The 57,671-nt window shown below is 44.6% G+C and carries 45 protein-coding genes (1 of these 45 only partly in view); 16 read left to right on the forward strand and 29 right to left on the reverse strand.

Annotation, left to right across the window (positions count from 1 at the left end; all coding sequences use genetic code 11):
- The 4 genes from AC060N_RS07130 to AC060N_RS07145 all read right to left on the reverse strand — a co-directional run.
- Positions 1-1,323: the 5' portion of a RagB/SusD family nutrient uptake outer membrane protein gene (locus tag AC060N_RS07130; protein WP_479526486.1), read on the reverse strand. It extends 420 nt beyond the left edge of the window; 1,323 of the gene's 1,743 nt are visible here — the first part of the coding sequence; the start codon lies at positions 1,321-1,323; its stop codon lies beyond the left edge, outside the window.
- A 22-nt stretch (positions 1,324-1,345) separates the two neighbouring features.
- The gene (locus AC060N_RS07135) at positions 1,346-4,750 is read right to left on the reverse strand and encodes a TonB-dependent receptor (RefSeq protein ID WP_479526487.1); all 3,405 of its coding nucleotides are present in this window, start codon (positions 4,748-4,750) and stop codon (positions 1,346-1,348) included.
- A 326-nt stretch (positions 4,751-5,076) separates the two neighbouring features.
- Positions 5,077-6,129 (reverse strand): FecR family protein, encoded by a 1,053-nt coding sequence (locus AC060N_RS07140; RefSeq protein WP_479526488.1) that lies wholly within the window; start codon positions 6,127-6,129, stop codon positions 5,077-5,079.
- A 144-nt stretch (positions 6,130-6,273) separates the two neighbouring features.
- Positions 6,274-6,852 carry an RNA polymerase sigma-70 factor gene (locus tag AC060N_RS07145; protein WP_479526489.1) on the reverse strand — a complete coding sequence of 193 codons (579 nt, stop codon included), beginning with the start codon at positions 6,850-6,852 and terminating at the stop codon, positions 6,274-6,276.
- Positions 6,853-7,281: 429 nt separating this feature from the next.
- On the opposite strand from AC060N_RS07145, the gene AC060N_RS07150 reads away from it, so the two are divergent.
- Positions 7,282-8,946: a cellulase family glycosylhydrolase gene (locus AC060N_RS07150; protein ID WP_479526490.1), complete on the forward strand. Its 1,665-nt coding sequence runs from the start codon at positions 7,282-7,284 to the stop codon at positions 8,944-8,946.
- A 99-nt stretch (positions 8,947-9,045) separates the two neighbouring features.
- On the opposite strand, the gene AC060N_RS07155 is transcribed toward AC060N_RS07150, so the two are convergent.
- The 8 genes from AC060N_RS07155 to AC060N_RS07190 form a co-directional block, all read right to left on the reverse strand.
- Positions 9,046-9,597 (reverse strand): YceI family protein, encoded by a 552-nt coding sequence (locus AC060N_RS07155; RefSeq protein WP_479526491.1) that lies wholly within the window; start codon positions 9,595-9,597, stop codon positions 9,046-9,048.
- A gap of 3 nt (positions 9,598-9,600) precedes the next feature.
- Positions 9,601-10,263 (reverse strand): hypothetical protein, encoded by a 663-nt coding sequence (locus tag AC060N_RS07160; RefSeq protein WP_479526492.1) that lies wholly within the window; start codon positions 10,261-10,263, stop codon positions 9,601-9,603.
- 197 nt (positions 10,264-10,460) lie between these two features.
- Complete coding sequence (locus AC060N_RS07165; protein ID WP_463230139.1) at positions 10,461-10,673, reverse strand: heavy-metal-associated domain-containing protein; 213 nt, start codon at positions 10,671-10,673, stop codon at positions 10,461-10,463.
- Between the two features lie 33 nt (positions 10,674-10,706).
- Entirely contained in the window at positions 10,707-12,935 is a 2,229-nt protein-coding gene (locus AC060N_RS07170) for a heavy metal translocating P-type ATPase (protein ID WP_479526493.1), read from the reverse strand.
- Positions 12,936-13,017: 82 nt separating this feature from the next.
- The gene (locus AC060N_RS07175) at positions 13,018-13,584 is read right to left on the reverse strand and encodes a helix-turn-helix domain-containing protein (protein WP_479526494.1); all 567 of its coding nucleotides are present in this window, start codon (positions 13,582-13,584) and stop codon (positions 13,018-13,020) included.
- Positions 13,585-13,632: 48 nt separating this feature from the next.
- Entirely contained in the window at positions 13,633-15,525 is a 1,893-nt protein-coding gene (speA, locus tag AC060N_RS07180) for a biosynthetic arginine decarboxylase (RefSeq protein ID WP_106543755.1), read from the reverse strand.
- A gap of 199 nt (positions 15,526-15,724) precedes the next feature.
- Complete coding sequence (locus tag AC060N_RS07185) at positions 15,725-16,858, reverse strand: lipid II:glycine glycyltransferase FemX (RefSeq protein ID WP_479526495.1); 1,134 nt, start codon at positions 16,856-16,858, stop codon at positions 15,725-15,727.
- 134 nt (positions 16,859-16,992) lie between these two features.
- The gene (locus AC060N_RS07190) at positions 16,993-17,682 is read right to left on the reverse strand and encodes an aspartate/glutamate racemase family protein (RefSeq protein WP_479526496.1); all 690 of its coding nucleotides are present in this window, start codon (positions 17,680-17,682) and stop codon (positions 16,993-16,995) included.
- A gap of 304 nt (positions 17,683-17,986) precedes the next feature.
- Here AC060N_RS07190 and AC060N_RS07195 point away from each other — a divergent pair, with 304 nt between their 5' ends.
- Positions 17,987-18,676 (forward strand): protein-L-isoaspartate(D-aspartate) O-methyltransferase, encoded by a 690-nt coding sequence (locus tag AC060N_RS07195; RefSeq protein WP_106543752.1) that lies wholly within the window; start codon positions 17,987-17,989, stop codon positions 18,674-18,676.
- Positions 18,677-18,749: 73 nt separating this feature from the next.
- On the opposite strand, the gene acs is transcribed toward AC060N_RS07195, so the two are convergent.
- Positions 18,750-20,663 carry an acetate--CoA ligase gene (gene acs / locus AC060N_RS07200; RefSeq protein ID WP_106543751.1) on the reverse strand — a complete coding sequence of 638 codons (1,914 nt, stop codon included), beginning with the start codon at positions 20,661-20,663 and terminating at the stop codon, positions 18,750-18,752.
- A gap of 263 nt (positions 20,664-20,926) precedes the next feature.
- The gene (locus tag AC060N_RS07205) at positions 20,927-21,772 is read right to left on the reverse strand and encodes a bifunctional transcriptional activator/DNA repair enzyme AdaA (RefSeq protein ID WP_479526497.1); all 846 of its coding nucleotides are present in this window, start codon (positions 21,770-21,772) and stop codon (positions 20,927-20,929) included.
- A 208-nt stretch (positions 21,773-21,980) separates the two neighbouring features.
- Here AC060N_RS07205 and argS point away from each other — a divergent pair, with 208 nt between their 5' ends.
- The 3 genes from argS (at position 21,981) to AC060N_RS07220 (ending at position 27,823) form a co-directional block, all read left to right on the forward strand.
- A complete protein-coding gene (argS, locus tag AC060N_RS07210) occupies positions 21,981-23,771 on the forward strand; it encodes an arginine--tRNA ligase (protein ID WP_106543749.1) in 1,791 nt (596 codons plus the stop codon).
- A gap of 138 nt (positions 23,772-23,909) precedes the next feature.
- Positions 23,910-24,200 carry a PQ-loop domain-containing transporter gene (locus AC060N_RS07215; protein ID WP_106543748.1) on the forward strand — a complete coding sequence of 97 codons (291 nt, stop codon included), beginning with the start codon at positions 23,910-23,912 and terminating at the stop codon, positions 24,198-24,200.
- 146 nt (positions 24,201-24,346) lie between these two features.
- Complete coding sequence (locus AC060N_RS07220) at positions 24,347-27,823, forward strand: PAS domain-containing hybrid sensor histidine kinase/response regulator (protein ID WP_479526498.1); 3,477 nt, start codon at positions 24,347-24,349, stop codon at positions 27,821-27,823.
- A 61-nt stretch (positions 27,824-27,884) separates the two neighbouring features.
- Here AC060N_RS07220 and AC060N_RS07225 read toward each other — a convergent pair whose 3' ends face one another.
- On the reverse strand, positions 27,885-30,518 hold the full coding sequence (locus AC060N_RS07225; RefSeq protein ID WP_479526499.1) for a DUF5916 domain-containing protein: 2,634 nt from the start codon (positions 30,516-30,518) through the stop codon (positions 27,885-27,887).
- A gap of 283 nt (positions 30,519-30,801) precedes the next feature.
- On the opposite strand from AC060N_RS07225, the gene ffh reads away from it, so the two are divergent.
- The 4 genes from ffh to AC060N_RS07245 all read left to right on the forward strand — a co-directional run bounded on the left by ffh (position 30,802) and on the right by AC060N_RS07245 (position 34,560).
- Positions 30,802-32,139, forward strand: coding sequence for a signal recognition particle protein (ffh, locus tag AC060N_RS07230; RefSeq protein WP_479526500.1), 1,338 nt, complete (start codon positions 30,802-30,804; stop codon positions 32,137-32,139).
- 27 nt (positions 32,140-32,166) lie between these two features.
- Entirely contained in the window at positions 32,167-33,042 is an 876-nt protein-coding gene (gene folD / locus AC060N_RS07235; protein ID WP_106543744.1) for a bifunctional methylenetetrahydrofolate dehydrogenase/methenyltetrahydrofolate cyclohydrolase FolD, read from the forward strand.
- A 171-nt stretch (positions 33,043-33,213) separates the two neighbouring features.
- Positions 33,214-34,032, forward strand: a complete 819-nt coding sequence (locus AC060N_RS07240; protein ID WP_479526501.1) for a M48 family metallopeptidase — start codon at positions 33,214-33,216, stop codon at positions 34,030-34,032.
- A gap of 153 nt (positions 34,033-34,185) precedes the next feature.
- The gene (locus tag AC060N_RS07245) at positions 34,186-34,560 is read left to right on the forward strand and encodes a DUF3276 family protein (RefSeq protein ID WP_463230154.1); all 375 of its coding nucleotides are present in this window, start codon (positions 34,186-34,188) and stop codon (positions 34,558-34,560) included.
- A 105-nt stretch (positions 34,561-34,665) separates the two neighbouring features.
- Here AC060N_RS07245 and AC060N_RS07250 read toward each other — a convergent pair whose 3' ends face one another.
- The 8 genes from AC060N_RS07250 to AC060N_RS07285 form a co-directional block, all read right to left on the reverse strand.
- On the reverse strand, positions 34,666-35,412 hold the full coding sequence (locus AC060N_RS07250) for a TerB family tellurite resistance protein (RefSeq protein WP_463230156.1): 747 nt from the start codon (positions 35,410-35,412) through the stop codon (positions 34,666-34,668).
- Positions 35,396-35,995: a dephospho-CoA kinase gene (gene coaE / locus AC060N_RS07255; protein WP_463230158.1), complete on the reverse strand. Its 600-nt coding sequence runs from the start codon at positions 35,993-35,995 to the stop codon at positions 35,396-35,398. Before coaE ends, AC060N_RS07250 begins: the two co-directional genes overlap by 17 nt.
- Positions 35,995-37,017 (reverse strand): YbbR-like domain-containing protein, encoded by a 1,023-nt coding sequence (locus AC060N_RS07260; RefSeq protein WP_479526502.1) that lies wholly within the window; start codon positions 37,015-37,017, stop codon positions 35,995-35,997. Before AC060N_RS07260 ends, coaE begins: the two co-directional genes overlap by 1 nt.
- Positions 37,018-37,060: 43 nt before the next feature.
- Positions 37,061-37,375 (reverse strand): preprotein translocase subunit YajC, encoded by a 315-nt coding sequence (gene yajC / locus AC060N_RS07265; protein ID WP_479526503.1) that lies wholly within the window; start codon positions 37,373-37,375, stop codon positions 37,061-37,063.
- Positions 37,372-37,830: a DUF1573 domain-containing protein gene (locus tag AC060N_RS07270; protein ID WP_479526504.1), complete on the reverse strand. Its 459-nt coding sequence runs from the start codon at positions 37,828-37,830 to the stop codon at positions 37,372-37,374. Before AC060N_RS07270 ends, yajC begins: the two co-directional genes overlap by 4 nt.
- A 6-nt stretch (positions 37,831-37,836) precedes the next feature.
- Positions 37,837-38,787, reverse strand: coding sequence for a transcription antitermination factor NusB (gene nusB / locus AC060N_RS07275; protein WP_479526505.1), 951 nt, complete (start codon positions 38,785-38,787; stop codon positions 37,837-37,839).
- A gap of 150 nt (positions 38,788-38,937) precedes the next feature.
- The gene (locus AC060N_RS07280; protein WP_479526506.1) at positions 38,938-39,669 is read right to left on the reverse strand and encodes a rhomboid family intramembrane serine protease; all 732 of its coding nucleotides are present in this window, start codon (positions 39,667-39,669) and stop codon (positions 38,938-38,940) included.
- Positions 39,666-40,700, reverse strand: coding sequence for a threonine aldolase family protein (locus AC060N_RS07285; protein WP_479526507.1), 1,035 nt, complete (start codon positions 40,698-40,700; stop codon positions 39,666-39,668). The genes AC060N_RS07280 and AC060N_RS07285 overlap by 4 nt, the downstream gene beginning before the upstream one ends.
- Before the next feature lie 229 nt (positions 40,701-40,929).
- Between AC060N_RS07285 and AC060N_RS07290 the strand changes: the two genes are divergently transcribed.
- Complete coding sequence (locus AC060N_RS07290; RefSeq protein ID WP_479526508.1) at positions 40,930-42,252, forward strand: cryptochrome/photolyase family protein; 1,323 nt, start codon at positions 40,930-40,932, stop codon at positions 42,250-42,252.
- Here AC060N_RS07290 and AC060N_RS07295 read toward each other — a convergent pair.
- A complete protein-coding gene (locus tag AC060N_RS07295; RefSeq protein WP_479526509.1) occupies positions 42,249-42,794 on the reverse strand; it encodes a glutathione peroxidase in 546 nt (181 codons plus the stop codon). The two genes, AC060N_RS07290 and AC060N_RS07295, sit on opposite strands and share 4 nt — an antisense overlap.
- Positions 42,795-42,982: 188 nt before the next feature.
- Between AC060N_RS07295 and AC060N_RS07300 the strand changes: the two genes are divergently transcribed.
- The 6 genes from AC060N_RS07300 to AC060N_RS07325 all read left to right on the forward strand — a co-directional run bounded on the left by AC060N_RS07300 (position 42,983) and on the right by AC060N_RS07325 (position 52,963).
- Positions 42,983-44,770 (forward strand): DNA polymerase III subunit gamma/tau, encoded by a 1,788-nt coding sequence (locus AC060N_RS07300; protein ID WP_479526510.1) that lies wholly within the window; start codon positions 42,983-42,985, stop codon positions 44,768-44,770.
- Positions 44,771-44,885: 115 nt separating this feature from the next.
- The gene (locus tag AC060N_RS07305) at positions 44,886-46,112 is read left to right on the forward strand and encodes an NADP-dependent isocitrate dehydrogenase (protein WP_479526511.1); all 1,227 of its coding nucleotides are present in this window, start codon (positions 44,886-44,888) and stop codon (positions 46,110-46,112) included.
- Between the two features lie 84 nt (positions 46,113-46,196).
- Positions 46,197-46,709, forward strand: coding sequence for a ferritin (locus AC060N_RS07310; RefSeq protein WP_106543730.1), 513 nt, complete (start codon positions 46,197-46,199; stop codon positions 46,707-46,709).
- Between the two features lie 265 nt (positions 46,710-46,974).
- On the forward strand, positions 46,975-50,301 hold the full coding sequence (gene secA / locus AC060N_RS07315; protein WP_479526512.1) for a preprotein translocase subunit SecA: 3,327 nt from the start codon (positions 46,975-46,977) through the stop codon (positions 50,299-50,301).
- Between the two features lie 71 nt (positions 50,302-50,372).
- On the forward strand, positions 50,373-51,185 hold the full coding sequence (gene lgt / locus AC060N_RS07320; RefSeq protein ID WP_153638632.1) for a prolipoprotein diacylglyceryl transferase: 813 nt from the start codon (positions 50,373-50,375) through the stop codon (positions 51,183-51,185).
- A 248-nt stretch (positions 51,186-51,433) separates the two neighbouring features.
- Entirely contained in the window at positions 51,434-52,963 is a 1,530-nt protein-coding gene (locus AC060N_RS07325) for a SulP family inorganic anion transporter (protein WP_479526513.1), read from the forward strand.
- A gap of 497 nt (positions 52,964-53,460) precedes the next feature.
- On the opposite strand, the gene AC060N_RS07330 is transcribed toward AC060N_RS07325, so the two are convergent.
- The 5 genes from AC060N_RS07330 to AC060N_RS07350 form a co-directional block, all read right to left on the reverse strand.
- The gene (locus tag AC060N_RS07330) at positions 53,461-54,702 is read right to left on the reverse strand and encodes an MFS transporter (protein WP_479526514.1); all 1,242 of its coding nucleotides are present in this window, start codon (positions 54,700-54,702) and stop codon (positions 53,461-53,463) included.
- Between the two features lie 490 nt (positions 54,703-55,192).
- Positions 55,193-55,675, reverse strand: a complete 483-nt coding sequence (locus AC060N_RS07335) for a hypothetical protein (RefSeq protein ID WP_479526515.1) — start codon at positions 55,673-55,675, stop codon at positions 55,193-55,195.
- 82 nt (positions 55,676-55,757) lie between these two features.
- The gene (locus AC060N_RS07340; RefSeq protein ID WP_479526516.1) at positions 55,758-56,369 is read right to left on the reverse strand and encodes a hypothetical protein; all 612 of its coding nucleotides are present in this window, start codon (positions 56,367-56,369) and stop codon (positions 55,758-55,760) included.
- A gap of 142 nt (positions 56,370-56,511) precedes the next feature.
- Positions 56,512-56,946, reverse strand: a complete 435-nt coding sequence (locus AC060N_RS07345) for a hypothetical protein (RefSeq protein ID WP_479526517.1) — start codon at positions 56,944-56,946, stop codon at positions 56,512-56,514.
- A gap of 168 nt (positions 56,947-57,114) precedes the next feature.
- Positions 57,115-57,540 carry a hypothetical protein gene (locus AC060N_RS07350; protein ID WP_479526518.1) on the reverse strand — a complete coding sequence of 142 codons (426 nt, stop codon included), beginning with the start codon at positions 57,538-57,540 and terminating at the stop codon, positions 57,115-57,117.
- Positions 57,541-57,671 lie beyond the last annotated feature (131 nt).

Here is a 57,671-nt window from a genome sequence, read left to right on the forward strand (position 1 = left end):
CAAGTCATCGGTATGAGAGAGCTGGTTATTGTCGTTATTGCCATACATTACAACACTGTAGTCGTTTTTGATACTTCCGTCAGAAGCTTTGGCAGTAACGCCGTTGTACTTTTTCCCCCAGTAGTTACTTTCCATTACAAAATCCCATTGACCTCTTTTGTAACCTAACGGAACAACTTCTTTTTCGATATCCATAACAGAGGCCCACAATCTGGGGTCATTGGGTTCATCAGCTTCCCACTCGTCAACCAGTGATTTCGGTACAGAATTTCCCTGTCCCCAGCCACCGGCGAAGGGGAACGTATTTTGCAGAGGTTGCAGTCCTCTTAAAGCAAAATATAACTCGTACTGGTTAGAGTATCCTCTTTTGACACCCCAATCGGAAAAGTTGGAAAATTTCACAGCAAACATGGTTTCCGGATTTCTTGCACCATTGTCACTGGCATAGGTCAGACTTTTCCCTGTGGAATCCATGTAGTCCTGAATATACTTATAATCTCCGATGGTGGCAGAGTTAGTATAAGGCCATAATTCATGGAAGTCAGCTACCAGATGGTGCCCACTGTTGTTAATACAATCACCCAGCCAGTCAATTACATTTTGTTTGGTAACACTTCCTCCGTCAGCGAGAGGTAATGCATCTTTCTGATAAAAACCGGTATAGAACAAGTAAATTCGGGCCATTAATGCCTCAGCAGCCCATCGCGTAACCCTGCCGTCTTCTATCTGGTCATAAGGAACCTTAGGCATTATTTCAATGGCGGTTTTCAGGTCCGAAGCCATTTGTCCGTAAAGTTCTTCACTTGTGGCAGCAGGCAGGTTTTCAGGCTCTGTACTTGTTGTAAGAGGTACGTCGCCAAAAATGGTGGCCAGTTGATAGTAAAACCAGGCTCTCAAAAACAAAGCTTCACCTTTATACTGATTGTTCAGACTTTCGCTGATGACATCGGTACCAAGGTTGCCAAGATTCTCGATTGCATAATTGGCGCGGTAAATTCCGGTATAGCCCTCTGTCCATGCATGGTTCAGCATTTCAGGGTCAGAATACTGGAAATTTTCATAGGCCTGAGCTTTAACATCGTTCATACCTCCGCCGCCTAATGCGTCATCGCTGGCTACTTCGCAAACGAAGAAATAGCTTTGGTCTACAAATCTTTGAGCATTATTCATGGTGGTATAAATACCAGCCATCATTTGTTTGGCATCATCTGCCGTTTGTGGAAAATTTGCTGAGGTTTTTAAGGTAAGAGGCTTTTGGTCCAGGAAGTTATTACACCCCGTGAACATCACCACAGCAACGATAAAATATATTATTTTTTTCATAATAATCTCAGATTAAGGTTTTTTAAAATGACAAATTAACACCGGCCAGGAAAGTTCGCGGAGTAGGATAGAAACCGAGGTCAATTCCTGAAACCCAGCCTTGGTCGTCGCCATAACCTACTTCCGGATCCATGCCCGAATAATTGGTTATTGTGAATAAATTGCGGGCACCCACATAGAATCGAGCCTGACCAAAAGGCATAGCGGGCATTATCCGTTTAAAATCGTAGCCAAGGGTGACATTTTGTATTTTTACATAGTCCCCATTTTCAACATAAATAGAAGAAATATTAATCCTGTTGGTACTGTTACCTGCGGTCAGACGTGGGAATGAATTGGAAGTGCCTTCACCTGTCCAGCGTTTACTCAGAATGTCAGTAGTATAGTTCTGGAACTCATTATCGGCAAATGAACGATATGATTTCATGATTTGCTGCCCAAAAGCGCCTTTACCGCTGAGGGAGAAATCAAAGCCTTTGTACGATAAATTGAATCCGAATCCGATACTTACATCCGGGTGAGGATTACCAATCATGGTCTTATCGTCGGGAGTAACTTTGTTGTCACCGTTTGTATCGGCAAATATTACATCGCCCGGTTGCGGGTTATCCTGTAGGAAACCATGTGTCCAATTGTCGATTTCCTGCTGATTCTGGAAGATTCCATGTATTTTATATCCATAGAAATATCCGATCGGGTAACCCACTTCAGCGCGGTACATTGGGTCAGTACCCTGAGAGATAATACCGGCAGGACCACGGATAATTCCTTCAGCATTGGCAAGCCGGGTAACCTTATTGTCATTTTTTGAGGCATTAAAGTAAGCCCCGTAATGGAAATCGCCTAAATTATCATTCCAGCGAAGAGACAACTCATATCCCTTGTTCTCTACGTCACCACCGTTAATATATGGTGCACCGGCGCCGTATATTTCAGGGATGGGAGCTTGTACCAGCCAGTCGACGGTTTTCTTGTTGTAGTAGTCGAATGCAACCTGGAGGCGGGAATCGAGGAAATAAGCGTCAAGACCGATATCCAACTGCTCTGAAGTTTCCCAGGTAATATCTTTGTTGGGCAGAATGGATGGATATCCTCCTAATTGTTGTTTATTTCTATCGTTTCCGAAAGAGTAGTTATTCTCGGAATCAAAAGCGATGATACTCAGATACTGGTAGGGATCGATATTCGAATTACCGTTTTGTCCCCAACTGGCTCTCAGTTTCAGGAAATTGACAATGTTGTTGTCTTCTAGGAATCCCTCGTCAGTAAGTACCCAGCCGGCAGAAACAGACGGGAAATATCCCCAACGATTACCTTCCGGGAAGTTGGATGAGCCATCAGCCCTCATTACTAAGGTTAACAAATAGGTTTCGTTGTAATCGTATTGAATCCTTCCAAAGAACGAAGCCAGTGAACCTCTGTCATCCGGGCTGCCGGATAAGCTTGTAACACCTGATGTTAATCCATCGGTGTTGTCAATATAGGCATAATCAAATCCTACATAAGTGGGGTTTGCATTCGTTGTTTGCATGTTCGAGCCAAGTCCCCATTTTTCGAGAGATTGCCCAACGAGTACATCAAATGAATTACGATTTAATTTAAACTTATAATTTAACGTATTTTCAAAAGTCCAGCTGCTACCATTTCCTGACGACTGGGTTATACGCCCCGGACTCATTGAAACATCACCGGCAAGGTCATAGGCAGGCTGATAGCTGCGATAACTGTTCGCATTCATTCGGTATCCAAAGCTACTTTTGAATAACAGATCCTTTATTGGTTGAATTTCAATATAGGCGTTACTGTTTATATTGTAGTTTTTGGTTTCGTTCATTCCCCTGTTCAGTACCATTTGGGCCACGGGGTTGTATATCCTTGAAGACAGATCTGCCAGACCAGAAGCCTTCAAATCCGGATTGGCATAGTACTCTCCCTGGTCGTTGTAAACCGGTACAAGTGGGTTGCCATCCAGCATGTTACGAATGTCGTTGTAATACATACCTCCAACGGCAATACCTGACCGTTTGCGAAAACTGTAATTCAGCGTTTGTCCAAATTTGATAATGTCAAGTCCGTTGTTTTTGTATATCACATGGTCACTATTGAGCCGGACTGTATATTTATCATTTTGCGGTTGAACAGGTTTACCCATTACCCCTTCCTGAGAAGCATAAGAAAAACCGAGAGAAAAAACTGACTGGTCAGTACCACCTGCAATGTTAAATGCATGGTTTTGGATAGGGGCATTTTTGTTGTATATCTCATCCAGCCAATTTGTTCCATTCCACTGTCCACTCTGAATTTTCTGATATAAATCCGGGATTACACTTGCAAAGTCAATTGCAGTTTTACCTGAAGTTGTTCTTTCTTCATTATAAATGGTCATAAATTGCTTGGCATTGAGAGGTTGGACCAGGTTTGGTACATCCTGAACACCGTAATAACCATCGTAGGTAACTTTTATTTTGCCTTTTTTCCCTTGCTTGGTAGTAACCAGAATAACACCATTGGCTGCACGGGCGCCATAAATAGCAGCAGAAGCAGCATCTTTTAGGACGTCAATGGATTCAATGTCTGATGGATTTAGGTTGTTGATATCGCCTCCGGCAACACCGTCAATAACATACAGTGGGGAAGAGTTTCCGATAGTCCCCAATCCCCGAATATTTACTTTAAAACCTTCTCCTGGCATCCCTGAACTTTGTGTGATATTAACACCCGGAGATTGACTTTGAATGGCTACGAGTGGTTCGCTGGTGTTCTGCTGCTTAAGTTCGTCAGAGGTTAGATTCAGGTTGGCTCCTGTGGTTAGTTTTTTCTTCTGAACACCATATCCTACAGCTATCACTTCGTCGAGGCCGATAGCCGAGCTTTGCATTTCCACATTGAGGGTTGTTTTTCCGGCAACGGATAATTCCTGTTTCTTCATTCCCACGAATGAGAAATCGAGATAGCCGTCAACCGGTACATTGTCGACGGAGTAATTACCATTTGCATCGGTAATAGCACCCTGGGTAGTTCCTTTAATAATAACTGTTACCCCCGGAAGAGGATCTCCGTTGGAATCCGTCACTTTTCCGGTAACCGTCTTCCCTTCCTGCTGAGGTGCTGTTTCGCCCATCGCTTTCTTCGATGAAAGCACAATCTGGCGATCCAAAACGGTATAGGTTACATCGGTGCCGGCAAAAATAGCGTTAAGGATTTGGTTGATCTTTTCATTATCGGCGTCGACGTTTACCCTACGTTTTACGTCAATTAGTTTGTTGTTGTATGCAAAATAGAACTCCGATTTTTTTTCTATCTGCTTGAGTACTTCGCGAATGGTTGCATTTTCCTGGTTTAAGGATATTCGGGTACTTTGCGAATAGGAGTTGTTAGCGTAAATACTGAATATCGTCCCAAATATCAGCATGAGCGTAAGTTTCATAATACGTTTCGTTTGTTCGGGAAGAGGTATATGCAGTCTCCTCCTGAAATTCAAGATTTTTTTCATAGATTTAAACGATTTAATAGTTAATACTTACTACCTGTTAGCCGCAGATAGTTATCGAAAGGAGGGTGTCCCATCACTCTCCTTTTTTTACATAGATATCAGTTTTTTTTTTGTAAATGAGAGCATCTGTCGGCATTAAGATGGTGCATCTCAATAGTATGTACCGCAGACTTAATTCATTTGACAAGTTTTCCGGATTTAGGTTGACGTCTTTTTCATGAGGAATCAGATTTTTTAATGGTTACAGATTTATTTATAGTTTAGTTTATTGCGTTGTTTGCTTTACTTAGGATGATGGTTCGTTTTCCATACGCCCCATTGCTGTCTTTTTTCGCCTCAATTATTTTGTAACGAATCGGTGAGGAGATGCTTAATATTTTTAGTGCCCGTTCAAGTGTTTCATTTACAAATGTGGCGGTGAAGCGGTATTGGAGCAAGTCTTTACTTTCGATTTTTACTTTTACGTTGAACAGTTTCTCAAACTTGTCGGCCACAATTTCAATTGGGTCGTTGTCGAACACCGTTCGCCCTTCCCGCCAGGCTGTATATTTGTCCAAATCTGATTTGGCTTCAATCTTCAGCTGGTTGTCTCTTTTATCGAGGAAAGCCACTTCATAAGGTCTGAGGCTTTCGTATTTGGTGAATTCTTTTCCTTTGTTTGCTTCGCTTCCCAATTCGACCGAACCTTCTACCAGGGCAACTGTTGCATAGGCTTCGTCGTCATAGGCCCGGGCGTTAAAAACCGTTCCGGTTACTTTCACATCCATATCGGCCATGTCGACAATAAATGGTGAGGTTTTGTCCTTAGCTACTTTGAAATAGCCTTCACCATGCAGTTCAACGAGGCGTGTGTGGTGTTTGCGAAACGAAAGCGGATAGGTGAGTGTACTACCTGAATTGAGCCAGACATGGGTTCCATCGGGAAGTTGCAGTTGGCTGGTAGCTCCCAATGGTACGCTGACGGTTGTTTGGGCGAGGTATTTTTTCGTATTGGTGGTACGTATAATGAATGTGCCTGCTACAATCAGTAAAGGAATAATGAGTACGGCAGCTACTTTTGAAAAGCCCAGGTAGATTTTTTTTAGTTTGGATGGTTGTTCTTCCATCAGGTTGATCCGGTGGTGAACCCGATGCAGGATTTCATCTGATTTCTTTGGGTCAACGTCTTCGCAGTCTTCACACTCTGTCCAACGAGAGTAGAACACTTCCCTGACTTCAGGCTTGACAAAAGGCTCTTTCAATATCTCTACTGCCTCTTTCAATTCCTGTTCGGAGCAGTCGCCTTCAATGTATTTTTCGAGCAGTTTTTTCATCTTTAATTACAAGTACAACGCAAACGTTATATTTTTCCCCTGCTCCTTGTTCCGTTTTTTTTTAGTAGGATGTGGATTTTTGGGAAAATAGTTTGTCGGCTTTAGGTGTAATAGGTATATAATGAGTTGTTTATCTGTTTTTGTCTATTCAATAAAAAGAGCATAAAAAAGTGCCGCCCAAATACCAAATTGTGAAATGTGCTTTTTCAAAAAGGCCAGCGATTTAGTAATGTGATCTTCGACGGTTTTCTCCGAAATCCCTTTGAGTTTAGCAATCTCCTTGTTCGTAAGCCCTTTCTCGCGACTTAGCACGAAAATCTCTTTTCGTTTGGGGGGCAATTTGGGAATAACGGACTCGTATTGCGCTTTTAGAAACGAATAATCAACCTGATCGGATGTGGCATCTGTGTTGATTTGCATGTGATGGCCCAGAAATTCGATATATTTCTGTTCGCTTGCTCTCTTTCGGAAAACCGAGAGAATGGTGTTTTTAGCCATCGTAAACATGAGAGCATCGATGTTGGTGTCTTTTCTGAATGACGAACGCTTCTCCCAAAGCTTTACAAAAACTTCCTGAACAATGTCGTATGAATCTTCTTCGTTTTTCAGAAAACTCAAAGCAAAGTGGAAAATGCGAGCATGGTACATTTCATATAAACGATCAATCGCCTTTTTGTCGCCCTTAATAAGTCGATCGCAATATGTCTTAGAGTTGTCCTGCATCAGAAAAGAATAAGTAGAAACAATGATAGAAAGGTTTTGTGATATATCAAAATACGTAAAAAACACGTAAAGTACGATAAGGTATGTAGAAATATTTTTGGGGATTGTATGAATTGATATATCAATCGCCGGTTGATAAGGAGTGTGGTAACCATTGTGTTTGCTTGAAACCTATGCAACAAATTGGTGTTGAAATTTAAAAAAGTGTACTTGCAGGTAGTAATAAAAACAAAAGAGATGATGAATTCTATTAACGGATGCTCTACAGACTCTTTCTCTTTTTCATTTCTTGATGAAACTGATAGCCAATGTTTCCTCATCGGTAGAGGCGGAAGCGATGTTTTCATCGATTGTTCTCTTATCTTTGGTTGAAATCTGATGCGACTTTTGAATTTTTTACCGATAAAACACTGAACCAACATTAATGGCATGAAAAAATTACTCGTCTTAAGTACAGTAGTGTTGTTTGTTACAGCATTGCTATTTAATTCCTGTGCGGAGAAGAAAGAAACGGCTCCGGCAAACAAAACACTTCCCTGGCTTCACACCGATGGACACAACTTTGTGGACGATGCCGGTAACAAAGTATTCTTTCGCGGTGTCGGCCTTGGAAACTGGATGCTTCCGGAAGGCTATATGTGGAAATTTGGCAAGAATGGTGACAGGCCCCGGAAAATTGAGCAACTGGTTAGCGACATGGTTGGACCGGAACAAGCCGCCAAATTCTGGAAAAGTTTCCATCGCAATTACATCGCGGAAGCGGATATCAAACGAATTGCAGCGTTAGGATTTAATTCGGTTCGGCCGGCACTTAATTCCCGACTTTTTCTCACCGAAGGCGATAACCCTCAGTTCGTCGATGAAGGTTTTCAATTGCTGGACTCGCTGGTAAGCTGGTGCGGAAAATACGGACTGTATGTCATTATCGATATGCATGGTGCACCGGGTGGACAAACCGGGGCAAACATCGATGACAGTGCCAATAATGAGCCGGAGCTTTTCATGGATAAAAAGAATCAGGACCGGTTGGTTAAACTGTGGGGGAAAATTGCGGAACGATACAAGAACAATCCAACTGTTGCCGCTTACGATTTGTTGAATGAGCCGTTGCCCGAAAATACCGGTGCAGCCGATAAGTATAAAGACCAGTTGGTGCCTTTGTACAGGCGGGTGACGAAAGCTATCCGGGAAGTCGATCCGAAACATATGATTGTCGTGGAAGGATATAACTGGGCCAATAACTGGTCGGAGTTCACCGAAAAGTTTGATAGCAACATGTTTTTCCAGTTTCACTATTACTGTTGGAATCGTCCTGATCATCTGAACAGCATTCAAAAGTTCCTGGATAAACGAAAAGAGCTGAACGCTCCGGTTTGGGTGGGCGAAACCGGCGAACAGGGAAAAGCGATTTACTGGGCTACCACACAGTATTTTGAAGCGAACAACATTGGCTGGTCCTTCTGGCCCTGGAAAAAGATGGATACTGAAAATACGCCTTATTCCATCAATAAGCCCGAAAACTGGGATTTGATTTCTGATTTTTCAAAAGGAGAAGAGAAACCATCGAAAGAAGTTGCACAAAAAGCGCTTGACGAACTGCTACAAAATATCAAACTGGCGAACTGCGTCTATTTCCCCGATGTGGTGAATTCACTTTTCCGTAGAATTCCTGTTAAGATAGAGGCGGAAAATTACGGCCCGGATGGATATAATGTTTCCTATTTTGTGAAGGACACCACCCAAAAATCGAAATATTACCGCACCAATGAACCGGTTCCGGTTGAGGTGATGAATTTTGACAAGAAGCAACGCGTTTCGCAACAGTATATTCGCCTGACGGAAGGAGAGTGGACCGCTTATACCGTAAAAAGTGGCGCAGAGGGTAATCATTTGGTCAGTGTCCGTGTGGAAGCGGCTCAATTGCCAGCATCATTTACCATTACAGTGAACGGCGTGAAGAAGGACGTCGATGTGAAGCAAGCTGACTGGAATGAGATTGATTTGGGAGGATTATTCTTCCAAAAAGGAGAAAACCAGATACGGTTAAAAGTAGACAAGGGAACGCTGAGGTTCGATTGGATGGACGTTAAATAGATACGTGCTGTATCCGGGAAAAGATGATTAAATGAAAAAGAGGGCGTGGATTTATTATCCTGAGCCCTCTTTTTTTGAACATCAAGTATGAACTACCGTCTATTTAAAGAAAAGATCAAAATTCAGTTTGATATCGTCCTTTGCGGGCATTCCCAAAAGGCTCGGTGGGTCGATTTTGTAATCAGTCATCTTTACGTCAAACTTTCCGGTTACTTCTATCTCGCCATTGCTGTTAGTTTTCTCGACAATAGGAACGGTAATGGAATGAGAGATACCGTGAAATGTTAATTTTCCGGTAACGGTCTCCTCTCCTTGCTGATCTTTTTGAAAGGAAGTACTGGCGAAAGTAACATCCGGAAATTTAATAGCATCAGTTGCCTCCATCATATGAGAATCGCGGTTGGCATTGTGACTGTCGAAAGTCGAAACCTTGATGGCAATGGCCGTTTGCTTAATTTCCTTGGTTTTGTTGTCTACAACAATGACCCCCTTTACGCTTTTGCTGGTCCCTTCCCAGTCGTGCAACGGGTGCGACATGGCATACCGTACATACGATTTTTGGGTGTCCGACATCATCTTTGAGGTTGACTGTGCAAAACCTACGGTTGCTGTAATGGCAACCACCATCATTGATAAAATAATTTTCTTCATGGATTAAAATTTAATGACAATCATAGCAGCAGCTAAGGAACCAAAAGCGGTTAGGGCAGCAGCCCGATGGTAAGGTTTTAAGTTGGGATGGCTTTCAAGTTGTGTGGCGAGAATGTTCGTAGCAACCATGCTGGTAAAGTGCACGATGGCCAAAATTTTGTGAACTTTGATACTACTGTATCCTTTTCGTTCGTCCAGCATTTTAGGAGGTGCAAAAAGTGCCAGTGCAGCCGTCGAGAAATAGGCAATATCGACTCCTGCGGCTAATCCTTCATGCAATCCCTTTATCTTGTAATCGCCGTTGTACAATTTATACCCGACGACTCCCTGGGCTGCCATTCCCGCCAGTGAAATAAAACCCAGTGCCTGATGCCATTTTAACATGGTTCGTCGGATCTTCAGTTCTTTCTCCCGCTCTTCCGGAGAGAGCTTGAAGGCTTTGAAATTCCTCATCAGACCTTTTTGCCCCCAGAGAAATTTCTGAGTAAACGGATACTTTTTCGGCAGAAGCTGGACGTGCTCCTGCTGAGGTGTCATGATCGAATTGAGCAGATCGTTTTGAACCTTGGTCGTGTCGCTCTGCACATTTGTGGTATCGGTCTGTGCCGACAAGTGCCCTGCGGACAGCAAAAGTGTGACGATAAAAAGAATTGTTCTGATTCTCATACTTCCCTTATTATTAATTGAGATTAGTCTAAATTAAAACATATTTCATTTTGCCTGTCCGGGGAAGCGGAATCTTAAGTGAATTTTAAGAATTATGTGATGGGTCTATGTGCTGATAATTAGTGCAAAAGAAAAGGCAGAAAACCCGTCGTTGACGAATCTTCTGCCTTGATTATATTACCAGATACATTCGGTTTTTAAACCTCTTCGATGTTGTATCCGGCTTTTTGTACCAACTCTTTTACTACTTCCGGATTGTTCTCTTTCAGTTCCACTGTCAGAATTTTTTCCGGGTTATTAATATCCACTTCCCATTTCTCGATAGCATCTGAGCCATTCAGGGAAGGAGTTACGGCTGCGATACAACCGTTGCAGTTGATATTCGTTTTGTATTTTACCGTGAAATTCATGATTACTTGAGTTTTATGTTATTGATTAAATAATTAAAGTGATTTCCATTTTAACCGAAGACTGTTCGACACAACCGAAACCGAACTGAACGCCATGGCCGCTGCGGCAATCATCGGGTTCAGCAGGAATCCGTTGAAAGCATACAATACGCCGGCAGCAATCGGGATACCAATGACATTGTAAATGAATGCCCAGAACAGGTTCTGCTTAACGGTAGCCACGGTTTGTTTCGACAGTTTCAATGCTTTGGGAATGCTGTTTAAATCGGAGGTGGTCAAGGTCATCTTGGCCACGTCGATGGCAATGTCCGAGCCTTTTCCCATGGCAATGCTAATATCAGCCTGAGCCAAAGCCTGCGAGTCGTTGATTCCGTCGCCTACCATAGCGACTGTCTTGCCTTGCTGCTGCAGTTCTTTCACGAAATCGGCTTTGTCGCCCGGAAGAATACCTGCTTTGAAATGCTTCAGACCAACTTGCTTTGATACGGATTCAGCCGTTTGCTCATTGTCTCCCGTCAGCATGTAAACTTCAATGCCTTCGTTTTGCAAATGCGCGATGGCTGATTTCGACGTTTCTTTAATCTGGTCGGCGATAGCAATAACAGCCAGTACTTTCTCTGTATTAGCGAAGAAAATGACTGTTTGTGCATCATGTTGCATTTTTTCGGCTTTCGCCTGAATATCTTCCGGAATGTTTATCTTATTTTCTTCCAGCAACCGGTGGTTTCCAACGAAGTAGTTTTCTTCCGCGAAAGCGGCCTTTACACCTTGCCCTGTGACACTTTCGAACCGATCCGGCTGCGTTCCTTTGATTTCTTTACTCTTGAAATATTCTTCAACGGAACTGGCCAGTGGGTGCTCCGATTGTTTCTCCATTCCAAACAGCAGCGGAGTCAGTTGCTCTTGATTTGCATCCTCACTCCAGATGATATCGGCAACCACCGGTTTTCCTTCCGTGATGGTTCCTGTTTTATCGAGAATTACAGCGTCTACTTTGTGTGCTGTTTCGAGGCTTTCTGCATCTTTTATGAGGATGTTATTTTCGGCGCCTTTGCCAATTCCAACCATAATAGCGGTTGGTGTAGCCAGTCCCAACGCACACGGACAAGCAATAACCAGGACCGTGATGGCTGCCAGCAATGCGTGAGTAAATGCCTGGTCGCCGCCGAAAATCATCCAAACGATGAACGTGAGGAGCGATATTCCCATAACGACCGGAACGAAAATGCCGGCAATTTTGTCGACCAGTTTTTGAACAGGCGCTTTACTCCCTTGTGCTTCCTGCACCATTTTAATAATGTGCGCCAGCAGCGTTTCTCCGCCTACTTTCTCGGCACGGAACCGAAAACTTCCTTTTTGGTTAATGGTTCCCGCAAATACCTCTTTGTTTTCTGTTTTTTCTACCGGAATCGGTTCTCCGCTGATCATACTTTCGTCGACAAAGGAATTGCCAAAGGTTACTTTTCCGTCCACCGGAATTTTCTCGCCGGGTTTTACCAGCAAAATATCACCAATGGCTACGTCTTTAATCGGAACGGTGGTTTCTGTTCCGTCCTCAGCAATTCTGACAACCGTTTTGGGCTGCAGTCCCATTAACTTTTTAATGGCTGATGAAGTATTCGACTTGGCTCGATCCTCCAGGAGTTTTCCCAGCAAAATAAAGGCGATGATGGCTGCGGCGGCTTCGTAGTAAACATGTGCCTCGAAACCTTTGCTGGTCCAGAATTCGGGATATAACGTATTGAACAGACTGAACAGGAATGCGATGCCCGTACTTACAGCCACCAGCGTGTCCATATTGGCCACCCGGTGTTTCATCTGTTTCCAGGCGTTTACGTAAAATCGTTTTCCGAAGATAAATACAACCGGAAGAGTCAGTGCCAGTTCGATCCACTTTGCATAGGGCAAATCGGGTAGAAACATAGCGATAGCTACAATCGGGATGGAAAACAGAACCGCTCCCAATGTATGTTTTTTCAGCTGGTCGTATTCTTTTCGTTGTATTTCTTCTACCGTTTCACCGGCAGTTTCCTTGTCCTCCACGATGAGGTCGTAACCTACTGCCTGAATGGCTGCCTTCATCGCGGAAGGTTGTATCACCTGTTCGTCCCATTTTACCAAGACGCTGGCATTCGCAAAATTCACTTTGGCATCTATCACACCATCTGTTGCATTCAGGATGGTTTCGACGCTCAGTGAACAGGACGCACAACTCATCCCTGTAACAGGAAAGGTTTGCGTTATGTAATTTGAAGCTGACATAGCATAAAGTTTTATTATGCTACAAAGCTAGTGCACGTAGGCCTTTTGGATGTTACAGGATTTTTGAAAAGAGTTATACAATTTACAGTTTGTCGAGCGGGGTACGCTGCCTTGCGTCTTTCAGTTTTTTGAAATGGCTTGGTGTTAAACCGGTGATTTTTTTGAATTGTCCGCTCAGATGTGCCACGCTGCTGTATCCCATCTGGAAGGCTATCTCGCTTAGTGTGAGTTCGTCATATACCAGCAGCTCTTTCACCTTTTCTATTTTTTGCTCAATGTAGTAATGCTCGATGGTCGTTCCCTCGATGGAAGAAAAGAGGTTGCTGAGGTAGTGGTAATCGTAATTGAGATGATTGCGGATATAATCGGACAGCCTGATTTGGATAGGTTCGTCGTTCCGGTGAACCAACTCGATAATGAGCGTTTTTATTTTTTCTACTAATGTGCTGTTCTTATCGTCGAGCAGTTCGAAACCGAGGGGTTCGATGTTGGTTTTTATCTGCTTCATTTGGTCGGCGGTGAGCTCTGTTTCACCAAAATCCACTTCGCCTAATTCTACTGAAATGGGCTCCAGTTTCAGATCGTTGAGCTGGTTTTTAATGGCCAGCTTACAACGATCGCAAACCATATTTTTGATGTATATCTTCACTTTTATCGTTTTTCCAAGAGCTTCTATTTCGGCTTTCGCCGGAAATCATTACTCCAGGTAAGTGTAACCATACAGTCCGGAGCGATAGTTGGACAGAAATTCTTTTCCTTCTTCCGCTGATATCTTTCCGGTTTTCACCGATGAAGTTACCCAGGTTTCAACCGTCCGAACGAGCTTCTTCGGGTTGTACTGCACGTAGTCGAGAACTTCGGCTACCGTTTCCCCATCGATGATCTGGTCGATACTGTATTCCTTGTCATCAACCGACACGTGAACCGCGTTAGTATCGCCGAACAGGTTGTGCAGATCACCCAGAATTTCCTGATAAGCACCTACGAGAAAAACCCCGATGTAGTACGACTCTTTCGCTTTGAGAGAATGAACGGGTAGATAATAAGAAAAGTTTCGGGTCGAAATGAAATTGTTAATCTTTCCGTCCGAATCACAAGTGATATCCTGTAGTGTTGCCGAGCGATCCGGCTTTTCGTCAAGGCGCTGGATCGGAATGATTGGGAAAATCTGGTCGATAGCCCAGGAATCAGGTAACGACTGGAACAGCGAGAAATTACAGAAATATTTGTCGGATAATAATTTTGGTAAGTTCAACAATTCTTCCGGAACATGCTTCAGTTTGCTGGCCATTTGGTGCACCTCGCGGGCAACGGACCAGAACAGACGCTCAATCTGCGCACGGGTTTTCAAATCGACTAATCCTAGACTAAAACGGTCGAGCGCTTCTTCCCGTATTTGCTGTGCATCGTGCCAGGTTTCCAGCATTCGTGGCTGGTTTAGCATATCCCATGATTCGTATAGCTCTTTCACCAGATCATGTGCATCTTCGGGCAAATCCTCCTCTTCATCCCAACTTGGTAATGTTGCCGATTCGAGCACTTCGAAGATAAGTACCGAATGGTGGGCCGCTAGTGAACGTCCCGATTCGGTGATAATATTGGGATGTGGAATATCGTGTTCGTTGGCTGCGTCCACCATCGATGAAGTGGCATCATTCACATACTCCTGTATGCTGTAGTTGACACTGCTTTCACTGTTCGCCGAGCGGGTTCCGTCGTAATCGACGCCCAGCCCGCCGCCAATGTCGACGAATTCAACCGGAAAGCCGTTGAGGTGGAGATGCACATAGAACTGCGCTGCTTCCCGTAAGGCAATTTTTATGCGGCGAATTTTATTTACCTGGCTGCCAATATGGAAGTGAACGAGCTTCAGGCAATCCTGCATTTTGTGCTTTTCCAGGAAATCCATGGCTACCAGTAATTCGCTGGATGTTAGTCCGAATTTACTGACGTCGCCGCCCGAATCTTCCCACTTGCCGCTACCTGAGCTGGCCAGTTTGATGCGGATACCGATATTCGGTCGAATCTTCAGACGGTTGGCAATGCGCGCAATCAGTTTCAGCTCGTTTAGTTTTTCTACCACGAGGAAAATGCGGCGGCCCATTTTTTGGGCCAGCAAAGCCAGCTCAATATAATCTTCGTCTTTGTAGCCGTTGCAAATAATGAGTGAGTCGTTATCGGTGTTCACACCAATGACAGCATGCAATTCCGGTTTGGAACCGGCTTCCAGGCCGATGTTGAATTTTTTGCCGTGACTGACAATTTCCTGAACAACGGGGCGCATCTGGTTGACCTTGATGGGATAAACCGTAAAATTCTGCGCTTTGTATTCATACTCTTCGGCTGCGATTTTAAAGCAGCTTTCCATCTTCTCGATCCGGCTGTCGAGGATATCAGGGAACCGAACCAGCATCGGAGCCGAAACATCACGCAATTGAAGTTCATCGACCAACTCCTTTAAGTCTACCTGAACACCGTCTTTTTTGGGTGTTACCACAACATGTCCCTTCTCGTTAATCGAAAAATAATTTATTCCCCAGCCTGTGATGTTGTATAGTTCGGCAGAATCTTCAACGCGCCATTTTCTCATTTTTTCGACTTCTTACTTTTGTTCGTTATTCAGTTTATAATTGCCTGTTTTGCCTTTTTAAAGGCGAGTTATTTTTTACGTTTTCGGGCTAAAATTAGGAAAAAATTGTTGGTTTGTTTTCAGGTATAACAAATGCAAAGCCCATATTTTTCAATAAATATGTTAAAACTTACGGTTTTGTGTTGTATTTGTCTGAAGATTAACGGATATGGTATCCCTGGGCATTGCGTTCCGCCATCATGAATAACTTGTATTGTTCTTCATTTAATGGATAGTCCCAACAACCCATCCGGTGGTACAAATCGCCGCCGAATCCCGTCTTAAATCGATATAGACCATGCATGGGATGTGATGGCTCCGGAGTAGGAGCTACACCAAACATGTCATATTCTGTGCAGCCTTTCTGCCGTGCAATTTTAATGGCCTCCCATTGTAATGCATAAGTAGCCATCATGTTCCGGTTGTGAGAAGATGAAGCGCCGTACAGATAGGTGGCTCTTTTTCCGGTGATGACCAGAAACATACCTGCCAACGGAACACCGTCTGATTCGGCCAGGAGCATATGCACATCGGCGGGCGAGTTGGTATCGGATGCCTGTGTTTCGAGCACGGTACGGAAATAGCTGATATCATCGAGAACAATGCCGTTGCGGATAGCAGTTTGCCGGTACAAATCGTACCAGACCGGGAGATTATCGAAGCTGACCTCTTTTACTTCCACACCTTTGCGTTTCGACAGGCGAATGTTGTAGCGGGTTTTGGGCTTCATTCGCTGAAGCAGAGTATCCTGATTGTGGTTCAGGTCCAGAAAAATGGTGTGAGAGGGGAGTAAATCCGACGGAGCTTTGCGCAGGTTCCAGTTGTGGGTGTTGAAGTTAACGCGCATTTCCTGGTAGTGTGGTTCCGGCGGTCCCAGCCAGTCATCCCGGTCGTTGAACCGGTTTTCATCGTCGGCCCATGGCGATTCCCAAATCAAATCGTAGCGGACAAGAATGGTGTTTGACGGCAAAAAAGGGCGGATGCTTTCGGATAATTCTTCGAGGTACAATCCGCGAATATCTTCATCCGGATTGAGAAGTGGACCATAAGGAATGTAAGCAACCTGATGGTCTGCGCCTACTTGTTGCATAACCACCAGCAAGTCGTCGGTTACGTGCTTTAGCTGGTTTGAACGAGAATGCTCAACGCTTAGTTCTGACTGTGGGATTTTGATATCGAAGGCTCGTGTTTCGTAGCCCAGGTTTTCTTTCACTTTGGCCCAGAAAGCTGTTTGCTGCGGTACAGCTGCAGGTTTGATTTGCTCCGTGTATTTTGGTTCAATGTCAATATACATTCCGCTTTTTGCCGCAAAGAAAAGGCAATTTTAAGACAATGAAAAATTATCGGTAATTACCTGTTTGTTAAACGTTTTTAAACGGAATGTTGCCTAGATTAAGCAGGCTTATAAGCTAATGTTTTGTCGTTTAATTAGTCTTTCAACGCAAATTCGACAGCTGCTTTTGTATGAATTTTTAGCGTGTCGAAAAGCTCCAGACTGGTATCTTCCTGGTGGATAAGCAACGGAATTTCGGTACAACCGAGAATCATTCCTTCGGCACCTTTTTCAGCCAGGGTGTTCATGATTTCAAGAAAACGATTTTTCGAAGTATCGCTAAATATTTCTTTTTCCAGTTCGTGCCAGATAACATGGTCGATGAATTCGCGTTCTTCCTTTTCCGGAACCAGTACTTCAATTCCGTGTTCAGCCAGGCGCTTCTTGTAGAAGTCTTTCTCCATTGTTCGCATGGTGCCCAACAATCCAACTTTCCGAAAGCCTTTTGCTTTGATGGCTTCGCCCGTGGCATCGGCAATGTGGAGCAGAGGAACCGGAAGTTCAGCTGTCAGTTTTTCTGCGTGCATGTGCAGCGTGTTAGCTCCCAGCATTACAAAGTCAGCTCCTGCTTCAACCAGTTTCAATAAGTTGTCCTTGATGTAATTATAAACTTCCTGCGGTCCTTTTTCCTTTAGCTCATTTAATTCGGCAAAATTAACTGAGTGCATAAAAATGCGTGCAGAGTTCAGTCCGCCGAGCTGTTCGCTCATTCCCTGATTCAGGTACCGGTAATATTCCAATGTGGAAACCCATCCGGTTCCGCCAAAAAGTCCAATCGTTTTCACTCTCGTCTGTTTTAGATTTAGGCGTGTTAAGTTAGTGAAGAATGATAACTCTTAATGGCATAATTGGAATTTTTGAGAAAACGGATTTGGGAAAGAAGACTTATTTTTAGTTCAGAAAATAGTTTTTACAACCGTCGATAATGTAATTATTCTTTGATGGATTATACTGATGAAATGAACAGAAAACCTTAGTTTCAAAGGAATTTACAGACCGGAAGTTTAACCTGAAACCCATGTTTCTGAGTGGTAATCAAGGTTTGATTCCCAGAACGAAATTCCGTATTTTAACACAAAATGAAATAGAATGAAGCTAATAGCCATACTACTACTGATATTTATTTTTCCATTGATGGCCTGTGCCCAGGAAGATTTTGAGGCCAAGCGAATGGAAATGGTGAAGAAGCAAATCATTGCACGTGGTATCAATGACGGGCCGACTATCCGGGCGATGCGCAAAGTCCCTCGACAGGATTTTGTTCCTGATGCTTACCGCGATCAGGCGTATAGAGATTCTCCGCTTTCCATCGGTTACGGACAAACTATCTCGCAGCCTTACATTGTGGCTTTGATGACCGAAAAAACAAAACCTTCGAAAGGGAAGAGAGCTCTGGAAATTGGAACTGGATCCGGTTATCAGGCGGCGGTGCTTGCCGAAATTGTTGATTCAGTTTATACGATCGAACTAATTCCCGGCTTAGCCCGGCACGCAGCCAAAGTGCTGGCCGAGCATCACTACGATAATGTTGTCCCGAAACAAGGTGACGGTTATCGTGGTTGGCCGGAGCATGCGCCTTTCGATATAATTTTGGTTACTGCAGCCGGCGATCATGTTCCCCGTCCGCTGATTGACCAGTTAGCAGAAAACGGGCGCTTGATTATGCCGGTTGGCCAGCCCGGAAGTTTTCAGCAACTGGTGTTGCTAATTAAGCGAAACGGTCGAATCAAAAGAAAAAATCTCGCGACGGTTCAGTTTGTTCCGCTGCAGAGGGAATAGAAACATTATTATAAAAGCATAAGAAAGCCGGAGCTGTTTAAACTCCGGCTTTTGTTTTATGAGGTGTTCAGAATTATCTTTTCACATCAACCAACGCGCCATCGATGATTTGGTCGACAACTTCCTCGTCGAGCAGCGTGGTTATATCGCCGAGATTAGAGGCATCGCCTTCTGCAATTTTCCGTAAAATTCGCCGCATAATCTTACCGGAACGGGTTTTGGGTAAGCCCGGAACCAACTGAATAATGTCGGGTTTGGCAATCGGACCAATGATTTTGGTAACCCCTTTCATAATTGAATTGCGGATACCATCTTCACCTCCGGTCGACAGTTCACCGCAAACAACAAAGGCATAAATTCCCTGTCCTTTAATAGCGTGAGGATAACCAACTACGGCTGATTCGTTTACCAGCGGGTGCTCGTTGATGGCATTTTCAATTTCAGCGGTTCCAAGGCGGTGACCGGATACGTTGATCACATCATCGACACGACCGAGAATACGGTAATAACCATCTTCATCGCGTTTGACACCATCACCGGTGAAATACATATTTTCGAACCGGGAGAAATAGGTTTCTTTCATTCGCTTATGGTCACCCCAGATGGTACGAAGCATTCCCGGCCACGGGTATTTGATACAAAGGTTTCCTTCTACACTGTTGCCGACCAGCTCATTTCCCTGGTTGTCGACAACAACGGGCTGTACTCCTGGCATTGGCATCGTGGCAAACGAAGGTTTCGTTGGCGTTACGCCTGCAATCGGGCTAATCATGATGCCACCGGTTTCGGTTTGCCACCAGGTATCAACAATGGGGCAGCGGTTTTTCCCAATGTGGTCATGGTACCAGTGCCAGGCCTCTTCGTTAATGGGTTCACCTACCGTTCCCAAAACCTTCAATGACTCGAGTCGTTTACCCTCGATGAACTCTGGTCCTTTAGCAAGCAATGCACGAATAGCAGTAGGCGCAGTGTAAAACTGGTTCACCTTGTATTTGGCTACAATGTCCCAGAAACGGCCGGCATCGGGCCAGGAAGGAACTCCTTCGAACATGAGTGTTTGTGCACCATTCAGCAGCGGTCCGTAAACGATGTACGAGTGCCCGGTAATCCAGCCAATATCGGCTGTACAGAAATAAACATCGCCCGGATCGTACTGGAAAACATTTTTAAAAGTATAGGCCGAATAAACCATATATCCACCGGTCGTGTGGACAATTCCTTTGGGTTTTCCGGTTGAACCGGACGTATATAAGATGAAAAGTTCATCTTCTGCATCCATTTCTTCCGGCTCACAGTGTGCCGGTTCGCCATGAATAACATCATGCCACCAGATATCGCGCCCCTCCTTCATGTTAACTGATGAACCGGTTCGTTTGAAGACAACAGTATTTTTTATCGTAGGACAGTGCTTTAGCGCGTCATCTGCGATGTCTTTCAACGGGGTAACTTTGGAACCGCGGTATCCACCATCAGCGGTTAACAATACCGTAGCTCCGGCATCATTAATCCGATCAGCAAGTGATTGTGCCGAAAATCCCGCGAAAACAACAGAGTGAATGGCGCCAATGCGGGCACAAGCCAGCATTCCAACGGCTAATTCAGGTACCATGGGCATGTAAAGCGCTACCCGGTCACCCTTGCGCACGCCAAGTCGCTTTAGGGCATTGGCAAACATGTTGACTTCGGCCAGTAATTCTTTGTAGGTCAGTACGCGATTTTCTTCTTTCGGGTCATTGGGTTCCCAGATGATAGCAGGCAAATTGGCGTGGGTATACAGGTTCTTCTCGAAGATATTTTCTGTGATGTTGAGCTTTCCGTTGATGAACCATTTGATTTCGGGTTTTTTGAAATCCCAGTCAACAGTTTTGTCCCAACGTTTTCTCCAGAAAAACGATTCAGCAACCTGATTCCAGAATGCTTCGGGGTTGGCTATTCCTTTTTGACATTCGTGAATGTAACCTCCTAAGGAATGAATTTTTGGTACCATGCGATCTTATTTTAATAGTGTTTGGATTTCGGAAAAAGCCTTAATTTATATTGAATAAAAATAACAATCAAGTATTGAAGTCACATAGTGCCATTCTACATGAGCTTAAAATTATGAAAAATGAACTAAAAACAGGAAAAATTAAGGTGTAAATGGGTGAAATGGTTGAATTATGGCTGTTGATTGTAAATGTTGCCATTGAAACAGAGAAGGTAATTTTTATCTTATTTTAATCTAAATAAAAATAAAATGCGTTTCTCAGGTCAAAATAGCGTTTGTTGTCCTTCCAAATCTTGATCAGTTTGTGCTGCTTCCCGTCCAATCATGGCTTGTTTGCGAACCGGGTTCCAGCGGTAGCCTCCTGTTTCGCCCATGCTTTTAATGACCCGGTGACAAGGAATAAGGTATCCTACAGGGTTTCTCCCAATGGCTGTTCCGACAGCTCTTTGAGCCGACGGAGTATCGAGGTGGTCGGCAATAACTCCATAGCTGGTCAGTGTTCCTTCAGGTATTTGCAGCAAAGCCTGCCACACTTTTAGTTGAAATGGTGTTCCTTTTAGTCGCAAAGCAATGGGGCCGTTCGGCTTTTCCTGAAATAGAAAAGCGCTTACCTGCCTGTGAATTGGCTGTTCTTCTTCAATAAGTCGGGCCGACGGCCATTCTTTTTCAAGTAATGTTGCCGGGTTTTCATCGTCAATGAAAAACAGGTTGCAAACGCCGCGGTCGGTTGAAGCCACGACAAATTTTCCGTAAGGAGAGGATTGAACACTAAAGTAAATGGTGAGGTTTTCGCCTCCATTTTTATATTCTCCCGGCGTCATGCCTTCGAGTTTTATAAAAAGGTCGTGCAAGCGACCTGTTCCTGAAAGGCCTGTTTGGTGCGCCGTATCAAACAATGAACGGTTTTCTTTCAGGCAGCGTTTAGCGTAGTTGAGTGTGAGATACTGCAGAAATTTTTTAGGACTGATTCCGGCCCATTCAGTGAATAACCGTTGAAAATGATAAGGACTTATGTTGGCACTGGCAGCAATGTCGTCGAGTGACGGCTGTCGGTTGGCGTGATCGCGAATGTAGCCAAGTGCCCGGGCAATGATTTCATACGTATCCATGAGGGTAAAGTAAAAGCGAATGTCTTTTAGAAACAACCCGAAAATTGCTTTTCTGTTAACCCGCTTTTCTGACGACAACTCCGTTCAACTTTAACTTTGTGTCATATTATGGTGGCTGGCGGCAATCAGTCGCATTTCCCGGAAGGAAATTTCATGGTGGTTTTCTATCTTTGCGGTTCGAAAAACGGAATTGACAAATTACCCGGATATGGATATTGAAATCATCATCAGAGATAAAGTCGTTGAGGCGATTGAGAAACTTTACAGTCAGAAAGTAGATCCCGACCAGATACAAATTCAGAATACCCGTAAGGATTTTGAAGGCGATAAAACCGTTGTGGTTTTCCCTTTTCTTCGGTTTTCAAAGAAATCTCCTGAACAGACAGGCGAGGAGTTGGGAAATTTGTTGGCTGCGGAAGTGAGTGAAATTGCCGGTTTCAATGTTGTGAAAGGCTTTCTGAACCTGGTTATTGACGGTAGCTACTGGATTAATCAGCTCAATGAGGCGGCTGGAGATGAGCTGTACGGATTTTCTCCGGTTACCGACGAGTCGGAGTTGGTGATGATTGAGTATTCCTCGCCAAATACCAATAAACCATTGCATCTGGGACACATCCGTAACAATCTCCTTGGTTTCTCGATTAGCGAAATTATGAAGGCCAATGGAAACAAGGTAGTGAAAACCAACATTGTTAACGACCGTGGTATTCATATCTGCAAATCGATGTATGCCTGGAAGACGCTGGGAAATGGTGAAACACCGGCTTCATCGGGAAAAAAAGGTGATCACCTGGTAGGAGAATACTATGTGAAATTCGACCAGTTATATAAAAAGGAAATTGCGGAGCTGGTTGCGGGTGGCATGTCGGAGGACGAGGCGAAGGACAAAGCGCCATCTATTCAGGCTGCTCGTGATATGCTTCGCAAGTGGGAAGCGAACGACCCGGAAATCCGTCAGCTGTGGGAAAATATGAACGGCTGGGTTTACCAGGGATTCGACGAGACTTACAAACTGTTGGGTGTTGATTTTGACAAAATATATTACGAATCGGATACTTACCTGATTGGTCGTGATGAAGTAGTACGCGGCTTGGACGAAGGATATTTTTATCGTCGCGAAGATGGTTCGGTATGGGCAGATTTATCGGCCGAAGGCTTGGACGAAAAAATTCTGTTGCGCTCCGACGGTACATCGGTTTACATGACCCAGGATATCGGTACCGCCAAAATGCGTTACCAGGATTACGATATCAATCACATGATTTATGTGGTTGGGAACGAGCAGAATTATCACTTCCAGGTATTGGCGATTTTGTTAGATAAGCTGGGATATGAGTGGGGTAAAGACCTGTATCACTTCTCCTACGGAATGGTCGAGCTTCCTCACGGGAAAATGAAATCGCGCGAAGGAACTGTAGTAGATGCCGACGACCTGGTAGAAGAGATGATAGACGTTGCACGTAAAGTATCGGAAGAGCTGGGCAAGCTGGACGGCTATTCGGAAGAAGAGAAAAAGAACATTTACCGGATTGTAGCGCTCGGCGCGTTAAAGTACTTCATCCTGAAGGTTGATCCGCGTAAAAATATGCTCTTCAATCCTGAGGAATCCATCGATTTTAACGGCAATACCGGTCCTTTCATTCAATATACATATGCACGAATTCAGAGTGTATTGCGCAAAGCCGTCGATTCAGGAATCGATATTCCGATGGTAGCACCGTCCATAAATTGCAATGCCAAGGAAATTGAGCTGGTAAAAGCAGTTAACCGTTTCCAGTTTGTTGTTAAGGAAGCCGGCGATAACCATAGTCCTGCGATTGTCGCCAACTACGTTTATGATTTGGTGAAGGAGTTCAACCAGTTTTATCACGATTACAGTATCATGAATGAACCCGACGAGACGGTGCGTTCCTTCCGGTTGGTGCTGGCCCGAACCGTCGGTCAGACCATTAAGAATGGTTTCTCACTCTTGGGAATCGAAGTTCCTGAACGGATGTAAAGAACTTTGTAACATAGACTCAACCCCGATTATCTTCTGATTTTCGGGGTTTATTTTTGTCTGCCTGTTGAGCCTAATTGGTCAGAACGATTGCCGCATCGAAAAATTTTTACCTTTAGCGAAGAAAAAATTTGACATATGAATCCATTTGAATTCCTGGGTTGGTTCGGAAACATCATTCTGAGTATCGGCGTTATTCCCCAAGTCATTCAAACATGGCGCACACACGATGTCTCCAGTTTTAACTGGCCATTTCTACTGATGTGGGCTTTTGGTGTGTTATTCACGTTTGTATATATCGCGCAAGGCGATATGGTTCGTGGTTCGTTTCAATGGCCACTTTGGCTCAATTATATAGTTAACATATTAGCAACCTTCTATTTAGTTTATGCTAAATATAAATATGGAAAAACGGTGACAACTAAATAAGCATTTTGCTGCGTAGGCGGTAAAATATTTGTAGCAATCTTTACGTTACATATAGTAAGATTTGGTGAATGTTCATTTCATCAATGGACAAGAGGGGACGCTGAACTAACTACAAACTTTTTTTACGCAATTAGCATGTTGCTGTTATGGAGAGGATTGCCGTTTTTCATATAGATACTACCATTGTTTCGAAGATACTGGATGCTGTTTCGGAATGTTCCGGGTTCAGTGCCGTGTTTTTGAATGATAAAGCCTCTTTTGCTCAGGATATTCATCGTATCAACCCGAATCTTTTCATCACAGGTATCGATGATTTTAAGGATATGGCGGAAGAGTCAGCTATGCGTGATATCCTGTATTCCGGAAAGTTCAAGGTTGTCCTAATCGACAATTCCGGAAACAACGATCTTTCTGAACTTCCTGAATTTGTATCCGTCATCTCTGATGAGTTCAATCCAAACAGCATGCGGATTTTGCTCAAAGAAATGGTGAGCGAATGCAAGCGGGAAATCCAAACCAGCGAGCATCTCGATTGGGTTATCCAACATATTCCAACAGCCATTTTCTGGAAAGATGCCCGTTTGAAGTACATGGGGTGCAACAAAACTTTCGCTAGTGATAGAGGATTGAATAACCTAGATCAGGTGATTGGTCTGACCGATTTTGATTTGTTCTCATCCGATGAAGCTGCCAGCAATATTGCCAGAGATCGGGAAGTGCTTGCTACCGGTCAATCCATGATAAACTATGTGGAAGCCATCCCGAACCGGGATGGGAAAACGGAATGGTTGCGGAAAAGCAAGATTCCCATGCGCAATGAAAAAGGCGACATCATCGGCATTTTGGGAATGTATGAGAAAATCACCGATCAGAAACTGGCAGAGGCGGAATTGAAAAAGGAGGAGGAGTTCCTCCAGACGCTGATGGATAATATTCCTGACACGATATACTTTAAAAATACAAAGTCGGAATTCACCCGTATTAATCAAGCACAGGCCAACCTGCTCGGAATAGTGACTCCTGAAGAAGCCATTGGTAAAACAGATGTCGACTATTTTGATAAACGGCATGCCCGACAGGCCTTAACCGATGAGCAGGAGTTGTTCTCTAAAGGCATTCCGCTTGTCAATCAGGTGGAAAAGATTGTAACGGCAAAAGGCTTGAAGTATGTTACGGCCACTAAAATACCAATTCGCAATCAGGCGGATAGAATTATTGGCCTCGTTGGAATATCCCGGGACGTAACCAGGGAGCAGGAATATGAGGAGAAATTGCGTCAGCAACAGGAACTGGTTGACACATTCCTGAAAAACAGTCCCGATATTATTTATTACAAGGATAGAAAAGCCAGGTATACCCGTATAAACGAGGCGCATGCCAGGCTTATGAGATTGAAAAAGCCGGAAGATGCCATAGGAAAGACTGATTTCGAGTTTCATGATCGCGAATTTGCAGAGCAATCTTATCAGGATGATATGAATTTGATGAGAACCGGAGAGGCAATTGTGGACAAACTTCAGGAATTTGTGGATGCATACGGTGAACTTCGGTACGTGACAACAACCAAAATTCCGATTAGAGAGAAGAATGGACGAGTTATTGGTTTGGTTGGCGTTTCGCGGGATTATTCCGAAAGGAAACAAATGGAAGATCGGTTAGAGCATGAGCGTCAGTTGTTAAGAATTCTGATGGATAGTGTGCCCGACGGTATCTATTTTAAAGATGCAGAATCGCGGTTTACCCGGATCAACAAGGCAATGGGCCAATTGCTTGGAGTTGAAAACGCAGAAGAGGCGATTGGAAAGACAAAATCTGACTTTTTCCGGGATGAAGAGATTTGGCAGATTAATCTCGATGAGAAGGAGCTGCTAAAGAGTGGAAAGCCGATCATTAATAAACCGGAAAAGCTGACGCTAACTGATGGAACCGTTCGTTGGATGTCGGCTACGAAAATGCCTGTTCGTGATGTTGAGGGCAACATCATCGGTTTGGTCGGTATTTCAAGAGATAACACAATTGAAGTTGAGGCTAAAAAGCATCTGGAAATAGCCAAAAATAAAGCGGAGGAGGCGAACCGGGCCAAGAGCCTGTTTTTGGCCAATATGTCGCATGAGATTCGCACGCCGATGAACGGAGTAATCGGAATGGCGGATATTCTGAGAAAGACAAAACTCAATGAAGAGCAAACAGAATATCTCGACGTAATTACCAAATCGGGAAATAACCTGTTGGCTATTATTAACGACATTCTCGATTTCTCGAAAATTGAGTCCGGGCGGATGGAGTTGGAATCGACACCCATCAATATTCGCAAGATAGTAGAGGATGTGGCTGACGTGTTGATTATAAAGTCGAATAACAAAGGGCTCGACCTTGTAACCTATATCGACGCGGCAATTCCTGACACGGTGCTTGGCGATCCGGTGCGGTTACGGCAGGTGCTTATTAACCTGGCCAATAATGCTATTAAATTTACCAAGAGCGGCGAGGTGTTTATTTCAGCGGAATTGCAGAAGGTTAATTCTGAGGCTGAAGTATTATTTAAGGTAAAAGATACCGGAATTGGAATTCCGAAAGAGGCACAGGAAAAGTTGTTTGACTCGTTTACGCAAGTCGATTCTTCAACCACCCGAAGGTATGGAGGTACCGGCCTGGGACTGGCTATTTCCAAACGACTGAGCGAACAGATGGGTGGAGAAATCGGTTTGGAAAGCGAAGTCAATCAGGGTTCCGTCTTTTGGTTTACCGCGAAGTTTGAAAAAGCAGCGGCGGGAGCAGTCAGTGACCAGCCAAAAGAAGTGATTGAGTTGGAAAATGTAAAGGTGTTGATTGTCGACGATAATCGGACCAACCGGTTAATCTTCTCAAAATATTTAGAGACCTGGGATTGTTCTTCGGATGAAGCTTCGAGTGGTATGGACGCTTTGAAGAAATTGAAGAAGGCAGCCTCAAAAGGACAGCCTTACGATATAGCTTTGGTTGATTTCCAGATGAGCGAGATGGATGGACTAGACTTCGCCAGCCGTGTGAAAAAGGACCCGGATATTGCTTCAACTAAACTAATATTACTGTCATCTGTTTCCGATATTTTGCCGAGGGGACAAGTTCAAAGTGCTGGTTTTGAGTATTATTTGAATAAGCCGATAAAACTCGATCAGTTACTTAATATCATGGCTAAAGTAACTGGTAAGCAGTTACCTGAGTCATATACTGACGCCACTCGTACGAAGAATCAAGGAATTAACGGAAAGAAAAGAAATCTGAAAGTTCTGGTTGCCGAGGATAATGTGATTAATCAGAAGGTCGCCATGTTGACACTAAAGTGTGTGTCTGACTCCATTGATCTGGCCAAAGACGGAGAAGAAGCATGGCGAATGTACCGCGATAACGAGTATGACTTGATAATGATGGACATCCAGATGCCGCAACTGAACGGTTATGAGGTAACGAAGATGATACGGAAAGAGGAGGAGCAGAATGGAAAACCGGTAAAGATTGTTGCCATGACCGCAAACGCACTTCAGGAAGATATTGACTTGTGTTTGAGTATCGGGATGGACGGTTATTTGAGCAAGCCGTTTAAGGCGGAAGATGTAATTGAAACGGTGGACAAACTCTTTTAAGGTTAATAAATAGTTTATGAAGGAAAATCCCCGCACTAAAATTGAGGCGGGGATTTTTTCATTAGTGTAATCCGATACGGTACGAGAATTTGACTAAGAAAATATTGTACGGTTGGTTGCCGTTAAACAAGTTATCGAAACTCCTGTCCAAATTAAAATCACCAAAACTGTCTGAATAATCTCTTGATTGAGACCATACCAGGTAAACGGTGGAACCCGGAGTGTATTCCCATCGCACTACGAGATTGGAAAGAAATTCGTTGAAGTTAAAGTTGGGTTGCTCGAAAGAATAGTCGGTGGTTCCATCCTGATTTTCGTCGATGTAGTACATCTCCTCAGAGTCGTTGTAAGTCAACTGATTTGGAGAATAGAGCTGGAACCTGTCGGAGAATCGATCGGCTTTGGGATCAGCAATCATTTTAAACGCGTTATATTTTCCAGAAGCGAAGAATGGTTGTCCCCAATACTGAATGGTCAGGTCGGGCGTCAGGTTGATATTAACCCGCATCGAAAAACTCAATACTTTTTGGTCGAGATGTGCCATGAGGTAGCGATTATCTCCGTTTATGGAATATTCATCCACATACTGCAGCTCTCTTTTCTGTTTGTAAAGCGATGGCTCCAGACTGAAATTGAGTGTGTTGTTTGGTCTGTATTCAATTTCAGGGGAATACGAGCATGAGGTGCGACTGTTGTATTTGTTCCAGTTGTTGCTTCCGAAGTAGGATAGTTTCAGTTTCTTGCGTTCGTCGGTCTCAATTCCGTACCAGATATTCATTCCTCCGGGAACAATCATGCCCGGACCTCCCCGCAGAATGTAATTGTCTACTTCATCGCTATCGAAATTGATTCCTGAATGAAATGACCAATAGTTTTTAAACTCAATATAGCCATTAACATTTCCGCCCGAATTGAGGTATTGTCCGCTGAAATCCCATACATTCCATTGGTTCAGGTTCAAATTGGCTTTCCGCATAATTCCTTTGGGCTCGTTAAACCGATAACCCATCCAGAAAACCTGGAAAATCTGGTCAGTGGAGCGAAGGTAGCCTACATCGTTCAGTTCAAGTCCCGGTGATTTGGCCATAGCTGCTAACAGAAACTTCAGGTTACCACCGATTTTTCCAAATTGAACATTCCCTCCAAATCCAGAAAGACTGGTTCTGGTACTATCTAAATGAATATGTGTGGCGTCCGGTCGCTGGTAATAATGTCTCGAAGAGGTTTGGGTTTCCAATAGAGCCTCTTTCGTTCCCTCTACTTTGCTGAAAGCTCCGTGAACTGAGAGTAGATAATTTTTGTCGTTAAAATATTGTGTGAAGTCGAGTCCTCCGGTCGTTGCTGAACGATGGAGGTAGTCTTTCAAAACATTATCGAGTTGGCGGGAAGTATTGGTGACCATACCACCGATCAGGGTATTTCCTTTGTTTAGGTCTTTCTGCAAACGACCGACGAAATAATTGGTCAATGGTTCTACGGTCTGCGTTCTTTGTTCGCCTTCGTATGCAATTTTTGCTTTTTCTTCGGCAGCAACACTTTCAATAACTCCAACCGACCAACCTGATTCTGTCTTTCCGGTTAATTTGGCAGCTCCAATAATTGAGGTGTTTTTTGGGCTGTCGATGTATTCGTTGTCTCGCAGGTCCGGTTCATATTGAGGCCTGCGTCCTATTCGGCGCGAGTAAAACAGGTTCTCGGTAGAAAGGTCGCCGTCACCAAATCCTAACGGGAAACTGGTGATGCTTTTTCCTTCGATGAAAAAGGGGCGCTTTTCGCGGAAGAAAGTTTCGAACGCCGTTAAATTGACCTCTGATGGATCAGCTTCTACCTGTCCAAAATCAGGATTGATGGTGAAGTCGAGTGTCAGGTTATTGGTTACGCCAATCTTTCCGTCAAGGCCGGCATTCAACCGGTTTTTGTGGCCGGTCGAAAATGGATTACCCTCTTCTTTCGGGTACGATTCTACTCCGGCCACCACGTAGGGAGTCAGGTCGAGCTGTTTCTTCGGTTTAATATCGTTCAAGCCGCCCAGTTCTCCATAGAGATGAACAAAGCCGGGAGCATTACGCGCGATAGGTTGCCAGAAATCGGTTTCGGCATAACGATAGATGTAGCGAACAACTTCCAGTCCCCAAACAGTGGAGGAGTTCTTATTAAATCGTAACTGCGTAAAGGGGATCTTCATTTCAGCACTCCATCCCCATGAAGTCATGCTTGTCTTTACATACCAAATCGGGTCCCAGGTGTCATCTTCATTGTCGCCGTCATTGGTCATGATCGCATCGTCTTTGACTCCTGAAGCAGTTACAATGAAATTGAAGGCTGTGCGGCGGTCGTGGTAACTGTCAAACGAGATTCCAACGTAATCGCCATCCAGATTGTCCCGCCGACTCATTCTTCTGACGATGCTGTCGGGGGCAGTGTCGAAAGCTTTTATCCCGACGTAAATAAAATTATCGTCGTACATAATTTTGAAAGTCGTATTCTGGCGGGGAGCTTTCCCTTCGTATGGTTCTCTTTGCGTAAAGCTGTCTTCCCACTGTCCCGATTGCCAGGCTGCTTCTGACAGATTTCCATCGATGGTGAGCGGCGACTGAAGTCTGGTGGCGTTGTAGCGTTTCTTCTGAACGTCCTGTCCGAATACGTTACTCGCTATAATGAGAAAAAATATGAATAGAAAAAACGGTTTTTTCATGGTTTGAAATTCGCAGATTAGCTTTCATCTTAAAAGGACGCCGAAAAAGATGTTTCGTTACACGTTTGTCTGAATTATTGTTTGCTTATTTCTAAAGTGTGTTGGTTAGTATCTTGATGAGTAGTGTATTACATGAGTTTGGCGGCGGGGCTATTGATGACAAATTGGTATGGATGAGTTACCAATTGCCAGCCATATGAAAGGGCATAGCTGAGCAATTTTATATTTTCCTAATTCTGCCAATTCATTATCTTTGTACGCACTCAAAAAAACGGGAATACAAATGTTTGAAAATCTTACCGACAGGTTAGAGAAATCGTTTAAACTGCTCAAAGGTTCGGGGCAGATTACCGAGATAAATGTTGCCGAAACATTAAAGGATGTTCGTCGTGCACTGCTTGACGCCGACGTAAACTTCAAAATAGCCAAAGATTTTACCAATCGTGTGAAGGATAAAGCCATCGGGCAGAAAGTGCTCGAGTCGGTGAAGCCGGGACAGATGATGGTAAAAATCGTTCACGACGAGTTGGCGGAACTGATGGGAGGCGAGACGGTTGATATTTCGTTAACGAAATCGCCGTCAGTGATTCTGATGTCAGGTTTGCAGGGATCAGGTAAAACTACCTTTTCCGGAAAGCTGGCCAATCGTTTAAAATCGAAGCAGAAGAAGAATCCGTTGTTGGTTGCCTGCGACATTTATCGTCCGGCTGCAATCGAGCAGTTGAAGTTAGTTGGCGAATCAATTGAGGTTCCGGTTTATACGGAAGAAGGTGTTAAAGACCCGGTAAAAATTGCCAAAAACGCGATTAAGAAAGCAAAAGCAGAAGGCAATGATGTGGTCATTATCGATACCGCCGGTCGTTTGGCCATCGATGAGCAGATGATGCAGGAAATCGAAGCCATTAAAAAGGCTATCGATCCTGATGAAACGCTTTTTGTGGTTGACTCGATGACCGGTCAGGACGCTGTGAATACAGCCAAAGAGTTTAACGAACGACTCGATTTCGATGGAGTTATCCTGACCAAACTCGATGGTGATACCCGTGGTGGTGCTGCGCTTTCGATTCGTACGGTAGTTAAGAAGCCCATCAAATTTGTGGGTACCGGCGAAAAAATGGATGCCATCGATGTATTTCACCCCAGTCGTATGTCTGACCGGATTCTCGGGATGGGTGATATCGTTTCGTTGGTGGAGCGTGCCCAGGAGCAATTCGATGAAGAGGAAGCCCGCAAATTGCAGAAGAAACTGGCGAAGAACCAGTTCAACTTCAACGATTTCCTGACGCAGATTCAGCAAATCAAAAAGATGGGTAACCTGAAGGATTTGGCTGCGATGATTCCGGGAATGCGCAAAGCTTTGAATAATATTGACTTGGAAGACGATGCCTTCAAGCACATCGAAGCCATTATCTATTCCATGACACCTGATGAGCGTGACAATCCGGCTTTGATTGATGGTTCCCGTCGTAAGCGTATCGCTACCGGTTCAGGAACGAACATTCAGGAAGTAAACCGTTTGATCAAGCAATTCGGGGAAACCCGGAAAATGATGAAGATGGTTTCGCAGGGCGGAAATGTGCGTAATATGGCTGCTAAAGCGCAACGCGGAAAAAGAAGATAAGCTAAATCATCAAAATAAATATCTTCAATGATTTTACTGGACGGAAAGAAGACATCGGCCGAATTAAAAGCCGAAATTGCTGACGAAGTAAAGCTGCTGAAAAGCAACGGTAAAAAAGCACCCCACCTGGCGGCTGTACTTGTGGGCCACGACGGTGGAAGCGAATCGTACGTAGCTTTCAAAATGAAGGATTGCGCCGAGGTCGGTTTCAAATCGAGCCTGGTTCGTTTTGAAGACGACGTGACCGAAGAAGAGTTGCTGGCTAAAGTGGACGAGTTGAATAATGATGACGATGTGGACGGATTCATCGTTCAGTTGCCCTTGCCCAAACACATTTCCGAACAGAAAATTATCGAAGCGATTGACCCGAAGAAAGATGTTGACGGCTTTCATCCGATTAACGTAGGGCGAATGGTTATCGGTCTGCCTTGCTTTGTTTCGGCTACGCCGGACGGTATCGTGGATTTGTTGAAGCGCTATAATATTGAAACGTCAGGTAAGAATTGTGTTGTGGTTGGACGAAGCAACATTGTCGGCCGCCCGTTGAGTGTACTGATGTCTCAGAAAGCGATAAATGCTACGGTAACCGTTGCTCACAGTCGCACCAAGAACCTGAAAGAGTTGTGTGCCAGTGCCGATATTCTGATTGCAGCGCTCGGTTCGCCTGAGTTCATTAAAGGTGACATGGTGAAAGAAGGAGCGGTTGTTATCGACGTAGGAACCACACGTGTAAAATCGGATAAGACCAAATCGGGCTTTAAGCTGAAAGGCGATGTGGCCTTCGATGAAGTAGCTGAAAAATGTTCTTACATTACGCCTGTTCCCGGAGGTGTTGGCCCGATGACCCGAGTATCATTATTGAAAAATACCTTGTTGGCTGCGAAAGGTGAGATTTATTCGTAGCGTACTTTGAAATAAAAATATTGACTTTAAGAGCTGTCTGTCTGGCAGCTCTTTTTTTAGCTCTTCACGGTAGTTTAATCCGTTATAGATGAACCGGAACTGAGTTGAAAACGTTTTCTAAACTGAAAATATTCACTGCTTAATATAAACCGTAGTATGAAAATGACACCAATGAAAATTAGCCGAATTCAGGTTAGGTTATCCTGGATTTTCTCCCTTTTTTTGTTTGCTGCCTGTGCAACCGTTCCGTTAACCGGAAGACAACAGCTGAACCTGGTTCCCGAGTCTGAGATGTTGTCGATGAGTCTGACACAGTATGATGACTTCCTGAAAAGTAATCAATTATCGGACAATCAGCAGGAAACTGCAATGGTGCAACGGGTCGGAAAGCGGATCGCTGCGGCGGTCGACCAATATTTGAAAGACAATGGCCTGGGAGATCGAGTGAAAGACTTTAACTGGGAGTTTAATCTGGTGAAAGATTCGGTAGCCAACGCGTGGTGTATGCCCGGCGGTAAAGTGGTGGTTTATACAGGAATATTACCAATTACCAAAAATGAAAATGGTTTGGCTGTTGTGATGGGACACGAAATTGCCCATGCGGTTGCGCGCCATGGTAACGAACGGATGAGCCAGGAGATGTTGGTTCAACTGGGCGGAATGGGATTGGCAGCAGCCATCGATCAGAAGCCGGAAGAGACCAAGAAAATATATATGACTGCTTATGGCATCGGTGCGCAGGTGGGAGCTATCCTTCCGTATTCGAGGAGTCACGAGCTGGAAGCGGATAAAATGGGGTTGATGTTTATGGCCATGGCCGGCTACGATCCGAGAGGAGCCGTTGATTTTTGGACGCGGATGGAGGCGAACGGAGGAAGTAGTATGCCCGAATTCCTTAGTACACATCCGGTTGATTCGCATCGGATTGCTCAAATAAAACAGGATTTACCTGAGGCTTTAAAATATTACCAGCAGGCGAAGGATAATTAGCCTTTACTATCCATATTCGTTATAAATATTGCATTTTCTGTTTTACAACCTATTATTTGGTGTACATAATATGTTCTCTTTTAAGCTTTTTTAATTCTTTTTTATAATTTTGAAAAGATTCGAACAATACACAGAAAATTAAAATTTTCGAATATGGAAGGTATTGATAAAAAGGATGGAACTGATAATCACGGCAAAGGTGATAAGAAGTTCCGTGAAGAGGTTTATTCGAAAGCTGTAAGAGCTGGAAAAAGAACGTACTTTTTTGATGTAAAAATGACTCGTAAGGACGAGTACTATTTAACCATCACGGAAAGTAAGAAAAAGTTTGATCAAGATGGAAAGTACCATTTCGAAAAACACAAAATCTTCCTGTACAAAGAGGATTTCGACAAATTTTCGGATGGACTTACAGAGATTATCGATTACATTCAGGAACGTCAGCCTTATGAACCTCGTGAAACCGAGGAAAAGGATGTGCTAAAAGAGTACTCTGACGTTGAGTTCGAAGATTTAGCATCAAGCTAACAAAAGCGGTTACGAGAATAGAAGAACAGCCGCTGAAACGCTTCAGCGGCTGTTCTCGTTCTGGTAATATTTTCATAAGGTACTGAACCGGTAGCCTAACTAATCCTAAACCATTTTTCTTTCCTGCCGGATAGCCTCGTAGGCTTCGTTAACCTTTTGAAATTTTTCTTTAGCGGCTTTCTGAACATCTTCTCCGAGGTAGCTAACTTTATCGGGGTGATACTTTACAGCCATTTTGCGGTAGGCTTTCTTGATTTCTTCCTCGGTGGCTGTTGAAGATATCTCCAGAACCTGGTATGCCCAATCGGTACTGGGAATGAACATCGATTCGATGGAATTGTAATCGGCATCGGACACTCCCAGGAAGTAGGCAATGTTTTTCACCAGGACTTTTTCCCGCGGATCAATCTCGCGGTCTGCAGCTGCAATGCCAAACAAAAAGTGTATCAGCTGTAACCGCGAAGAGTAGTCCATGTACCGTTTGATCTGGTGGCATACTTCCGCAACCGGTATGTTTTGTTCCAGTAATCCTTTGAGCGATTTCACTGCTTCGGTAGCGGTTTCAACGCCAAAGTTTTGCTTGAAGAAGCTTTTTACGTAATCCAACTCTGAACGAAGCACTTTGCCGTCGGCTTTCAGAACGGCTGCGACCAGCACCAGCAGGCTAACCATGTAGTCTCCCTGCGTGGTTGGTTTGCGTTGTTGTGTCTGGTCGTACGGATGCTGGTATTGATTGATATTTACATCAGCGCTGTCGATTACCGAGCCGATAATAAAACCGATTAATCCTCCGATAGGGCCAAGGACCGTCCATCCCAGGCCGCCGCCAATCCATTTAGCGAATTTTCCCATTGTTCTTAAAACGTTTATCCAATTCAACAACCTGTGGTATCACCAGGTTCGAGTTGTTGTTCTCAATAATGTAGTCGGCCAGTTTTCTCTTTTCTTCTTCCGGCCACTGATTCTGAATTCTGTTTTTTACTTGCTCGTAAGTTAGTTTGTCACGACTAACTACCCGCGCGATGCGTGTTTTTTCGGGAGCTGTAACGAGGATAATTTCCTCCATGTCTTTGTAAAAGCCACTTTCAAATAAAATGGCGGCTTCGTAAATAATGTAAGGGGCACGACCATTAACCGTCAGCCAATGCTCATAATGTGCGTGTACGACCGGGTGGACAAGCTCGTTCACTTCCTTTAATAACGACTTATCGGAAAAGATAAACCCGGCTAACTTTTTCCGGTCCAGTTTTCCGTTTTCGAAATAGATAGAAGGACCAAACAGGTTGATGAGGCCTTTTTTAATATCCTGGTTTTCGTCCTGTAGTTTTTTGGCTTCTGCATCGGCTTCATAAACAGGCGCACCCAACAAACGAAAAATCCCGCAAATAGTGGACTTCCCGCTGCCTATCCCGCCGGTTACTCCAATTTGCTTCATTAGTTGTTGTTTTTCTTTTCCAGGATAAATTCAACGTCCTTAGGATAGTAATCGTACGAAATAATATTCTGGGGATGTTTTTCCATCGTTACCGGGAGTTTTTGACGCGAAGTGCTGATGCTGTCATAATCGATGGAAGGCTGGAAACTATCAGCACTGATTTGGTCGTATTGGCTCAATCCCACCTTGTACGATACCTTGATGGAAGAAGGAAAAGCCTTCAGATCGACGCTGTCGGGAACATGCTTGATGACGAGCGGAATTTCGCGGGTTCCTTCGGTAATTTGTTCTACCGGAATATTCAGTACCACGCGGCGGGGCGTGAACTGTAATTCGTTATTTGCGGCGATTGAAACATTTCGCTGAATGCTGTGTGAAAGATTTTTGTATTCTTGTTTCCGGGTCGATACAAATTTTAATGTATCCAAAACATCCTCGGGGCCTCTAACTACTACCGAGTCGGGTGTGGTGTAGGGAGATTGTTTCAGCATGTACTGGTTCAGCAGGGTGACATTAACTTCCGGTTTGACCAGAAACTTTCGTTCAACAATCGGGTCAAAATTAAAATAGAGGCTGTCCGGGTAAATGTTCAGTACCTGGATTTCGTTACTAATCTGATTAACAATCATGCTCCGGTTGGCTTCGGTGGAAGCTGAAAAACCAAAGTGATTATTTTCTGAAACTTTGTGCTTGGTCTTCAGTTCACTCACATTGATTAAAATGGGAGAGAAAGATAACCTGAGTTTGTGACGCAACAAGGTGAAGCCGTAAGCATTTACAGTACATTCCAATCGTTGCGGAAGTGGTTGAGATAACTTTTGATCGGTAGGAAGATCGATATATTTTACCGGAAAGGAGATACGGGCCGTGTAATTCTTGCTGAGGTTATTCAGGGTCCAGAAGAAGGACGAAATCAGAAAGCAGATGAGAAATATAAACAATTTGCCGTCGCGGCGAAGCGGATGTTCGTCACGGAAAAATCTTTTGATTTTATATATCCTTGTTCGTATTTCTCTAATCACGGCCAACTAAAATTTAAAAAAGGCTGGAAGAACCAGCCTTTTATCATTTTTGCTGCGGTGCGTCGCTGATGTCTTTTAGTACAACACTCTTGTCTACTTTTACCTTCACGTTAGGGGCAATTTCGAGGAAGATAATGCTGTCTTTAATTTCAACAATCCGTCCATACAATCCGCCGGTAGTTACTACCTTATCGCCTTTTTGTAGCGAAGAACGGAAATTTCGTAGTTCTTTCTGACGTTTCATCTGGGGTCTGATCATGAAGAAATAGAAAACGACCATAATCAATACCAGGGGAAGAAAGGTCATCAATGGGTTGGTTTGCTGTTGTGCAATAACAAAGAGTAAGTTGTTCATCATTTCGTATTTATCAGTTTTTCAAATTGTTCGTTCAATACATGCGCCGTAACGGCAATTTTCTTTTTCAACCCGCTGCGGGTCTCAATCTCGATGGTTTTGAATTGGTTTCCCCATTCTCCATCGGAGTTAAAGATAACTTCAATTGTGGATTTTTCTCCCGGTTGAACCGGTTTTTTCGGATATAAAATTTCCAAACATCCGCATTCGTTATCTATTTTCGAGATGGTAAGCGGCTTACCACCTGCATTTTCAAAACGGAAGGAAAAAGAGACGACCTCTCCTGCCTTCAGGGTACCAAAATTATGGATTTCGTCGTGAAACTCAAATTTGGCCGGTCCCTTTTGATGTACCGCTATTGTATCTTTCGGTGTACTATCCCTCTGACCTGGTTGGTTGTGACATCCCGCCAGGAACAGCAATGCAGAAATGTAAATGAAGATAGTAAAACGGCTCATCTATTTTTATTTTCCATCCAATAGTCCGCGACCGGCTTTCACAATACGGCCGTCTTCCTGGAAATCTTTGCTTATCCGGTCGAGTACACCATTAATAAAGGTTGAGCTACGTTTCGTACTGTAATATTTCGACAGTTCGATGTATTCGTTTAGCGTCACCTTAATCGGAATGGACGGGAAGTCGGTCAGCTCGGTGATGGCTAGTTCCAGGATAAGAATATCCATCAGTGCCACACGTTCCACATCCCAGTTTTTGGTGTAGGACTCGATGATTTTGTGATTCTCTTCGTGCTTCAGAATCGTTTTCCGGAACAGCTTAACGGTGTAATCCTTGTCTTCGTCATCTTTATAAAGAGAAAGCAGACGAAGCGTAGGGGAAGGATCCTGCTTTACCTTTTTCATGGTTTTGATGACCATGCTGATAACAAAATCCAAATCGTCGTTCCAGTATATGCTCTGTTCTTCCAGCTCGCTTTCGAAAAGATCGTTGTTGAGAACCAACTCCGCAAAGAAGCGTTCACAAAGCTTTTGGTCGGCCTGGATACTGCTCGTTTCGGCTGTGAGGTACTGCTTGTAAAACTCCGATTCTGCCAGTTCGAGGTAGAGTTTACGAACAAGCTCGGGATTGTTCTTCCAGCTAATCTTGTTGTCCTCGATGTATTTATTCAACGCTTCATTCTCTTTCAGCCGGTTGATAATCCGGTTGTCGATAAAGCGGGTGTTGGGGTGAAGATCATCCCACGACGGAATGTTTTTACGTTTTCCGGCGGTCTGTCGTTCTTCGGCAAAATCGCGAACTTCGATGAGCAGAGCAAACAGTAAGTGGTAAAGGTCGTATGTTTTACGGATGCTGAAGTTTAGTTCTGATTCTGATTGGTTAATGGTTTTTCCCGGTGTGGTAAAGTGGGCATACAGAATCTGCAATACTTTGGTGCGGATGATCCTACGGCTAATCATAATCGGGTAAGAACTTTCTTTTTATTAGATTTCCTATTGCTAATTGTTACGAGGGCAAAAATACAACATTTATTGGATGTACAGACCAATTCGGTTGACGTTCGTTGTTTTATTTACTATTTATTGATATTGAGCCGTATATCAATGGGCTCAGGATGGATGTTCTTGCTCATCGAAACCTTGTGCTGAATCGGGCGAAATGGTGTTTTCTTCAACCTTTTCTTCTGCCGAAACGAATTCATCATCATCCTCTTCCCAGTGATGTTCTTCTTCCGGCGGGCCTTTCTTCCGGTAAACGACTGCCAAAACCAATCCGGATATGCCTCCCCAGAGATGTCCTTCCCATGAGATTTCCGGTTTCATGGGAAAGATTCCCCAAAACAGTCCTCCATAAAGGAAGACCACAATAATGGAAATGGTGAGCAGGCGAACATTGTTGCGAACGACACCACTCATAAAAAGGAAGGCCGCGAGTCCGTATATGACACCGCTGGCGCCAATATGCCAGGCTTCCCGTGCTCCCAGCCAAACGAACGTTCCCGACAAAATCCAAATAAGGAAAAAGATGCGGTAAGCCAGGTCCCGGTAGAAGAATAAAAGCGCGACGGTGAGGATAAATAGCGGGACGGTATTGGCCATCAGGTGGCTGAAGCTACCGTGAACCAAAGGCGCGGTAACGATTCCGAGCAGTCCTTTCACATGAAGAGGATAGATTCCTCCCTGGACCAAATCAAGATGAAATTCTGATTCGAATAACCTGATTAGCCAAAGCAAGATAACCAGAAAAGAAGGGAAGAACAGGCTGTGCCTGAAAATCCGCTTGTCCAGTTGTCGTTGCTCTTCGGTGTAATTATTGCCCGGAATGTACCGGAATATGCTCATTTTTTCATTTTTTGCCGTAGCAGATTTCCAAACGTGCGGATGTCTTCTTCGGTGGTGTCGAACGAGGTCATCCAACGCACCTCGTTACGTTGTTCATCCCATGTATAAAAGAAAAACTCTTCTTGTAATTCAGATATCAGTTCACCGGGAATGATGGCAAATACGCCGTTGGCATCTACTGGTTGGGTGATTTCAACACCTTCGATGGAGCGAATCTCTTCTTCGAGCAATTTCGCCATGCGATTGGAGTGTGTAGCGTTTTCCTTCCACAAGCCATTTCCCAGATAAGGAATAAACTGGGCGCTGATGAAGCGCATTTTGGAGCTCAACTGTGCGGCCTGTTTGCGGAAGTATTTCGTTAAAGTAGCCAGCTCAGGGCGGAAGAAAACAACAGCTTCGCCCATCATCATTCCATTTTTGGTACCGCCGAATGAGAGAATGTCGACTCCGGCATCGCGGGTGAATTCGCGGAAGTTCATCTCGAGTGCGACAGCGGCATTGGCTAAGCGGGCGCCATCCATGTGCAGGTACATGCCGTGTTCGTGCGCCAAATCGGCCAGTGCCTGAATCTCCTCCTTTTTATACACGGTTCCCAATTCGGTCGCCTGTGTGATGCTGATAACTCCGGGCTGTGCATGATGCTCGAAACCAAAGCCATGCAGTTCCGGTTTGATGTCGTCCGGGCGCAGCTTACCGTCGGATGTTTTGATGGGAATCAATTTGCAGCCGGTAAATTTTTCCGGGGCACCACATTCGTCCACCTGGATGTGCGCTGTTTCAGCGCAGATGATGGAATTGAATGAGCGGGAAGCTGATTTTAAACTGAGAATATTGGCACCAGTGCCGTTGAATACGAAAAATACTTCGGTATCGTCGCCAAACTCTTTCTTAAAAAGTTGAGTGGCTTGCTCGGTCCATTTGTCGCCACCATAGCCGACAGCATGGCCCTGGTTGGCTTCTGCCATTGCTTTCAGAATATCGGGATGAATCCCGGAATTATTGTCGCTGGCAAAGCCCCTTTCATGTGTCATGTATCAATCTTATTTTTAAATTAAACTTTCAGGCGTTACTCCTGTGATCGGTTGGTTTTTGTACCGGTTTGAAGTTACGATATTAACTATTCTGCGCAAAAATATGTTTCTTTTTAGATTAAATTGTCGTATTTTCAAATGCACGGAAGTATTGATTTTAGTGGTTATCCAAACCGGATGGCCATTTTTTCACTGCTAATATGGGTGATAACTTGGTAAAGGTTTTGAGATGAGAAAAAAAGAGAAAGCTGTCGTTAGTATTTTCTGGTTTAGGCGCGACTTGCGGCTGGAAGACAACATCGGTCTCATGCATGCCCTGAAAACCAGGGAAAATGTGTTGCCAGTGTTTATTTTCGATCCGGAAATATTTCAGCGGGATCAAAAGAACCGAAATGTCCAGGTAGGTTTTGTTTATGATGCATTGCTGAGTATTAAGGAAAAACTGGAAACCCTTGGTTCCGATCTTTATGTCGCTGCAGGAAAACCTTTTGACGTTTTCAAAACGTTGATGGAAACGTATCACATATTTAGTGTTTATGCCAACCGGGAATATGAACCCTACACGCTTCAGCGGGATGAAGAAATAGCTTCTTTTTTGAACCAGCATGAGGTGGAGTTTCATACCTACAAGGATCATGTTTTATTTGAGACAAACGAAATAGTAAAAGATAACGGCGAGCCTTACACGGTTTTTACAGCTTACAAGCAACGTTTTCTGCGAAAGCTGAATCAATCGATGGTTGTGCCGGCACCCATTTCTAAGTATGCCCATAACTTTTTCAGGACGGTGCCAATCCCCATGCCATCGCTTGGGGAGATGAAGTATTCGCGGGTTGAAGTACCGATTCCTCCCCGTAAATTACCTGCTGAATTGCTAAAGAGTTATGAATCGGAGCGGGATTTTCCGGCCCGGAACGGAACTTCGCATTTGAGTGTCCATTTGCGGTTTGGAACGGTTAGTATCCGGAAGGTGACAGCATTGGCTATGCAACATTCCGATACATTTTTGAGCGAATTGATTTGGCGGAATTTTTACAGCGTTATTTTGTGGTTCTTCCCGGAAGTGGTACACCGGTCTTTTAAACCGGTCTACGATGATATCGTTTGGGAGAACAAGAAAGAGCAGTTCGAAGCCTGGTGTGAAGGACGAACCGGATATCCATTGGTTGATGCCGGGATGCGGGAACTGAACGCTACTGGTTACATGCACAACCGCGTGCGGATGGTCGTTGCCAGTTTCCTGTGTAAGCATTTGTTAATCGATTGGCGTTGGGGCGAAGCTTATTTTGCCAGAAAGTTGCTGGATTATGATCTGGCTTCGAATAATGGTAGCTGGCAGTGGGCGGCCGGTTCAGGAAATGATGCAGCGCCTTATTTTCGAGTGTTTAATCCCGAGTTGCAGGCAAAGAAGTTTGATCCGAAAGGTGAGTACATTGTAAAATGGGTCCCGGAATATGGAACCATGTCCTATCCGAAACCCATTGTCGTCCATGCTGAAGCCCGCGAGCGGGCGCTTACACGTTATGCCGAAGCGGTAAAAGCGAAAGCTTAGTTTTTGCCTTCAATCCAGCTAACAATCTTCTTTGAGTCGGGCTTGTCCTGCGGCCAGGCAACCCCAACAAGATGGCCTGTTTTATCAATCATGAATTTCTGAAAGTTCCACTTGATCGGCGCATCCATTACGCCGTTCTTTGATTTTTCTGTGAGCCATTGATAAAGCGGGGCCATGTCATCACCCTTCACCGAAATTTTTGACATCATCGGGAATGTGACGTCGTAATTTTCGGTACAGAATGTCTTAATCTGTGCATTGGTCCCCGGTTCCTGGTGCATGAAATTATTGGCCGGAAAGCCAACGATGACAAACTTGTCGGGCCCGTATTTCCTGTAAATGGCTTCGAGTTGTTTGTACTGTGGCGTGAATCCGCATTTGGAAGCGGTATTTACAATCAGCACTTTTTTGCCTTTCAGCGACGCCATGTCAAATGGGTGTCCATCAATATCTGTTACCTTGAAATCGTAAATGGTCTTTTCCTGCGCGAACGTAGTGAATGTCATTGTCAGGATGGAGATGAGCAAAAAGAATTTTTTCATAATCTGTCAGTTTTTATTTCGGATTTAATAACAATAAACTCAGGTAAAAAGTTGCTTCTGGTAATTTTCATCTGGCAGTAAACCAGAAGCTTGTTTTAGTCGTTGATAACTTATGCGAAAACGGGACACAAATGGTTTCCCATTTTATACTATATTTGGATTTCAAATCTGGCACCCGAGGAATTTTTATGGAGAATTATATTGTTTCAGCAAGAAAATACAGACCTTTTACGTTCAGCTCAGTAATTGGGCAGCCCTCTATTACAGCCACGCTCAAGAATGCGATCCGGAACAGTCATCTGGCGCACGCCTACCTGTTTTGCGGACCCCGTGGAGTAGGGAAGACGACCTCGGCCCGTATTTTTGCCAAAACCATCAATTGCCAGAATCTCACTGCTGAAACGGAGCCATGCAATACCTGTGAATCATGTATGGCCTTCAATGAAAATCGCTCCTACAACATTCACGAGCTGGATGCGGCTTCCAATAACTCGGTGGACGATATCCGTACACTGGTTGACCAGGTTCGGATTCCCCCGCAGATTGGAAAATACAGTGTGTACATTATCGATGAGGTGCACATGTTGTCGCAGGCCGCCTTCAATGCATTCCTGAAAACCCTGGAAGAGCCGCCGGCACACGCTATTTTTGTGCTGGCAACTACCGAGAAACATAAAATATTGCCAACCATCCTTTCCCGTTGTCAAATCTTCGATTTCAACCGGATTGGCATTACGGATATCGAAAAGCATTTGGCTTCGGTAGCCGAAAAAGAGCAAATCACTTTCGAGCCGGAAGCACTGAACATTATTGCCCAAAAAGCAGATGGCGCGATGCGTGACGCTCTTTCCATCTTCGACCAGGTGGTAAGTTTTTCGGGAAGTAATATCACTTACCAGGATACTATTGCCAACCTGAACGTGTTGGATTACGACTACTACTTCCGATTGATTGACGGATTTCAGAAGGGAGATGTGTCGGGTGTGCTAATGATTTTCAACGAAATCCTGGACAAAGGATTTAACGGACATCATTTTGTGGCCGGACTATGCCAGCATTTCCGCGATTTGCTGGTTTGCAAGGATCAGGTGACAGTGGAATTGCTAGAAGTAGGTGGCGATATCAAAGAGAAATACAGCCAACAGGCGAAAGCGTGTGATTTACCATTCCTGGTGGAAGGATTGAGGTTGGCCAGCGAGTGTGACATGCAATACAAGTCTTCCTCAAACAAGCGTTTTCTGGTGGAACTGGCGCTCATCCGTATTGCACAGCTGGAAGAGGCATTAAAAAAAAAAAGAGCTGACGAACGCGTAGCTTCAACCATACTTTTACCCATATTTTCGGCACCGGCAGCAAAAAAAGCTGCGAAGCCGCAACAGAGTACAGCAACACAAAACGGAGCGGTCGGTAATAATCCAGCAGGAGCAAGCAGACCGGCGAGCGCACCGACGGTTACTCCCCCCGGGAAGGTAAAGACCCGGCGGGTAGTACGGAGGGACAGTATTTCGACGCCTTCGATTGCCAATGCGTTGAAGGGAAATACTTCTTCCGGTGAGTACAAAAAAGAAGTGGTGCAGAAGACAACGCAGGCGGCTGAGCCGGAAGTGCATCCGTTTTCCGGGGAACAGTTGGTGACTGCGTGGAAAGAGTTTGTGGTGCGGGTAGAGGCACCTCAGTTGAATGCAGCGTTATCGACGCGCGAACCCTCGTTGGGCGACGATTGGACAGTGAATTACATGCTCGACAACGAGACGCAGCGCGAAAGGCTGGTTTTGGAAGTGAAGCCCAAATTGCTGGGATTCCTGAGAAGAACATTGCGGAACGAACGGATTGAAGTGGAGTTTCAGATTGCGGAAGGTGATGATGCGTTACCGCGTAAGCCTTATTCCGACACGGAAAAATGGCAGGCCATGGTGGATGAAAATCCTTCGCTGGCACTGTTTAAGAAGATGTTCGGACTCGATTTTGACAGTTAAGAGAAGCTTGAAAGATATATGTACCGTAACCTGAGATGTGAGTGACATTCAAACCAAAGAAGTCAATTCTTGTTAAGTAAAACATCTAATTTACTCTATTAAAAATTATTCAGGCATGGACAAAATTAATGTTTCCAATCCCGTAGTAGAACTTGACGGCGATGAAATGACCAGGATTATCTGGCAGATGATTAAAGATCAGCTTATTCTGCCGTACCTGAACCTTGACATCAAGTATTTTGACCTGGGCATTGAGCACCGTGATGCTACCAACGACCAGGTGACTGTTGATGCAGCCAACGCCATCAAGCAGTACAAAGTAGGGATTAAATGTGCAACCATTACCCCGGACGAAAAGCGGGTGGAAGAGTTTGGCCTTAAGCGGATGTACAAATCACCGAACGGTACCATTCGTAACATCATTGGTGGAACGATTTTCCGCGAGCCTATTTTCGTGAAGAATGTACCGCGTCTGGTTCCGCAATGGACCGGCCCGATTGTTATCGGACGTCACGCATTTGGTGATCAGTATCGTGCAACCGACATGGTAGTCGATCGTCCCGGTAAACTGACGATGACTTTCACTCCGGAAGATGGCTCAGAACCTGTAACCCACGAAGTGTATGACTTCGAAGGAGCTGGTGTGGCAATGTCGATGTACAACACCGAAGAATCTATCCGCGGGTTTGCACACAGCTGTTTTAAAATGGCCCTGCAGAAAAAATGGCCGCTTTATTTGTCAACCAAGAATACCATCCTCAAGAAATACGACGGTTTCTTTAAAGATATCTTCCAGGATATTTATGAAAAAGATTACCAGAAACAGTTCGAAGAAGCTGGCATCACTTACGAGCACCGTCTGATTGATGACATGGTGGCATCGGCACTGAAATGGAACGGTAACTTCATCTGGGCTTGTAAAAACTACGATGGCGACGTGCAGTCGGATACCGTAGCTCAGGGATTCGGTTCACTCGGTCTGATGACTTCCGTACTGATGACTCCCGATGGAGATATTCTGGAAGCAGAAGCAGCGCACGGAACGGTTACCCGTCACTATCGTGAGCACCAGAAAGGCAACCCGACTTCAACCAACCCGATTGCTTCCATCTTCGCGTGGACACGTGGTCTGGCATTCCGTGGACGTCTTGACAACAATGAAGAGTTGATCAAATTCAGTCATACGCTGGAAGAAGTTTGCGTTGATACCGTTGAATCAGGCAAAATGACAAAAGACCTGGCACTGGCTATTCACGGCAAGGACCTGAAACCGGAACACTATCTGACAACAGAGCAATTCCTGAGCACGCTGGCAGATGGTCTGAAAGCGCGGATGAGTTAATAAATGTGGTTCCAACGTGGCTGGGCGCCCGCCTGATTATTTGTATATTTGGGTTCGGATATATAAACCTTAAATCAATTAATCATGTTGAAAGAAGCAGTTAATAAAGCAATCAACGAGCAAATTAACGCTGAATTTCATTCGGCTTACCTCTATTTGTCCATGTCGGCTTATTTCGAAGCTGTCGGTTTGTCAGGTTTTGCCAATTGGATGAAGGTTCAATACAAGGAGGAGTTGGCGCACGCACAGAAATTTTTCGATTACGTGAACGACCGGGGAGCACGGGTGATTCTGGACCCGATTGCTGAAGTTCCGGCTGAGTTCGATAATGTAATCGATGTGTATGAAAAGACGCTGGCTCACGAGCAGAGCGTTACGGAACGCATTAATAAACTGATGGATATAGCTATCGCTGAATCCGATCATGCAACCAAAAGCTTCCTTCAATGGTTCCTCGACGAACAGGTTGAAGAGGAGAATACAGTTGATCAGATTTTGAATAATCTGAAGATGATCAATGGCGAAGGACAAGGCCTGCTGATGATGGATCGGGAAATGGGCAACCGTTCATTTACGGATCCGACAGCCGGGGCATAGTTCTTGATAAACAATTCCCGCCAGGCAAATCTGCCATCTTGCGGGAAATTGATCAGATCGCGATTTTACATCCGAAAATATTGATTTCGTAAAGAGGAGAGTGCCCTTGGCGGTATTCTCCTTTTTTTGTTCTGTGATGGCAAAAAATTGGGGAATTTCACTCGCTGAAAAAAGCAAGGATTGTTTTCAATACTTGCAACTTTTAGTTTAATTTGTGAGTGATTCGCGATAGAAGTAAACATAAAAAATAACAGAACAAGATATAATGGCATTTGTAACAAAATTTCTAACACAAGTCTTTGGTAATAAATCCGAAAGGGATATCAAAGGGATTTTGCCGGTATTGGAACGCGTGAAAAGTGAATTTGAGCGCGTAACCGGATTTACCAACGACGAGCTTAGAGCTGAGACAGAAAAACTAAAAGCCAGGATTAAAGAGTATATCAAGGCTGAAGAAGACGAAATAGCTTCATTGAAGGAACAGGCTGAAAGTGGTTCTGTGCCTTTGGAAGAGAGTGAAAAACTCTACGATCGCGTCGACAAACTGGAAGAGGTGATCGATACGAAGATTGAAGAGGTATTGAATGAAGTATTGCCCACCGCTTTTGCCATCGTAAAAGATACCGCCCGTCGTTTTGCTGAAAACGAACAGCTGGAAGTGACGGCCAACGATTTCGACCGTGATTTGGCTGCCGCGAAAGATTATGTGGACATGAAAGGTGATAAAGCCGTTTATGCCAATCACTGGGAAGCGGGCGGTTCGGACCAGAAGTGGAATATGATTCACTACGATGTTCAGCTCATTGGTGGTATAGTGCTTCACGAAGGTAAAATCGCTGAGATGGCGACCGGTGAAGGTAAAACGCTGGTGGCAACCCTGCCGGTGTTCCTGAATGCGTTGGCTGAAAGAGGTGTTCACCTGGTAACAGTGAACGATTACCTGGCCCGTCGTGACTCGGAGTGGATGGGACCGATTTTCGAATTCCACGGTTTGTCTGTTGATTGTATCGACAAGCATCAGCCCAATTCGGCCGAACGACGTGCTGCCTACAATGCGCACATCACGTACGGAACCAATAACGAGTTTGGTTTCGATTACCTGCGTGACAACATGGCCATCAACCCATCCGATTTGGTGCAGCGGAAACACCACTACGCCATCGTCGATGAGGTCGACTCGGTTTTGATTGACGACGCCCGTACGCCGTTGATTATTTCGGGTCCGATTCCGAAGGGGGACGACCAGCTGTTCGAAGAGTTGAAATCACCGATCGAGCGTTTGGTAAAACTGCAGCGTGACCTAGTAGCGCAAATTCTGGCGGAAGCCAAGAGAAAGATAAAATCGGAAGATTCGAAAGAGCGTGATGAAGGTGCATTGTTATTGTACCGTGCATTTAAAGGTCTTCCCAAGAATAAAGCGATCATTCGTTACCTGAGTGAAGAGGGTATCAAAGCTAAGATGCAGAAGTCGGAGAACTACTACATGCAGGACAATAGCAAGAACATGCATGTTGTTACCGACCCGCTTTACTTCGTTATCGACGAGAAACTGAACTCAATTGAGTTGACCGATAAGGGTATCGATGTGCTGTCGCAAGACAACGAAGATCCCAACTTCTTTATTTTGCCCGATATTGGTGCAGAGATTGCTGAGATCGAAAACGACCAGTCGTTGGAAGACCAGGCCAAGCTGGAAAAGAAAGATGAGCTGATTCAGAGTTACGCGGTGAAGTCGGAGCGTGTGCACACCATTAACCAGTTGTTGCGTGCCTACACCATGTTCGAAAAGGATGTGGAGTACGTGGTGATGGACAACAAGGTGAAAATCGTGGATGAGCAAACCGGTCGTATCATGGAAGGTCGCCGTTACTCCGACGGATTGCACCAGGCCATCGAGGCGAAAGAGCGGGTGACCGTGGAAGCGGCTACGCAGACGTTCGCGACGATTACGCTTCAGAACTATTTCCGGATGTACCACAAGCTGGCCGGTATGACTGGTACTGCTGAGACGGAAGCAGGCGAATTGTGGGACATCTACAAACTGGAAGTTGTGGTCATCCCGACCAACAAACCCATTATCCGTAAGGACCAGGAAGACTTGGTTTACAAAACCAAGAAAGAGAAATACAACGCCATTATTGAAGAGATTACCAACCTCCATAAGCAGGGACGGCCGGTGCTGGTAGGTACCACTTCCGTGGAAATATCGGAATTGCTGAGCCGGATGCTGAAAATGCGGGGTATCGATCACCAGGTGTTGAACGCGAAGTTGCACCAGCGTGAGGCTGACATTGTGGCGGAAGCCGGTAAACCGGGAACGGTAACCATTGCAACCAACATGGCCGGTCGTGGTACCGACATCAAATTGACGCCGGAAACAAAAGAAGCTGGTGGTTTGGCTATCATCGGTACTGAGCGTCACGAATCACGTCGTGTCGACCGTCAGTTGCGCGGACGTTCCGGTCGTCAGGGTGACCCCGGTTCATCACAGTTCTTCGTATCGCTGGAAGATGACCTGATGCGTCTCTTCTCTTCCGACCGGATTGCCGGTATCATGGACCGTTTGGGACTGGAAGAAGGCGAAGTGATTCAGCACTCCATGATTTCCAAATCCATTGAGCGGGCACAGAAGAAAGTCGAGGAGAACAACTTCGGTATTCGTAAGCGTTTGCTGGAATATGATGATGTGATGAACTCGCAGCGTGAGGTGATTTACAAGAAACGTAAACACGCACTCTTCGGCGAACGCCTGGAAGTGGATGTGCTGAATATGATGTATGACTCAGTGGAAGCACTGGTAGCCGATTTCCATCCGATGGGACAGGATGGCTACGAAGAATTCCGTCTCGAGACCATGCGTCTGCTCTCCATCGACACTTCAGTGACGAAGGAAGAATTCATCAGCCAGAATCCGGAAGAAATTACTGATCGGATTTACAAAGCAATGATCGACAATTATTCCCGTAAGGTGCAGATCATTTCGAAACAGGCATGGCCGGTCATTAAAGATGTATACGAACACAAATCGCACATATACAATAACATCGTTGTTCCTATCAGCGATGGGCAGAAGGTTTACCAGATTGTTACCAACCTCGAGAAATCGTATAAAACAGAGGCACAGGACCTGGTGAAATCATACACCAAGCAGGTAAACCTTGCTTCGATTGACGATGAGTGGAAAGAGCATCTGCGCGAACTGGACGACTTGCGTACTTCAGTGCAGAATGCCAGTTACGAACAGAAAGACCCGCTGTTGATTTACAAGTTGGAATCGTTCAACCTCTTCAAATCGATGATGGACAAGCTGAACCGAAATGTTGTTTCTACCCTGATGAAAGGACATATTCCGATTAGCGACCCGAATCAGGTACAGGAAGCGCAGGCGGTACAACACACCGATCGGTCACAGTACCAGGAAGAGAAGAGCGAAGCCGGCGGCCTGAATTCAGGTGGCGGACAAGGTGGCGAGCAGCAACCACAGAAGAAAATGGAACCGGTTCGCCACGGACCGAAAATCGGACGAAATGACCCGTGTCCGTGCGGAAGTGGAAAGAAATATAAACAATGTCACGGGCGTGGTGTTGTGTAAACGAAAATAAATTAGTTCTTCATATGGCAGCAGGGGCAACTTGCTGCTTTTACTTTTAATGTGCACATACTATGAATGAGTTCCTGTTCATCCATTGGAATGTAAATCCGGAGATTTTCCATCTCGGCCCGTTGTCAGTTCGTTGGTACGGACTTCTGTTTGCCACCGGGTTTTTGTTGGGATATTACATCATGGAGAAGATGTTCAAGTTTGAAAATGCCAACGAAAAGTGGCTCGACAGTCTGTTTATGTACGTGATTATCGCCACGGTTGTCGGCGCGCGTTTAGGACATGTTTTCTTTTATGGATGGGACTATTATTCACAGCACCCGTGGGAAATTCTGAAGGTTTGGCACGGTGGTCTGGCCAGTCACGGCGGGGCCATCGGTATTCTGATTGCCATCTGGCTTTATTCACGGTTTGTTACTAAACGCTCGATGCTCTGGACGTTGGATCGTCTGGTCGTACCGGTAGCGCTGGTCGCAGTGCTTATTCGTACCGGTAACCTGATGAACTCAGAGATTTATGGTGTACAGACTTCATTGCCCTGGGGATTCATCTTTGAGCGGAACGGCGAAACCGTTGCCAAACACCCGACACAGATTTACGAAGCACTCTGTTACCTGGGAACTTTTATCTTGCTGTGGCGAATGTATTTTAAAACGGATGACAAGCGGAATCGTCCCGGCTTCTTGTTGGGCGTATTCTTTATTTGTGTGTTCACCGCCCGTTTCTTCATCGAATTCATCAAACAGGACCAGGAGCCGTTCGAAGCACATATGTTGCTGAATATGGGACAGCTGCTCAGTATCCCGTTTGTATTGGCTGGAATAATATTGGTGGTTCGCGCACTAAAACGACCGCCGAAGATATACAAGAATTAAAATATGGAGCCGGTAACTCGTTGAGTGCCGGCTTTTTTGTTTCCGGTAACGAAAAACGAAGGAAACCTTTACCGTTACATAATATCCCGCTTGTTGTGAATGAGTGGGATATTCTTATTTTTGCGCGTTCTAAATAAGAAAGGAACCTGACCTGATCACCATCTAACGAATTAAATCCGTGCACTTACGTAGAAATCGGTTCCGGGCTGAATGGCTCCGGAAAGGAAATGTATGATTAAAAGTTTGACATGGAGAAGTATCTTAATCTGTTTGGATTAACGCAAAAAGTAAATTATAAAAACGAAGTCCTGTCCGGACTGACGGTGGCATTGGCTTTAATACCGGAAGCACTGGCATTTGCCATTATCGCGGGATTGTCTCCGCTCACCGGACTCTATTCGGCTTTCATCATGGGCATTGTTACATCGATTCTGGGCGGACGGCCCGGGATGATTTCCGGTGCCACTGGAGCTGTTGCTGTAGTGATTGTAGCGTTGGCCAAAACACACGGACCGGAGTACGTATTGGCTACGGTTATCTTGGCCGGAATTATTCAGATATTGGCCGGCGTATTGAAGCTGGGAAAACTGATGCGCCTGGTTCCGCATCCGGTGATTTTCGGCTTCGTCAACGGACTGGCGATTATCATCTTCATGTCGCAACTGCACCAGTTTAAAGACAGCACGGGACACTGGCTAACTGGAACACCGCTTTACACCATGCTGGGACTGGTTTTCGTTACCATGCTGGTCATTTGGCTTTTGCCGAAGCTCACCAAAGCCATTCCGGCGCCATTGACGGCTATCCTGGTCGTTTTCGGAATTGTAGCCGCGTTGGGCATCGATACTCGTACCGTGGGTGATATTGCTTCCATTCAGGGAGGTTTTCCGCCGTTCCATCTGCCGGAGGTTCCGCTCAATCTCGAAACGCTCTCCATCATCTTCCCCTATGCGGCCATTGTCGCCGGTGTGGGCTTGATTGAAAGTTTGTTGACACTGAATATTATCGACGAGATTACCGAGACGCGTGGTTCCGGTAACAAGGAAGCGATTGCGCAGGGAACGGCCAATTTCCTGACCGGTCTCTTCTCCGGAATGGGCGGATGTGCCATGATCGGCCAGAGTTTGATTAACATCTCTTCCGGAGCCCGTGCTCGTTTGTCGGGTATCGTGGCAGCGGTGATGTTGCTCGTGTTTATCATGTTTGGTGCCGGATTGATTGAAAAACTACCCATGGCAGCGCTTACCGGACTGATGATTATGGTCGCCATCGGTACGTTCGAGTGGGCCAGCCTGAAAACCTTTAATAAAATGCCAAAATCAGATATCTTGGTCATGGTGATGGTAACGCTGGTGACGGTTGTCTTCCATAACCTGGCCGTAGCGGTTCTGATTGGTGTCATCATCGCGGCACTGGTGTTTGCGTGGGACAATGCCAAGCGCATCCGGGCACGGAAATACACCGATGACAATGGCGTAAAGCATTACGAGATTTACGGACCGCTGTTCTTTGGTTCGGTCACTGCTTTCAACGAAAAGTTTGATGTATTGAACGACCCGGATGAGGTGATTATCGATTTTGCTGAAAGCCGGGTAGTCGACATGTCGGCTATTGAGGCGCTGAACAAGATGACGGAACGCTACCTGAAAGTAGGGAAGAAGATTCACCTGAAACACCTGAGCCCCGATTGCAAAATCCTGCTGAAAAACGCCGAGCAGATTATCGACGTCAACGTGCTGGAAGATCCGCACTACAAGGTGGCGGTGAATAAATTATAATTGCCCATGGCTTTAGCCTAATATTTTCGATATTTCTTCCGGGAATGTCGAAGAAGGTTGAATCAGCATCCTAATTCAACTCCTCCGGAGTTGTTGCTTTGTTCGTTGCTAAACCACCGGTTTCACCGGCGGAGAAGAATATTCTATCCCTCCGGGATAATCTCAGGTTGTTTTTGTGCAAATGACTCCGGAGGAGTCATATATTATTAGAACGAGGCAAAGGGAATCTATTCGACCCCGGCCGGGGTCGTACATTCGATTGAGGATTCGTTTTCTAACAACATGTCATCCCGCTGGGATGAACGCAAAGAGCGCCTGAATTGCCCATGGCTTTAGCCATGGGTGACAAGGGATAAGGTTATATAGGCTTTAGCCTAATGCTGTCTCCTTATTTATTTCCGGCAACGCCGGATATACATTCATCACCCCCAATGAAATTGGGGGATTGGGAATACGCGTTAACCCATCAACCCCGAAGCGGGTTGAATAAATCGTATTTAATCTTTGTTCACGGTTTCCGGCTTCATTCTGGCAAAAAATAACACAGATATGAATATGATGGCTCCCAACACCGGCATCACGGTTTCCGCCGTCAAAATACCGGTTGAGCTCCATCTGTTGTGCGCCCATTCATCCACAAATATCATCGAGTAGATGGGAATGTTTGAAAGAGCTGCAAAGAAGTTGTATTTGGTGGCTGCACCCACTTTTCCGATAGCTTCCAGGACAAACGCACTAAATCCGGCAAAGGCTAAACCTACCGTGATGGCGTAGATGGTCGTCCAAATCATGAACATCAGTTGTGTGCGGGGACTCAGCGCCATCAGGAGTGCAGCGCCTCCTTCCAGCAGGCCGAATAAAATATAGGCTTTCTTCCGGTCCATTTTATCGGCAATCCATCCGCCCAGCAAACTGCCGATGGCGGAAGCGACACCGCCTACAATTCCTACGGCAAGAGCTACGGCATCCGGCGAGGCATGCCAATCGCCGGAAATTGACGACCATAAATTCGAAGCCGCACCGGAACCAACGGGAAGGAAACAGAGGATAAGTGCTAAAAAGCCGGCCCTCGACTTTACCAACACCCAAATTTCTTTGCCAAGTGTCCCGATCGTCTTTAGGTACGTTTCTTCCCGCTTAAACGGAGCCGGGTCTTTCAGAAATAGTAAACCCAGCCCGCAAAGCAGACTGACTAGTGCGATAATGGCCCCTGAAATCCAGTGAGCCGGCATTCTTTCCGCCAGCCAGATTCCGGCACCGCCGCCGATACCAAATCCGCCCAGGTTTCCGGCTTGCAACCAACCTCCGGCGCGCCCTTTGTGCTCATCGGGTACCTCCTGCGCAATTAAACTCTCGGTCGTCATGGCAATGTTGGTATTGGCTACGGCGGTTAAAAAGACGACGACCATTAACAAGGGCAGAAAGTGCGAATTATGAGGGATGACGCTCGTTGCCAAAATGCCTACTACAGTACCCACATTGGCGATACGATACCAGGTTTTCACCGTAAGAGTCGTATCGACCAGCGGCGCCCACAGAAATTTGAGAATGTTGGGCAGGTAAGGGAGGGAAACAATCGAGGCAACACCGGCCAACGAAACGCCGGCCTTGGTTAATAGAAATCCCATGGTCACACTGATGAAGCCATTGAAAATCCCAAATGGCATGTACAGGAACATAAAAGTGATGGGGTGTACCGGTTGAGTTTGGTCCACTCTGAAGGTTTTTAACAGGCTCATATGCTATTCTTCTTGTATTGAATTGTTCACAATCTGTAAAGCAACACGCTAACGTTAAATTTTAAAACAGACTTACCATGAGCCTGATGATTTGATTACGATAAAAGTTGATAAACGGTTTCTTAGGGTGGTAAGAGTGGAAGTTTTGTATGCAAACAAATGACGGGGGTGTTTGTTTGATGGGGCTAACCTGAAATTGGGAACCTTTCGACACAATCCTCCTCCGGCCTGTCGGCCACCTCCTCCAGAGGAGGACAGCTCGCGAATGGTCGTACCATATTATTATTTAGAAATGTGAAATTCGGTCGGAAGTTGGCGAACTATCCCCCTTTGGAGGGGGAATTAAAGGGGGAGGACTTCAGATTTCCTGTTCTTCCGGTAACTCGGGACCTCAGATATTTGCAGGTCTTTAGCCCTTCTCTGGCATAGAGAAGGGTTGGGATGAGTCGACAAATCGGTCTAAATAGGTTGACTCCGGCGGGGCTGCACATCAATTCCCAATCTCCATCAATTTATCGTCTTTCTTCAATTGCCCGATTAACCTCGAATCATTCCGTAAATCTTCCCCGGTAAAAAGCCCGGGAGAGGACGGGTAACCCAACTTGAGATAAATCAAATCCGGTTCCACCAGCAGAAATGTGACAACATCGTGTTGACTCGACGAATAATAGCCGGGAACGTACTTCGCCGAATAAATGAGTTGTTGGTCGACAGCAACACCAAACGCGAAATGCGGGTCGGGATAGCTGGGCGAGATTTCTTTGTTCATCCGGTTCCAGGCCGATGGCGTGACCTGGAAAATGTAACGCGTCGAATCGTAGCCCACAATTTCGTCGTAACTCACGATGACATCCGAAATCTTTTCATTCTTGGTAAAATGAATCCCGGCGTTGGCTTCTGACTTGTCGTCTTTCTGGCAACTCATCATGCCAACGAGCAATGCGGTCAGGAAGAAGAAAGCTTGTGTTCTCATGATTCGTTAGTTTATGTTAGATGTGTTTGAGCATATTTGTGGTTGCTTCTGAGGAAATATATAATGGTATTGTGTTAAGCGCTTATTCTATTCGTTTTCTTAGCAATCCAATCATTTGCCCAATGCCAATTCCAACGTAGGTCCTGTCTTTATTGATTTGCAGCATAGGTGAAATTGTCAATCCATAAATGTTGGTGAATGGAAATTCTATTTGGGGATTGATGATTAGGCTTACCTTGTTTTGCTGATGATAATCCCAGGTATAATTCTCCGCCACCAAAGATATTCCTTCTACCTTTTGCCAATTTTCAGGCTCTTTTATGATGGTATAACCAACTCCAATGGATAAATTGGCTCTTATGGTACCCGGTTCATTTAGTTTGCATATCCGACCCATAGCGATTTGGTAATTTTCTATTTGGTCATGAGGATTCTCCAGGCCGAAAATGATTGCTTTTGCCAAACCCGATGAATAATCCGCCGGTTGCGATTTGGGTTTTCGCAAATAATCGCTGTATCCAACCCGGCAAGAATATTTTTCCCGATGCACATAATTCAAACTCACATCGCCTCCTATGTAATTTCCGAAACTCAACCCGCTTGTTGAATAAATTGCATTGTTATTGGCAAATTGCGCATTCGCAGAATGAATACTGCCAATGAGTAAGCATATGATTAGGGTTTGTTTCATCATTCGTTAGTTTAGTCATACGCAAGATGTGTTCCGGAAAGGGGTGGTTGCTTTTCAACTCGGTAACCCGACGATACTTGTTACCAGGAATAAATAAATGAGGATTTGTTTCGATTTCATTATTTGTTGGTTTTTGGATTGTTGACTAATTCCTAAAACTTACAAAGTTGTAATCTTCTACTTTCAAAAGAGTATCTGGGTATCCTATATCCTTTCTTATTTCTATAACTAAATCTGCAAAAGTTTGCCTCCCTTTTTCTTGACCTTCACTTGTGTTTTTGTCATATCGAGATATTGTATCTAAAAAATGAGATGTTTTTAAAACAACAGAATCAGGAGCCCAAAGCCATATTGTAGAATAAGCATTTAAAAACTTATCTTTTTTTTCGTCTGATATTGTTCTGCCTGACAGAAAAACATTGAGAGAATCTATCATATCTTCATAAACCTGTCGTTTATGTCTTAGTTCTTCAATTCGCCGTGAATACCTTAGATCAAGGAAGTGTTTGATGAAATAGCCGATAAACCCTCCCAAAACACTTCCACCAAAGAAAGTTAGTATGCTAATTACGGTCTCCATAGTACTGTTTTTTCTTGTTTGTATAATGGTTTTGCCTAAATTTTTGTAGTGAATTCTCGAAAACGTTTTGGCCGTAATAGAAGTGACTATTAAGCGAGAATTTGATACAGTATAAATTGCTAACACTCATAATGATTAATCCTATTGTTGGGTGTTCGTTTGAAAGTTTTAATAATTAATTTTAAGTCCTTTGTCATTAAACTTGTCCAGTAAAAAATGTTGAATTTCGTGGACATATTCGAGACCTTGGTCATTTATTAATTCTTGATAATTTTTGCTTTCTAATCTGTGTTTTTCAAAAGATTTGTAATAGTAAGTGTAATCCTTGTCATGGACTGGAATTGGGGCATTGTGTCCAATTATGCTTGCAGCAATTATAGGGTCGTAATAGATTTTTAAATCATCTTTTCCATTTATTGGTATTGGTTTGACTTCCGAGAAAGGAATCTTGGAGTCGGAATATTTCACTTTTATAAAATCAGGCGCAATATCTGTTATTTCAAAAACATTTACGTTTTTACTTAATGAATTATCAGTTTGATATTTTTCCTTGTTATTCAGAGAAACGAAATCTCCTATTCGAAAACTTTCCATATTTAAATTAAATTTTGATGGTTTACAAATACTTAAGTTATTAATAGATATTAGTATTCTGTTTTGAGTTAAAATGACATTTGAGATATATACACCCCAACCTTTAGGTGCTGTATTTAAATCTTTTTATT

This window comes from Prolixibacter sp. DSM 2831, from assembly GCF_056493735.1.

Bases quoted from the DNA above. Each gene is read 5' to 3' on its own strand.
- AC060N_RS07135 (WP_479526487.1), bottom strand. From the start codon at position 4,750: ATGAAACTTACGCTCATGCTGATATTTGGGACGATATTCAGTATTTAC.
- AC060N_RS07140 (WP_479526488.1), bottom strand. From the start codon at position 6,129: ATGAAAAAACTGCTCGAAAAATACATTGAAGGCGACTGCTCCGAACAG.
- AC060N_RS07145 (WP_479526489.1), bottom strand. From the start codon at position 6,852: ATGCAGGACAACTCTAAGACATATTGCGATCGACTTATTAAGGGCGAC.
- AC060N_RS07150 (WP_479526490.1), top strand. From the start codon at position 7,282: ATGAAAAAATTACTCGTCTTAAGTACAGTAGTGTTGTTTGTTACAGCA.
- AC060N_RS07155 (WP_479526491.1), bottom strand. From the start codon at position 9,597: ATGAAGAAAATTATTTTATCAATGATGGTGGTTGCCATTACAGCAACC.
- AC060N_RS07160 (WP_479526492.1), bottom strand. From the start codon at position 10,263: ATGAGAATCAGAACAATTCTTTTTATCGTCACACTTTTGCTGTCCGCA.
- AC060N_RS07165 (WP_463230139.1), bottom strand. From the start codon at position 10,673: ATGAATTTCACGGTAAAATACAAAACGAATATCAACTGCAACGGTTGT.
- AC060N_RS07170 (WP_479526493.1), bottom strand. From the start codon at position 12,935: ATGTCAGCTTCAAATTACATAACGCAAACCTTTCCTGTTACAGGGATG.
- speA (WP_106543755.1), bottom strand. From the start codon at position 15,525: ATGAGAAAATGGCGCGTTGAAGATTCTGCCGAACTATACAACATCACA.
- AC060N_RS07185 (WP_479526495.1), bottom strand. From the start codon at position 16,858: ATGTATATTGACATTGAACCAAAATACACGGAGCAAATCAAACCTGCA.
- AC060N_RS07195 (WP_106543752.1), top strand. From the start codon at position 17,987: ATGAAGCTAATAGCCATACTACTACTGATATTTATTTTTCCATTGATG.
- acs (WP_106543751.1), bottom strand. From the start codon at position 20,663: ATGGTACCAAAAATTCATTCCTTAGGAGGTTACATTCACGAATGTCAA.
- AC060N_RS07205 (WP_479526497.1), bottom strand. From the start codon at position 21,772: ATGGATACGTATGAAATCATTGCCCGGGCACTTGGCTACATTCGCGAT.
- argS (WP_106543749.1), top strand. From the start codon at position 21,981: ATGGATATTGAAATCATCATCAGAGATAAAGTCGTTGAGGCGATTGAG.
- AC060N_RS07215 (WP_106543748.1), top strand. From the start codon at position 23,910: ATGAATCCATTTGAATTCCTGGGTTGGTTCGGAAACATCATTCTGAGT.
- AC060N_RS07220 (WP_479526498.1), top strand. From the start codon at position 24,347: ATGGAGAGGATTGCCGTTTTTCATATAGATACTACCATTGTTTCGAAG.
- AC060N_RS07225 (WP_479526499.1), bottom strand. From the start codon at position 30,518: ATGAAAAAACCGTTTTTTCTATTCATATTTTTTCTCATTATAGCGAGT.
- ffh (WP_479526500.1), top strand. From the start codon at position 30,802: ATGTTTGAAAATCTTACCGACAGGTTAGAGAAATCGTTTAAACTGCTC.
- folD (WP_106543744.1), top strand. From the start codon at position 32,167: ATGATTTTACTGGACGGAAAGAAGACATCGGCCGAATTAAAAGCCGAA.
- AC060N_RS07240 (WP_479526501.1), top strand. From the start codon at position 33,214: ATGAAAATTAGCCGAATTCAGGTTAGGTTATCCTGGATTTTCTCCCTT.
- AC060N_RS07245 (WP_463230154.1), top strand. From the start codon at position 34,186: ATGGAAGGTATTGATAAAAAGGATGGAACTGATAATCACGGCAAAGGT.
- AC060N_RS07250 (WP_463230156.1), bottom strand. From the start codon at position 35,412: ATGGGAAAATTCGCTAAATGGATTGGCGGCGGCCTGGGATGGACGGTC.
- coaE (WP_463230158.1), bottom strand. From the start codon at position 35,995: ATGAAGCAAATTGGAGTAACCGGCGGGATAGGCAGCGGGAAGTCCACT.
- yajC (WP_479526503.1), bottom strand. From the start codon at position 37,375: ATGATGAACAACTTACTCTTTGTTATTGCACAACAGCAAACCAACCCA.
- AC060N_RS07270 (WP_479526504.1), bottom strand. From the start codon at position 37,830: ATGAGCCGTTTTACTATCTTCATTTACATTTCTGCATTGCTGTTCCTG.
- nusB (WP_479526505.1), bottom strand. From the start codon at position 38,787: ATGATTAGCCGTAGGATCATCCGCACCAAAGTATTGCAGATTCTGTAT.
- AC060N_RS07280 (WP_479526506.1), bottom strand. From the start codon at position 39,669: ATGAGCATATTCCGGTACATTCCGGGCAATAATTACACCGAAGAGCAA.
- AC060N_RS07285 (WP_479526507.1), bottom strand. From the start codon at position 40,700: ATGACACATGAAAGGGGCTTTGCCAGCGACAATAATTCCGGGATTCAT.
- AC060N_RS07290 (WP_479526508.1), top strand. From the start codon at position 40,930: ATGAGAAAAAAAGAGAAAGCTGTCGTTAGTATTTTCTGGTTTAGGCGC.
- AC060N_RS07295 (WP_479526509.1), bottom strand. From the start codon at position 42,794: ATGAAAAAATTCTTTTTGCTCATCTCCATCCTGACAATGACATTCACT.
- AC060N_RS07300 (WP_479526510.1), top strand. From the start codon at position 42,983: ATGGAGAATTATATTGTTTCAGCAAGAAAATACAGACCTTTTACGTTC.
- AC060N_RS07305 (WP_479526511.1), top strand. From the start codon at position 44,886: ATGGACAAAATTAATGTTTCCAATCCCGTAGTAGAACTTGACGGCGAT.
- AC060N_RS07310 (WP_106543730.1), top strand. From the start codon at position 46,197: ATGTTGAAAGAAGCAGTTAATAAAGCAATCAACGAGCAAATTAACGCT.
- secA (WP_479526512.1), top strand. From the start codon at position 46,975: ATGGCATTTGTAACAAAATTTCTAACACAAGTCTTTGGTAATAAATCC.
- lgt (WP_153638632.1), top strand. From the start codon at position 50,373: ATGAATGAGTTCCTGTTCATCCATTGGAATGTAAATCCGGAGATTTTC.
- AC060N_RS07325 (WP_479526513.1), top strand. From the start codon at position 51,434: ATGGAGAAGTATCTTAATCTGTTTGGATTAACGCAAAAAGTAAATTAT.
- AC060N_RS07330 (WP_479526514.1), bottom strand. From the start codon at position 54,702: ATGAGCCTGTTAAAAACCTTCAGAGTGGACCAAACTCAACCGGTACAC.
- AC060N_RS07335 (WP_479526515.1), bottom strand. From the start codon at position 55,675: ATGAGAACACAAGCTTTCTTCTTCCTGACCGCATTGCTCGTTGGCATG.
- AC060N_RS07340 (WP_479526516.1), bottom strand. From the start codon at position 56,369: ATGATGAAACAAACCCTAATCATATGCTTACTCATTGGCAGTATTCAT.
- AC060N_RS07345 (WP_479526517.1), bottom strand. From the start codon at position 56,946: ATGGAGACCGTAATTAGCATACTAACTTTCTTTGGTGGAAGTGTTTTG.
- AC060N_RS07350 (WP_479526518.1), bottom strand. From the start codon at position 57,540: ATGGAAAGTTTTCGAATAGGAGATTTCGTTTCTCTGAATAACAAGGAA.